This is a genomic window from Bacillus cereus (assembly GCF_015071065.1).
Taxonomy (GTDB): domain Bacteria; phylum Bacillota; class Bacilli; order Bacillales; family Bacillaceae_G; genus Bacillus_A; species Bacillus_A cereus_BA.
Genome location: NZ_VOVA01000008.1, coordinates 1 through 57,671 on the forward strand (window position 1 = coordinate 1; position 57,671 = coordinate 57,671).

Consider the following 57,671-nt stretch of genomic DNA (forward strand, 5'->3'; position numbering starts at 1 on the left):
TAATTTTCACAAAATCACCTCTTTAAGACAAGAATATCAATACGGGTAAAACGGCACAACTTTCATATTCAATTATGCAACAATCTGGCCCTTTTCTTGAATAAACAAAAAGCTGATATTAACTGGTATTGTTCAATTAAAAATCCTCAACTGTTAGTGATCAAGGATTGTAATCATTCTTGTCCCTTGCAGTAGAGTGCCGGCGGTCATGCCGGTGCCCTACTACTTTTTGGCGAGTATTGGATTGAGAAACTTAATTCATTGGGCTTCCACGACATATGCTCCTCGGGTAAGCGTTCCAGAATGCGGCGCGTAGTGGCCAGCTCATACGTTGCGTCGCCGACAATCAGTTTTTTGACCATAAATTCCTCTCCTCCCTTATGGGATATTGTAAAAGCAATTAACGTATTCTAGCTGGTAATGTTAAATATCATAGAAAAGTCAGATCATTTTAGATCAACAATTGTTTGATTAAAGCTATCCGTTAGCTGAAAGAAAGAGCTGTGTAAACAGCTCTCGTTCTCAACAAACGTCACCTTTTGACGAAAAAATGGATTACTCTTCTCTTACCTATTTCTGATGAATCACATTATCAGAATACCAATAAAAAGCATAATCAGTCATAACTGAAGAATCACCCAATTGATGCAACATAGCTGAAATATTCCCTCTATGATAGGTTCCATGATTTACAACATGTAAGATCATTTCAGATAGACTTGTTTCTCTTGAACTTGCCCATGGATTATCCAGCATAATTCTCTTTTCTATATCCTCCTGACTTTTCAAAAAGGATTTAAACCGAGTTGATAAAGTGTGGAATTCCATTTCTAAGTCTTCAATGGGCAGTTTCTCTATCTTTTCTTGAAGTTGTAATGAAGATTGCATTGCTTCGTTCATATTCTGACCTTCGAGGATATTAAGCCATCCATAGTCCACTAAATAGATATGTGACAAAACCTTTGAAACAGAAGAAAAGACACTTTTCATTTCCTTTTGATATTTCTCAGGAGAAAGTGTCTTAAGATGATCAATAATCCGTTGATTTGCCCATACATGATAATTATATAGATTTTCTACATGATTAATCATACAATCGCCTCCTTATCATCACATTTTTTAATATTCTTTATCAGAATGAATTATTCCTTAAATATTATTACTTATCTGATGAGATCTTCAACTACATGGCCCGATTTCGGAATAATGATTCAACTTAGTTACCACCATATTAATTCCTGAAAATCCACTGTTTATTGAATGATCAAAATCTCTTATTGTGATATTAGATATTTTTCTTTGAAGATGGGACTTAATTCACTCCAAACATCAAATTTATTACCGTCTAAATCATAAAAAACAAAGTTCCTTCCAGTGTGTCCTCTATTCTCGATTTTTCCAACTTTTATTTCTTTTTTAATAAAATCACTATGGATTGATTCAAGTGCATTTAAACCATTAGCTTCAAATGTTAAAGAGAAGCACTCTTCATCACAAAAATCGTAAAAATTTAAGCTTTGATTTTCTTGAGATTTAACAAGAAAAAAACTTTGGTTTGCAAAGTTAAGAATAGCCTTGTCTTCGTCTTTATAGCTTAACTCTGCACCTAATTTGTTTACATACCATTTTGAAGAAAGTTCTACATTGGTAACAGGAATATAAATAGTTCCAACCCTTTAATATAAATATCCTATTAGGGGTAGCGTCACATGTCCATCAACTTAAGAGTGTATACAAACTGAACTTTAAAAACCTTTTTAAGAAAAACTTAAGAAATTTACCTCTATATTCATAAGAAGTTTTTTCTATACTGAAAAACGTAAATACGTAAAAGGAGAAACAATCATGAAGAAATTTGTATTTTACATAATAGGAATAAGTCTCCCTATATACTTACTACCTTTCATGTTACGCGGGGATTTGGACAGATTTAATCCGATTGCTGAAGAAAAAAATGTATACGCCATTGCGAAGGGATATAGCGTTCCGGATTATTATCATAAAGGAAGAGCTATGTACTCACTAAAAGGTGTTGATGAATTAAGGAATAAGAAAGAATATACAGTAGGAACTAACACTCCTAATGATTTTATAAGAAAAACTTACTTGAAAATTCATGTAAAAGGCAAGTATGTCTATTCTTACGACGTTATTTCTGAAACGGGCATTCCGGAGAAAATAAGAAAACAATTGGAAATAGCAGATAAATAAAAGAGCCTACTCTTATGAGTTGGCTCTTTCGTTTCTTATTTTATAAAACTTCAATAGTTACGTACATTGAAAAACAGATAGATTTTACTTTTGTAACCCATTAATAATTGTATCTGTATTCCATTTCATCATTTTCAAATAAGTATCTCCATCCTCACCTGATTTACCTAGTGAGCCTGTAAAAATTGTACCTGCAATCGGTACGTTTGTTTCTTTTGAAACAGTTTCCATACTACGTCGATCTTCACTTGTTACATCAATTCCAACGAATGGTTCATCTAAAAAGAATATCTCCGCCTTTTGCGCTAACGCTCTCGCTAAAAAAACACGTTGTTGTCCGCCTGAAAGCTCACCAATTTGACGATTTTTAAACTCCTCCATTCCAACTTTTTTTAAACATTCAAATGCCCAATCCCGATGCTCTTTCTTTGGTCTTTTCATCATACCTAAAGATGGATACGTTCCGATTAGTACCACATCTAAAACTGTAATAGGAAAATCCCAATCTATATCACTTCTTTGTGGTACATACGCAATACATTTTCTAACGCTCCGAATATCTTCTCCAAGAATCCGAATATATCCCTTATCATTTGGGATTAAATCTAAAATAGCTTTCATTAAAGTAGATTTCCCCGCTCCGTTTGGACCAATAATTCCAACGAGTTTTCCCTTTTCAATCTCAAAGGAAACATTTTGGACCACTTGATTCCCTTGGTATGATACAAATAAATCTTTAACAATTATAGCCTCAGCCGTTTTTTTATGCATCTCCCCTTCTTTTTTTTGTCAGTGTAATTATTTTGCGCACAGGCAACTTCTAGGCAAAAAAATATAACATGAATTTACATCCACACCTAAGTTTCCTTAAGGAAACTTTTTTATACGAGTCAAATTATATAAGCTATATGCAAATTTCCAAATTATTTTTTACTAATTTATGAATATACAATGAAAATAATTATCACTATTAAACAAAATATATTATTCATTCTATGATTTTCTGAAAAGGATATTACTACAAAAAATTAACAATATAATATATAAACGAAAGAGCCAACTCGTACGAGTTGGCTCTTTCTCTACTTAACAATGAAGACAATCTTTCTCCCCTACTTGATAAACTTTCAGATGTTCCTGTTCCTCTAAGCGCCTCGCATTATATCCTTCTAGAGATGCCCTAGCGACACTCGAACATACTTTATACGACTGTATTCCTTCTATTTGAGAATATCATTAGGCTAATCATTCAATACAGTCTACAAGCACCTATGATTACATCAATAAAAAAGAATTCAAATTAACTCCAAACAACACCTCGCCTCTCGTATTCCATTCTATATTCAACGGCGGCTGCGATTTTGGAGCTTGCGAATCTTTCCGTAATCCAAAGTCCCAAATCAAGTCCTGAAGTAACTCCTCTTGCAGTGATAATATTGCCTTGATCTACAATTCTATAACGAAGATGCTCTGCCCCGTATTCACTGATTTCATTCTGCGCCAAATGATGCATCGTCGCCTTTCGACCATTCAATATACCAGAGGCAGCTAGCAGCATACCTCCTGTACAAACTCCAGCAACGATCGTTCCTGCGTTGTGCATCTCTTGAATCATTTCGGTCAGGGTTCCAAGCTCTGCTTGCTTTCGTGCCCCATGTTCAGCTTTATGATTCCAACCACCACCAGGCACAATTAACAAATCTGGGCGATTATCCATTCGTAAAAAATCATTTACTTTAACCGTAACTCCAAACGAAGTAGTAACTTCTAGTTTTGGTTCACTCGATACTAGTTCAACCGTAAATGGAGCCCCTTCTTCTATTGCTCTTTTGAGTACCTCAAACGGTGCGAAAGAGACAAGCTCTCCAAAACCGCCAAACAATACAATTTGTATTTTCATTTTTAGAACACCTCACATACTTTCTTTTGTGAATCGTAGACATATAAAATGATTCGGTGGTTATGTAATTCATTTACAAAATCCTCATCTAATAGAAAATACCCTGTATAGCTAAACAAATAAATCCCGGATTAGGAGAAAAAATGTTATCTACAAATTAACAATGAAGACAATCTTTCTCCTCTTATTTTATAAACTTTCAAATGTTCCTCTAATTCTCTCACATCACCTAATAAGCTCATCGTCTTTTTAACAAAGTTCCAATTTAAACTACCAGATAACCACAAAAGTGAAGAAAGTCTTTTATAATCATTTGAAGTTAAAATATTATTAGCTTTATATCCTTCTAAAAATGCCCTAGCAACACTCGAACATACTTCATGTGACTCTATTCCTTCTGTTCGAGAATACCATTTTATTAAAAAGGCTAGTCCTTCAATGCGATCGACATAACTAATGGATTCAAAATCTACAATTCCTTGTACACATTGACTTGAGTCCCATATGACATTTAAAGGGTTTAAATCTGTTTGTACGATAAACTCTAAGTCACTCGTATTTGCGCACTCTATATGATATTTAGCAAGATCTATATACTCCCGCAATTCCTTACATGCGCTTCTCTTATTTTCTAACATATTAATAAACTCAATATACCCATCCAAATGAGATTTCTTTTGAAAAATCGAGCTTGGAAATGTACTAGAAATATCATGGATCTTTCTTGCTTCCTTTCCGAAGGCTTTTGCGATATCTTCTGTACAATGTGTAATATGTGCTCCTTCAATCCAATTAGCCAATACAAATCGGTACTGTTCATCATTCCAAGTGACAAACGTAAATGACTCTCCCGCCCTATTCTTGTTAATTCGCATAAAAGGAATCCCATGCTCATTTAAATAATACGTAAACCGTACTTGCTCTATCAGTTGTTCATTTGATAACGCTCCAAAAGCTGGATTAATTATTCGCTTGCTATTAATAAACCGTGCCGAATACCGCTTTCCATTCACCATAATTTTATAGTGTAAATCCGTATTCCAGCTATTATTATGTAATTCTTCTTCCACTACTAATGAATGGATTTCTTTAAAATAATTCATTAATACATCTTTTATTATGTGTTTCACCCTATTCTCCTTTCATACAAAAATGAGAGAACCGTCATTCTTTCTATACTCTAACTTGTTTAGTATCATTTTTAGGAACTTCAAGAGCGTAATTCTATCGTATTCCTTCATGATAATACTAGTCTACTAATCTCTTTAGTTGTTCTATGTTTTCTGAAGTTTTTTTCTGACAATCTATCCACAGTAATTATTATGTCACAAACAAAAAAGCCGCATTTGCGGCTCATGAACTTATAGTACTAACACATGCCTTAGTTAAAAGACTTACCGTTTAATCGCATCAACAATTAGCGATGGAAAACCAAGTTTATCGCCTCGATTTCTAGAATCATATCTTTTTGAACGGAAGATAACACCATCGTTCGCATCCCATTCGTTATAATAAAATTGTCCATTTTCATCACAATACTCAAGTAAAACTACTTCAAATCCAGCAGTTTCAAACATTTTCGTTACTGTTTTATAATTATGAACAATTTTATGACTTGCAGCCGGATGGTCTTTCGGTCCAGGTCCGCCTACTTGAACTATATTTTGGTATGTTTCATCTTGGAAAAATGCATCAGGGACGCCGCACCGAATATGACCTGATGGTTTTAAAAATTTATAACAAATTTCAGCTGCTTTTACACCTTCTTCAAAAGTAAGATGCTCCCATACATGCTCTGCCAAAATAGCTGAAATAGAATTATGTTCAAATCTTTCTTCCCATGTAGTTTCAACCAATAAGTTAAGTTCTTCTTCTTTAGTTTGAATCCAACCCGGATTATTGTTAAATACTCCAGCTCCAACTACTACCTTAATTTCGTCTTGTTTTATTACCATCACTTTCACCTCATAAGAATTTCAACTCATTAATCTTTTCTTTGTTTACTATAAATTTTCCTTCTTCAACTAAACTACCAGTTCGTTCAATTACAGCTTTGATTTCTAATTGACCTTATTCATTTACTAAACTATTACACCTATAAAAATCATTCTTACTTAATTCAAAAATCATGTGTTACACTTCCTTCTTTAAACAGTTTTATTCTAACTTTACTTATTTATCAGAATATTACCCATTCTTTTTTGGTAGTAGATTTAAATCCATGTACTAAGTAAATGGATATGTAATGAAATATATAGTAAAAAAAGAGCCGATCTCCTATATAACAATGAGATTGGCTCTTCCCTTTATTTATTCACCTGTTGCAGAAAATCGTTTCATACGTTCACCGATTTCATCGCGAACACGTTGAAATTCAGACCACTCTTTTCCTGCTGGATCATCAAATCCCCAGTGAACACGATTCACATGTGGAGGGGTAGATGGACAAACAGAATCCGCATGACTACAAAGGGTAACGACTAAATCAGCGTTATTTAAAATGTTTAGATCAATCATATCTGATGTTTGATTTGTTATGTCGATATTTACTTCTTCCATCGCTTTAATAGCATTTGGATTTACTCCGTGCGCTTCGATGCCTGCAGAATAGACATGCCACTTATCTTCTAAATATTTCTTCCCCCAAGCTTCTGCCATTTGGCTTCGGCATGAATTTCCTGTGCATAAAAAGTAGATTGTCTTTTTGTTTTCCATGTTGTTTTCCACCTTTGTTTTTAAATTTAGACTGGTTGGTCATTGAAATATTTACGCTTAAACCAAAAAGCGACATTTACAAGCGCAATCATTACAGGTACTTCGACTAACGGTCCGATGACGGCTGCGAATGCTGCACCTGAATGAATACCAAACACACCAACTGCTACAGCAATCGCTAACTCGAAGTTATTACTACCTGCTGTAAATGCTAATGTTGTTGTCACCGGATAATTTGCACCAATTTTTCTTCCCATAAAGAAAGAAACGAAAAACATCACGATAAAATAAATGAATAACGGGATCGCTATTCTTACTACATCTAGTGGTACGCTAACAATCATTTCTCCTTTTAAAGAGAACATGATGATAATCGTAAATAGCAATGCAATTAATGTAAGCGGACTAATCTTAGGTATAAACACCTTCTCATACCATAGTCTTCCTTTTAACTTCACGAATACAAATCGTGTCAACATACCTGCAATAAAAGGGATTCCTAAATAGATAAATACTGATTTCGCAACTTCTGCCATTGTAATACTAACGACAGCCCCTTCAATTCCTAACCATTCCGGGATTACTGTTACAAACACGTATGCATAAACCGAGAAGAACAACATTTGGAATACAGAATTAAAAGCAACTAAACCAGCTGCATATTCTTTATCACCATCTGCTAGATCGTTCCAAACAATTACCATTGCAATACAACGTGCTAACCCGATCATAATGAGTCCCACCATATATTCTGGTTTATCAGGAAGAAAAATAATTGCTAAAACAAACATAAGTACCGGACCAATAATCCAGTTTTGTATTAATGATAGAGCTAACACTTTTACATCTTTAAATACCCGGCCCATTTCCTCGTAACGAACTTTCGCTAATGGCGGATACATCATTAAAATTAAACCAACAGCAAGCGGAATAGACGTCGTTCCAACTTGTAATGTATTCAGCCCGTCTACTACACTAGGAAACACAAATCCTAAACCAATTCCAACAGCCATCGCTAGAAAAATCCATAGTGTTAAATATCGGTCTAGAAAAGATAAACGTTTCATTTTATCCCCCTTCTCCTATTAACAACAAGAATTTTTAGCTACCTCATTAGAAGTCGTGCAACAAGATGACTCTTCTATTTTGTGAACATCACTATCTGCTTTCGTATAAAAGAACTCCCACTCGTTACCATCGGGATCCGTTATCCAAAACTTATCTTGTACCGCATAGCAACAAGTAGTATCCATCTCATCACGTGCAAAAAATCCTTCCTTTTCTAACCTTTCTTTATGAAATGTGATTTCTTCAGCTGTATCCACTTGGAAACCAAAATGATTCACCTGATTTCCATTCACTTCATCTCGTACATTCAGCGTGAAATTAAGTCCTGGCGTCTCTAATAAAAATTTTGCATAATCCGTTTTCACTTTAACTGGTGATACACCAAATACCTTTTCGTAAAATTCAATAGACTTCTCTAAATTAGTAACGTTTATACCGACATGAACATATCTCATAGTTAATCCTTCTCCTTTACATGCTATTAATCAATTTTTTTTGATTAATAGCGCAAAATTTTAACAACAGCTACCTTTTCCTGTTTTTCTAAAGATACAGCATAGTTCTTCTGATAATAAATTATTTACTTCCGCATCATTTAAATCATAATAACTCCACGTACCTTTTGTTTCTTTTACAATTAAACCTGCATCTAATAAAATCTTCAAATGATAGGACAACTTAGATTGCGTCATTTCAAAAATCTCTGTTAAATCACATACACACGTCTGGCCTCGCTGGCAAAGTTCATACATAATCTCTAAACGTTTCTGATCAGCTAAAGCTTTAAACTTTTTCTCATATAACTGAAAATCTTGTGCCAACAAAATTCACTCTCCCTTCATCAAGTTTTTTTGATATTTATAGTATATACGCTGATTAATTCTTTATGCAACTAGTTAATCAAGTTTTTTTGATTAATATAAAACTCTCTTTTTCACCACAACAGAATCTAAAAGTTATTAAAAACGTCATCTTCTCTAATTTAACTTATTTAGAAAGGATAGCGTTTTTTGCTTTATAAATAGCGTAGCAATGTGACAGTACCTCCTATTGCAGTTTCATAATCATTTCTCTGTCCCTCTTATTCTCCACTATTTTTGGGGCTTGAACAGTTAAAGATATAAGCTGGTGGTACATTTCTAAGCTCCCTTTTCACATCTATTCTATTAAAAAACTGATTAAGAAAACTCTTCTTAAATTTAGTATATTGAAAAGTAATAAAATTCCCACCCTCCTTTAAAATTTCGGTAGTAGTTAATAATATTTTTTTTGAAACATTTGGGGGCAAACTAGAAAAAGGAAGACCAGAAACAATATAGTCTGCATAAGGAATACAATAGCCCTGTAAATACTCGTCGATATTTTCCGCAGACCCTAATACAATGAATACATTTTTCTCTTTTTTATATTTTTCTTTCAATAATAAATAAAACTCTTTATTATTTTCCACTAATAAAAGAATAGTATTCGAGCTTCGTTTTTCAAGCAATTTATTAGTAAATACACCCGTACCTGGCCCATATTCAACAATATATTTAGCGTCCTTAAAATTGATACTTTCCACCATTTTATCTGCAAGAAACTTTGAACTTGGAAGTACTGCACCGACGTTTCTTGGATTCGTTATATATTGAGATAAAAAAGACATAGGCTTCATATTTAATCACTCCAATAGTTTGAAATTCAAACCTAAAGAAACTAGAGTGACATCCTTAAGATTTGAATAAGCTCTCTAAAAATAGTTTGCCTTAAAGGACATACCTTATAAACACTCCCTCTCTCCCCTTTACCCTAGTTTTTTCAAACGTCAGATACAGAGAACCAGGAAAAGGTAGGTACAGAAAACCTTATATTTCTCGTTCATATTTCAAAGAAAACTTATAGGATTACCCGTAAATATACGCATACTTGCGGTCATTTCCATGAAAAATTCGTCGGTGCAACGTATTGTACGGCTAAACTTGCTACATAATTGGATTTACAATCATTATGTCCTTACATTTTCATATTTCGTACAACCTGATCGTCTTTTCATCCATAGCGCTTTTAAAGTTACTTTTCCTACTACAGCCCATTTTATATATCACAAATCGAGTCTTTTTTTAATATATGAAACAATTACATAAAAGTTACGAAGATCTACACAAATAATAATCACACAAGATCATCACTCCTAATAAAAAGAACATTTATTCTCGTTTAAGGTTTTCATGAAAATTTCAGTTGAAATATTTCTTATATAGAAAACTTATAATTTCTCCCTAAAAAAAAGAAAAAAGGAGTGGTCAAACCCACTCCTTTTAACCACCTATCCCTGATTCCTCTGCGCCTCCCTAAACTCCTCCTTCACCTTCTCTAACAGCCCTTCTTCCGTAATTAATCGATACGCTGTATTTGCTAATGTTTTTGCTGATGTAATTAATGCTTTATCTCCTAGTTCTGAACGGGCTGCTTCCCTAAATTCATTCGTATGAGCAATTAAGTCATCTGGACCGATTTTAATGTACGGGTGAATGGTCGGTATGACTTGGCTTACGTTTCCTGCGTCGGTTGAACCGATGCCAATTCTTTCTTTTCGATTTACGTCTTCACCGAGTAGTTCTAGTTCTTCCGCTACGACGTCGTTATATGTTTTTGTTACGAGTAGTTCATCGATTTCATTTTGGAATTGATGAATTTTCACTTTTGCACCAGTTGCTAATGCAGCTCCCTCTGCGATGTTTCTTACTTTTTCTGTTACTTCCACACATCTTTTTCTCGTTGCTGCACGGATGAAGAACCTTGCTGCTGCGTAATCAGGAATAATATTAGGTGCTTTTCCGCCCTCAGTAATGACACCATGAATTCTCACATCTGACGGAAGCTGTTGGCGAAGCGCATTAATACCGTTATACAGCTGAATAACCGCATCTAATGCGTTAATTCCTTCTTCTGGTGAAGCTGCGGCGTGAGCTGTTTTTCCGTAAAAATGAAAATCTAGTGGATCGACTGCTAGTGATGGACTCGTTGTCGCTGTTTTTCCGCTCGGATGAATCATAAGCGCCGCATCGATGTTTTTAAATAAACCAGCCTTTACATAACTCGATTTCGCGCTACCATTGGGACCACCTTCTTCGGCCGGAGTACCGAATACGACAACTTCTCCGCCGATTTCTTCAAGCGTTTCTGATAATGCAATCGCAGCTGCAACGCTAATTGTGCCAATTAAATTGTGACCACACGCATGACCGAGTCCCGGTAAAGCATCATACTCAGCTAAAAATGCGATAACTGGTCCTTTTTTCCCTGAACTTTTTCGCGCGATAAAACCTGTTTCATGCCCAGCTATATTATGTTGCAATTGAAACCCCGCACTTCCTAGTAATAAACTTAACGTTCTTGATGCGTAAAATTCTTGATTACCAATCTCCGGATTCGCATGAATGTCATGACTTGTTTCTATGTACTTTTCCTTATTTCTTTCTATACTCTCTTCAATTGTTTTTCTTTGTGACGTTACTCCTGTCGCTCCCATTTTTCTTCCTCCTTTTATTTTCACGTAAAAAAGCCTCTTTCTAAAAAGATAGAAAGAGGCTTTGAAATATACATTCAAAAATGAGCTTCTTTCTTATCTCTCAAGTTACCTTGCTGGAATTGGCACAGTATTCATATAGAATCCGCTGCCGAGGTATCGTAGGGCCAGTCCCTCCACCTCTCGTGATAAGAATTTTCATAAAATTATATTAAATTATTTTCATTCTAAGTTCATTCCGACTAAAAGTCAAGGAATTCCTATCCGAATTTACCGAATATCTAAAAACCCTTTTAATACACCCATTGTTTCCGGTGCTTGAAGCCTTGCACATATGTACGGAAATTCCGTACTACCTTCAAACATCATTTGAGATGTGAGCGGTGCCCCTGCCCAAAAGATTTCGTCATCGATTAATAGGAACGGGAATGCTTTATTTTGCCTTTGTAACTTTATATTTTTTAATGGAACTGGTCCATCACTATAAACTGTCACTTGTGCATTCGTACGCATTAACGCTTGCCATACTCGTTTATCTACTTGCCTTGTACTTGGAAGGGAAATGATAATTTTTCGTTTTGCCGCTAAAATATCTTTTAATAACCCTTTCGGCTCTTCAAGATTCATTTCCATAAACCAGCGTAATCGTTTCGAAATTTTCCGCTCCCACAATTGTCTTGATGTCGTGCGATCATACACATCTCCGTGACGTTCTATATGAGCTGTTAATTGTGACAACGCTTGTTTTCTCGAAAGATTTTTACGCATATAATGGCAATCTGATAATTGAATGAACTTCCCTCTCGCTCTCGTTACTGCTACATTTACGAGGCGATGGTTTTTATGATCAAAGAATAACACACCAGGTCGTTCTTGCGGATAACTATCCACCGTATCAAATATCATCATATCTCTTTCAGACCCTTGAAACTTATGAACTGTCGCCGCTAAAACTGGTATGTGTTGATATTTCGTTTTCTGCAACAGTTCTCTAATACAAGTTGATAAAAAACGGGATTGCGCTCGGTACGGTGTAACAACACCGATAGATTGAACACCGTCTAACAGTCCAATTAACATCATTTGCATCGCCACTAAACCAGACATAATATTAAAACGCGAACCTGAAGCAGCATCTTTTAAAGAAAATGCTCCCATTAAGCTCGTATCAAATAAAACACTCGCCTCATTCGCGAACGGTTGCAATCGCGCAAGTTCTTTACGCTCTGAAACAGATGGATGATCGTATACTCTATTTTTATAAATAAATGAATTTGTAAACTTCGATATATCCGTATGCATCCGTCTTTGTTCCTGCAACATAAAAAGGTTGGGATGTGCTTCTGATTTATTTACAGAATCAACAATGCCTGCATGGTAAAACATATCTTCCCCGAGCCATTTTCGAACGAGTTCATGGTTCGCCATTGCGATCGGAGGTAACTGTAAAAAGTCACCACAAACGACGATACGTTTCCCAAGTGAAGCTGCTAACGCGATTTGCGGAACATATGCCATACTTACTTCATCTACGACAACTAAATCAAATGTACGCTCATAAATAAGTGAATCAATGGCACATTTCGATAAAGTCGCACCGATTACTTTCGCATTTTCAATGTATTCTTTTTCTACTTCTTTAATTTTCGCTTTTTGCTTTCGAAGATCACTTTCAATCTCTTGTATACGCTTCTTATCAGCAGAAGTCGCTTTATATGATAAAATCTTTTCACGAAGATCTTGTCGTGTCTCTTCTAAATAGAGTCTTTCTTCTCCCCAAGATCCGTTCGTCGTTTCAACTAACTTCGACGCAAGTAACGTTTCATGATTTCGTATATGTTCATGTTGACTATAACCGTAACGAACAATTTCGCCAGGCGTCCATTTCTTTTTCTTCTCAATTTGCTTCGTTACTTCACTCATTAATACGTCCACTGCCGCATTACTATGAGCTAACACAAGTACCGATTTTCCTTTTTGATAGTGAGCCGAAATTATACGTGATAAATTGTATGACTTCCCTGTTCCCGGTGGTCCCCACACGTACGTTGTCGGATTGTAAAATGAACGATACGCCAATTCATTTTTCGTATTTTTCATTTTCTCAATATGCTTTGGACTGCTCGTTCCATCTACAAGACGTTTTATACGATTACGTTTCAGCTTATCCTTATGTGCTTCTTTCAATCGTTCTTGCAGCTGTTCTAGTAGTTGCCACGGTTCACTGTATAAAACTGCTTCTCGTATTTCACCTTGTATATAATCATTTAATTTCAGTTCTATTTCTAATCCATGTACAGATAATACTTCCCCTGTCACTTCTTCGCCATCGAACTCAATTCGAATTGGTGAACCTTCCGGTAAGCTTACTTCCGAAATAAGCTGAAATACGTATACTGTACTCTCATAATCTGTATATAAGAAACGACCGTTAATGATAGAAATTTTACTACCACCTATCGTTTTCCAATGTTTAATTTCATATGCTAATGCATAATGCCACTCTTTCATCGTTTCTGATAATGAAGGAGTTTGAGTAGTTGTATTCATCGTATAATCTCCTTCCTTCTCCCCAAACATACTTTCTCACTATACCATATAACGCTCTAAAATTTGTAAGGTTTTTATCTTGCATATTTTCTTAATTTTCAATAATATATTGTGTATAATTTTCAGAAAGAAGGAATCTACATGCCAGTTAGAAGAATCGAACACGTTGGACTTATGGTTGCAAACTTAGAAACATCTATCGCATTTTATGAAGAAGTAGTCGGCTTACAGCTCATTAAACGTATGGGGCACCCAAACCCAGACTTAAAACTCGCTTTTTTAGGTGTGGAAGAATCAAAAGAAACGATACTAGAACTAATTGAAGGCTACAACTCTTCTCTTCCGGCAGAAGGAAAAGTACATCATATTTGCTTTAAGGTAGATTCGTTAGAAGATGAAATCGAAAGGCTAAAGAAACACAAAGTAACCTTTTTACTAGGAGAAGAAATTGAAACATTACCAGATGGAACACGTTACATATTTTTCGCTGGTCCTGATGGAGAATGGATTGAGTTTTTTGAGACGGAGAGATAAACAGAGCCGGGATTCCGGCTTCTTTTCTATTACAAGTATGAATTAACGTCTATTCCAGTTCCTTACACAATAAAAATTAGAACTCCACTCAGTTTTAGCAATAAGCATTGAGTTAGGGGGGAAAATGATGAACACTGTTTTTATTCTTGTTTTTTGGGTACTTATACTATTTCCCATGCTTTATATAATCCTGATAAAGAAGTGGAATATAAAAGTAGCTGCCGTATTTGTTGCAAGAATCCTATTAAGTATTATCTTTTTCATAAATGGAATGGTTTTAGGACTGCAACGCAATTGGATAGATCCTCCCTATGAAACAGAGTGGGATTTCTTTATAAAGTCTTTGCTAAACGGGAAAGCTGAAGCACTTTTACACTTGTTACTTCTAATTATTCTTGTCATATTCGACTTAATAATCTTATTTTATTATAGAAATAAAAAGAAATAGAGTGTTTCCCCTGTTTCTTTTCTTACTGAGGTATCGCCACATACCTATCAAGCTAAGCGTTCAAAATATCCCCCAAATGTAAATTCTATCTCTTCATAATTGTTCTTGAAAATTCCACCTCCACATAGTCATTTTTCAAGGATGATGGAGCATTATAGATTCTTTATCTTAATGTCTCATAAAAAATGTTTTAGACTACAGAAAAATAATTATAGTGTAAAAAGATATTTTCTGTGTAGTGTAAAACATTTAAAAATCCTCCCAGGAAACCTGAAAGGATTTTTTTCTTTACATAAGTGGGATTATTGGATTATTAATTGTTACTTATTTTTTTGAAATGGATTGGTGTTCCTTTTTCTGATGAAATGACCCCTTGCTCAGTCTGTGACTTTTCTATGATTTCTTGCTGTTCTCTTGTTATAACAACATAGGGGTCTCCATTAATACCTTCAGGTGGCCTTGATTTTATCTCAAACTGATACTGTCCATTGGCAGCTAATACCTCTCCATTATTATAATTGATAATAATATCATCAATTGGATATTTATTAATTTTATACGTTGCAGATTTTCCAATTCTTTGTTCTTTTGTAATTTGTTTTGATTCTTCTGCATGTGCGTTTAGTAAAGTTAGTACTGAAATAGCAGCTATTGTAACAAATCCAATTGCAGACCAACGATAAGATTTCTTTTGGAATTTTTTAATCATAAGAATTCTCCGTTTCAACGTTTTTTTATTTCTACTTAAGTTCGCTAAGCTGGGCGCTTGATAATAACCTGAATAGTGTTCTAAAAGGCTAATAATGGTATGACCATATGCAAGTTGTTCCTTTGAATCTATATATATAAGAGCAAATGCATCACACGCTAGTTCCTGGTCTTCCCGCATGCATGAGTAGGCATACCAAAGAATTGGGTTAAACCAATTTAGAATCAATAAGCCATGCATAATCCAATTCACACCAACATCTCTTCGCTTGATGTGAGCCAACTCATGATGAAAAATGTACCGTAACTGTTGCTCATCTAGTACTTTCATATGTACACTTGACAATAACACTTTTGGTTGAATGAATCCGAACACAGTTGGACTTGAAATCTTCCCGGCTAACAATAGTGGGATATCCTGCTGAACGGACATAGACTTTTTACAGTCCTCAAAGATTTCGACAACCCTTTGATCTATAATAACAGGTTGTTTTTTTATATAGATTAATAAACGTCTATTCATAATGAGAGTAGCTAAGCTCAGTATTACAACTCCAGCAAACCAAATATATAAAATGATCGTATAAATTGAAAACCCCTTATCATTTTGCTTTTCATTATTCTGTGCTTGTTTCTTATTTTCCTCAGCTATTTGTGATGAACCAGGTGCATAAGTATTTTCTTTTGTGGTGACCTTTGTATCGTCTATATCTGTCTTTGCTTGTATATGTTCTTTTGAAGGAGAAACAGTTATAGAATCTTGATGAAAGCTAACTAAAGTTCCCGTACTGTAAGAAAGGATAGAATAGATACTATAGGAACTATTCGGTGACCATGGCAATAAAAGCCTTACAATCAATATCAACCATAGCATGTACTGCCAGCGTGGGGTCAGCTTGTTTCTTAGCAGGATTTTGACACATAAGATTAAACCAACTACTATACTTGCCATAATAGATGTTTCTATTACCCAATCAAAAAATCGAGGTAGATAGACATTTACAAACATATCTATCATTACTACTTATCCTTCCTTTGATTTTCCTCAGTCTTCTCATCCAGAATGCGTTTGAGTTCATTAATATCTTCTGAAGAAAGTTTTTCTTCTTTTAAGAAATTCACAAGTAAAGGCTTAAATGCTGCACCATAGAAGCGTTTGAGAAGCGATTTTGTTTCTACATGTAAATAACTATCTTGTGACACTAAAGGATAATAGGCATACATACGCCCTTTATCCTGATGGTAAGAAACAGCTTCTTTTTGGACTAATCGATTAATTAGCGTTCGAATCGTTTTCGGTTTCCAGTCCATCATTACCTCTAGCGCTTCAATCACTTCATTTGCCGTTTGAGGAGATTTTGACCAAAGAACTTTCATAATTTCCAATTCAGCTTCCGATATTTTAGGCAATTCTTTCATTATTTAAAATCCCACCCTCTTATATTACATTTGTAATCTACAAACAAATATTACAAGCGTAATCCTGGAATGTCAATCTATTTTTTGAATAATCAATGCACAGGTGATATTCAGAAAACAACAGAGATAAGCTATTCTTTCTGTAGAATCATAGAAAGGATGGCGATGGTGTATTTGCTCTATTTGTCCCATATCAATGCGAGAGAGACAACATTATTTATTATTCGCCAAAACAGTGACAAAAACGGACCTGTTATCAGGTCTTTTCTTGCATTTTCTCTGTTATACTCCTTTAAAAACAGCTTAAGTCATACAACCTTCGTTATTCCTAGTTACTAAATATTAGTTATGTTCATAATTTTGTAACATGTATAGATGGGTATATGTATTATAATCAACTTAGCAAATTACAAATAAATTTGCATTTCCTGTGCCCCTTACCTCCCAGTAAGGGGCGTACCCTTTTATAAATAACTATTTCAGTACAATTTTTTTCACAGTACTTTCACGTCAATTTCACAAATTTAAGAACTCTCATACGTTACAGGTATTATATACCGATACACGAACCCCTATCTATATAGGGATATTTTTTTGCGAGATTCCCCTCACCATCAATTTAAGAATTTAAAAAAGAAGGGAATTACCCCCCCTCCTTTTTACTCTTGCTCCGACTGTCGGAATTATTTAATATACCCACGATTCAGTTCCGTTAATTTTTCATTGATGCTAAAAATTCTTACTCTAATATCTTTAACACCAGATGCTTGAAGTCTGTTCTTGTGCATTTCCGCGTATTTTTCAGCATCTTGTTTTTCTTCAAATACATAGATGCCTCCAGCTTCTTTTGTTTCTTGATTCTCTGTCCATATTTTCCAACGAAATCCTTCTTCTTCATTAATACTTTTTGCTAAATCCCAAAATGCTTTTTCCATTTCTTCGCCATAAGGACCTTCAAACGGAAAATCAACTTGTAATAGATATGCCATTTTCACTCACCCTTATTTTCGATATTGTCCAACGTGGATTTCACTGGAAGTTTCTTTGATTTGATAGCTCCCAGATAAAAGCTTCCTTGTCTAACTAATCAGCAAAAAAACTTGTAGGAATCATTATCTAGAGTTTTATTTTGCTCTACCGATTTATCCTCTCGATAGCTTCCGCGCTTGTATCTACACGTTTAACGAAAAAAACTAATAGTAGTGCAACAACATTCATGCCAAGCGCTACATAGAATGAATATTGAATTCCGGATAATAAAGCCTTCTGAGTTAATATTGCCTTCGTAGCTTCTGTGAAGGTTGTTGGATCTACATCAGCCATTAGACTTTCAGCTTTTGTTTTTGTTACAGAATTCATAATTGTAACAAGAATAGCAGTACCAATCGAACCGGACACTTGTTGAGCTGTATTATTAACAGCTGTACCGTGCGGATTTAAGCGAGTTGGCAATTGATTAAGGCCATTTGTCATAAGCGGCATCATCACCATCGCCATCCCAAACATCCGCAGTGTGTAAATAAGAATAATATGTGTGTGACTAGAGCCGATTTGCAGGTTTGCCAGCATATAAGTTGAAACAGCTGTAATGGAAAGTCCTACTATACCAAGAATCCGAGGGCCATATTTATCAAATAGTTTACCTGTAATTGGTGACATAACTCCCATTATTATCGCACCTGGAAGCATCATCAGCCCAGAGCTCAGCGGCGAAATACCGCGGACGTTTTGTACATAAGCTGGTGTTAAAATCATACCCGAAAACATGGCCACTGCGTTGACAATTGCAATTACAGACGCAAGTGCAAACATTGGGTACTTGTAAACACGTAAATCCAATAACGGCTCATTCATTTTTAATTGACGGATAATGAAAGTAATTAGGGCAATAGCGCCTATGATTAAGGTTGTTAAGACAACTTTATTCGTCCAACCACCTGAGCTTGCAGAACTGAATCCATATAACAAACCGCCAAAACCGACAGAAGATAATAGTAATGAGAGATAATCAAGTTTTGCATTTTTGTTTTGTTTCATGACATTCTCCGATTTCCAAATCCCTAACAGTAAGCTAATGATTGCTAACGGTAAAATCATTTCAAAAAGCAAACGCCAGTCATAATACTCTACAATATAACCCGATAGTGTCGGTCCAATTGCTGGAGCTGTAATCATAACTAATCCAAAAATCCCCATTGCTGTTCCCCTTTTTTCTCTTGGAAAGCTTACTAGCATAATATTCATTAACAAAGGCCCCATGACTGAAGAACCTGCTGCTTGAACCATCCGGCCAGTAAGTAATAAACTAAAGTTCGGTGCTAAAGCCGCTAAGGCCGTACCAAGAATAAAAATCACCATAGATGTAATAAATAAGCTCCTATTGGAGAAGCGGGTTATTAAAAATGCTGATGCCGGAATTAATATACCACTTACAAGCATATACCCTGTAGAAAGCCACTGGATCGTTGAATAATCTTTAATGTCTAAATCCTTCATTATTGATGGCAAGGCTACATTTAAAAGCGAGTTATTTAGAAATGAAACAAATGCCCCAATAAAAAGTATTACAAGCATTAAATATGGTGGTTTTCTTTTATGTAATGTTTCACTCATATATTCATTTGCCCCTTCATTATAAATTCCATTGGTTAGTTTAAATCGTTTGCATATCTGCACAAGAATACATTGTCCTTGCAGTATTTTGCCAAACTCTTCGAATGGATATTCTCTTTTTCGCAATTCTACTTGCTCAACATAACATTTTAAAATCTTTTTTATTGATTAAACCTTTATAAACATTTAAATAAGATTTTGAATGAATATTTAAACACGTTTGTTAACCGAAATAAAATTAGGCTGAAATAAACAAAAGGAGCAACTGAACATACCCTTCTAAAATAAAGTGAAACTTTAATCAGTGGGACTTTTACAGGCAGCCCAACCCCCATCTAGCTGCTTTGCTTTCGCTGAATTTTGAGGTGGAGGTGTCTTACTGCCCACAAATAGCGGGATAAATCAACAAGACCACACACCCATTTCTTTAAATACGGGCTTGTAAATCTAGTTATGTAACCATCCATAAAAAGGAATATTACATAGGCTAAGTCTAACATTACATTTTTAAAGTGAGGGGAATAAGCTTATGCACCAATATTGGTATTTGAATTCAAAGGGAAACGGGGAGCAATATAATAACCAAATTTCAATGTCATCATTATATTCACAGCCCCAAATAACTAAAGCTGAGGGAATGAATCGTCTGAAGGTTCCTGAGAATTGGAGTTGTCGAGTCTATCCATTTGGTTGGGATTCACCAGCCAATTATACGGGTTTCAATCCCCATCCCCCTCCCTTCTCTTGGAGTCAGCCAATCCATTATGTAGGGATGATGCCCCAAGGAAATCCTGCTAATTGGACTCCATTACCAGGCCATGCAGGTTTTAATTTTCAAAAACCTCCCTTCCCTTGGGCCCAACCATTCAATCATACAGGGATGTTCGCACAAGGTCATCTTCCCGCTTTACTATCGCCGCCAGCCAAGCTTTTTAATTTTAATACCAATAACTGGGGTGTTTTTGGAAACCCTCCAGGTTGGGGAGGACAGGTAAGTCCCATGGGATGGGGGAATAACGGAGGTAACGGTCAGCCAGGAATGCTTGGAAACTTACTTACAGTAGGAAAAGGCACCATGAATGGAATAGGAATGATTAGTAGTCTAATCGGTATGGGGAAGTTCTTCTTTTAGTTAATTAGAACGGGAGGATAGGTCCATAGCCCAGACTTAAAAACCATTTCCTTTTCCATTGATTTAATTTTCTCAAACATGCCCCCTCAATGTATTTATTGTATGGTTCCAATACTCCCTCCAAGTTCGTTTCCTCGTCTTTCAAATAATAAAACATCTATTACCTTGTATCTGATAACTTGATGGGCATGTGGTAGCACCACATGCCCATCAAGTTATACAAGTAATTTACTAGATATGATACGATCCTTAGTTCAACACTAACAATTGATAGAAAAGTAGGCATACTAAAGAAGCCTATTAAAATCTGATTTTTTCGCTAGGCAATTAGATTTATTTTAACGATATTTGCTTAACTTATATTTCGGTGATACCTTTAACCTACAGACAGCTGCACACCTCTAAGAATACCTCACCCAGTTCTTGTTGTTGTAAAATCAGTAGCATATAATCAATTAAAATAATGTAACAACCCACATTAACAACAAAAACATCAAAAAAGACATTCCAAATATGGAACGTCTTCTTTCACTTTATAAAACCATTCAATAATCCGAAATATTCTAATTAACAAAATCACACATTTAACGAAAGAAATTAGTTAATTGCATAACGCTCTTCTAACTTTTCTTGCGAAATTTAGTGGATCATCAACGTCTTCGATATTAACGTAAATCAAATTTGGATCATCACATAACCACTCATTGTGTATAGACGAAACGATTATTCCTTGTTTAATAATGGTAGCAACAAATCCATTGACTTCTTTTTGCAAGAGCGCTACCCGCCCTAGACATAATGCCCGTCCAGTTTTATTATCTCTCGATTCGAATGAGAAGGAAGTTGTTACTCTAAAACGTTTTCCTAAGATAGTTGCTTGTATTTCATCCCGATTTATTGTTGCCACGCATTTTCCACCGGCGAATCCTTCTTGACCGCCGATAATTCTTGCAAACTGTTGACAAATTAATTCATCATTAAACGCCATACCTTTAATCATCCCCCCTTTTACTGTTAGGTTATGAATGAATACGTCGGTCTGAAACGGTAATGAATCTATTCAATTACAAAAAAGATGATGGCAATCTACCAAAATCTATTAACTCAATTATTCTTGATCATTTGAATTAACTCGGCTATTATATGGTAAGACATTTTTAGAGAGCATAAAAAAGACACCCTAAGGTGCCATCCTCCGACTTGAGAATCATATCTATGTATGGAGAAATTTAGAAAAGACAAATACAAAAGGGGAGCTTCTAACTATAATTTATAGAGCTCTTATGCCATGAATTACTTACATACATATTTCCTTATTTACCGGAAGAAGAATTCCCGTTATATTATTTTCTGATCAGTCTCGTTAAAGCCATCCCAAGAAATCCAGCACCCATTCCTATTAGCCATCCAGTTTGGGCGTTACCTAACATAGATCCCACTCCTCCACCAAGAAACATGCAGCCAACGAATACTAATCCTCCAATTCCCCAATTCGGCCGTTCCATAGTTCAATCACATCCTTTCAATAAAACATATGCTTTTAGTTATCTAAACTTTCTCGCATAAGATAGTTAATTATTTTGCTTAGATTTAGCACTTTCAGGGAATTCATAAGATGCGGAGATTGAGCCATTTGAATGGATTGTAGAAGAAGAATTTAATTTTTTATATTATAATAATTTAAGAGTTGTAGAACAAATGCTTCTTCAACTAACCAACTAATAGAAGCCTGGAGATTTTCCACAATTGGGGGCTCATCCCATTGCTATCAAGTTAAGAAAAGCAAATACCCCCCAAAACGAAAATTATATGCATCATTGACTACTGTTCATGAGACGTTATGTTAACCTCACATGAATATCCTATTCATCCAAATTTGCACAAAGTTGTCCTTGCTGATGGTACAATTAAAGCCATGGAGGGTATTATGGTAATTTTTTATGTAATAACATTATTACTTATAAACGGCACTGCAATATTCTTATTTTTCTTGTCTGTTTCACCAAAAATTAAGGCTAAAAACCTATCATCAATAATGGTCTGTTTAGGGATAAATCTAATCACAAGTCCAGCGGCTTTTCTTATAGGTGGGATAGCTGATTATGCAGGTGTGGTGGCTAATTATGGAGCTTATTTTGCGGGTGAGTCGGCAACAGCCCCTCCTCTAGTTAGTCGTGCACTTTATTTTTCGGGAGGATTTCTCTTCATTCAGGGAATACCGCTTCTCATACTACTTGCAGCTTTTTGGAAGTTTGCAAGAGCAAAGAAAACAAAACAAGTATAGAAGAACATAATGAATGAGTGGATATCTTTTTAGAGTAAGGATCCGCTTTTTTCTTGCTACCAATAATAGGACGTTATGTCATAGAATGGAGTTAATATTAGAACACTGTGAGGATGATTACGTTGATAAAATTTGTAATTAGTTATGCTGCAAGTCTGTTTGCTTTTATTTTCGGATGGTTCTTGATTTCATATATTTTTCATCCTAGCTTTATTCACCCGAACGTTGTATTAGGATTCATTAAAACTATCGTCACTTATGGTAGTATACCAGCTCTTATAGCTTGTCTAATTGGGGAAGTGTTATACAGGAAAATCAAACGATGTAGAGAATTTCAATTTGGAATTCCTGTATTTATAGGACTAGCAGTTATCTATACACTTATACCATTTCTTTTTCTTTTTCCTTTTAATTTTTCGCATTTCTTTGATTTCGTTGCACCTGTTATTATGGGGTACTTAGCTTTTTATTTAGTACGTAGAAAAATATAATTAACTTCCGTTAACGATAATTATGTAAATAAGCTGTCCATATGGGCAGCTTATTTAATTTTTTCAAATACGCGATATTTTATTTGTCGATATTTTTTTAATCTTCATTATTGATTTCTATTGTACCCGTTCTAGCACTAACCTTTAAAATATTTAACAGATTATCAGGTGTCTTGATTTCCACTTCATATTCAAATTTAGATTGTGCTAAGTTGTCATCTTCTAATTCGAATTCTTTTTTCACATTAATAATTTCTCCATTTGTATGAGCTAAAGAAATTTCACGAACTTGTTTCTCTGTGTAGTTGTCATTCTTTTTTGCATAATTGTAACCCATACCATAATATCCACCAATAATAACGATACTGATTACTAAAATAGAAATTACACTTATAATTATTTTCTTTTTATGTTTTAACATTTTCATCCACTCCTTAATGATTAATCATTTATTCCAAATCTTGCTTCAAGTGCATTTTCTGCTTGCTCTAATTGATCTTCAAGTATATCTTGTTCTCTTTCTTGTATTTGATATTGTTCAACAGTTATCGTTCCAGCGTGATAACCTGCTTCTAGTTGATCATCAGATAAATCTATCTTTTCATCTAATTGGTCAATTTCTTTTTTTGCTGCTAAGTACGTATTTAAGTTATCTTCTTTTGCTCCAACTGGTTTCGTGTTATTTGTCTTTTCTACCATAGATGCGACTTCGTTTTTGAAATCTTGTGTTTGCTTAGTATCATTCATGGCAGGCCCTGTTTTGTGTAGTTCTTGTTGTAGTTGAGCACCTTCTTTTTGTAATTTATCGTTTTCTATTTTCAGTTGTTGTACTTCTGTATCGTTATCAGCTTGAGTAGAACAAGCTGTTAAGAATACACAAGACATTGCTCCAATCATCATCCATTTTCCCATTATGTTCTCCTCCCTTTACATGTGCACCTTATCCATGTCTTTATATTACTGAACAAACATTAAAGGAAGATTAATATGCAAAAAATAAAATGATATAATTAAATAGTTTCTAATCTTTCTTTAATGTCTTGGAATTATAGTGATACATATAAAGTGAAACTTTAATCAGCCCTCACCAATCGGGCGTTTACGGGCAGTTAATGCGGGATAAATAAGAAGAAAAGGAGAATGTTAATGCGAGTTCTTATTGTTGAAGATGAACAAGACTTACAAAATATATTGGTAAAACGATTAAATGCAGAATATTATAGTGTCGATGGATGTGGGAATGGAGAAGATGCCTTGGATTATATAAGCATGGCTACCTACGATTTGATTGTGCTTGACATTATGATTCCCGGAATAGATGGTTTACAAGTATTACAAAGATTACGCGCGGACAATAATACAACCCCTGTCTTGCTTCTTACAGCTAAAGATGCAATTGATGATCGCGTAACAGGACTCGACTTAGGTGCGGATGATTATTTAGTAAAGCCATTTGCTTTTGATGAACTGTTAGCAAGAATTCGAGTGTTGATGCGAAGAAAAACAGGAAATACATCTAATGTGTTTGAAATCGCTGACCTAGTGGTGGATTGCAATATGCATAAAGTAACAAGGGGAGATCGAGTTATCAATCTTTCCAGTAAAGAATTTGCTATTTTAGAATATATGATTCGTAATAAAGAAGTTGTGTTGACACGAGATAAAATTGAGCAACATGTGTGGAATTACGACTATGAAGGTGGCTCGAATATTATTGATGTTTACGTCCGCTATCTTCGTAAAAAAATTGATAGCCAGTTTGAAACGAAGTTAATTCATACAGTACGAGGCACTGGTTACGTATTGCGAGTAGAATCATGAAAAGACTATCAATAAAAATGAGAGTGACCCTGTGGTATACGGGGCTAGTTGTAATTATTATGGCACTCGTGTTAGCTTTTATTTTAACTTCTTCAGATAAAGTTTTGCTTTTTAATATGAAAAATCAATTGAAGAGCACAGTAAAAGAAAGCATTGAAGATATCGAATATAAGCATGGACGGTTAGAAATTGACGATGATTTTCAAAGCTTAGAAGATGGAGTAAACATCCTCATTTATAGTGAGCAAGGTGAGCTGCTGGCAGGACATATTCCAACAAGATTTAATAAAACGGTATCGCTTAAATCCGATGAAATACAAACCATTAAAGATGGTAATAAAGAATGGATAGTATATGATTTTCTCCATAATGTAGGTGGCGATGAGCAAGTCTGGGTTCGTGGAATAATGACCATGAATCAATTATCATCAACCATGAATACGCTTATTGTGGTAACACTCATCTCATTTCCATTACTTATTATCATTGCGGCAGTGGGAGGATATTTTATTACGCAAAGAGCGTTTCGACCTGTGCAACAAATGAGTGATTCAGCCAGTGAAATTGGTGATGGGAAAGACCTTTCGAAGAGAATTAATTTACAAGGTTCATCGAAAGACGAAATGTATCATTTAGCACAAACCTTTGACAAAATGTTTGAGCGATTGGAGACATCATTCGAAAGTGAAAAACAATTTACATCTGACGCATCTCATGAATTAAGAACACCAGCATCTGTTATTATTTCGCAATGCGAATACGCTTTATCGCAGAGGAATAATTCGAAAGAAATGGAAGAATCGTTAGAAGTAATTTTAAGGCAATCGCGTAAAATGTCCACGTTAATCTCGCAACTCTTATTATTAGCACGAGTTGACCAAGGAAAGCATAATACTTTTCAATTTGAATGTATCAATATGAGTGAATTAACGGAAATCGTTGTAGAAGAGCTTTCATTAATGGTGCAAGAAGCTTCGATTGATATAACAACTAATATAGAGGAAGACCTGCTTATTAAAGCAGATCAAACATTGATGATGCGTTTATTAATGAATTTACTAACGAATGCGATTACTTATAGCAAAGCGAACGGCATTGTGAATATGCAACTGTACCGTGATGAAACCAATATAATAGGTAAAGTCTCCGATAATGGCATAGGCATCAGCGAGCAACATATTGCGAAAATATGGGACCGCTTCTATCGAGTTGACGCAGCACGAACATCTTCAAACAATGGAAACACAGGTTTAGGATTGTCGATGGTAAAATGGATTGTCGAACTACACGGAGGAGAAATTACCGTTGAAAGTGAATTAGGAGAAGGCAGTACTTTTACATTTAAACTACCAATTGAAAAATGAGCATAGTGTATGCTCGTCTGTAGCTTCAGAATAAAGATTGATTCAAAGGCTCTCGTCAATCCTTATATAAAAGTAACTGACGCATTTTAAACATCATAAATGAACAGAGTAAAATACGAATGAGTTGCCCGTACAAATGGTATTCTAGGAGTCCTTTCTTGATTTCTTTGCACTTGCGAATTTGAAAGAAAGATTTCCATGCTTTGAACAAATTTTCAATTTTATCGTTTTGGACAACCTGTTCCGTTAAATTGATATACATGTGGAAAAAACGATCGAAATAAAACCCCAGAAATCCAAAGGTCTCTGGGGCTTCATTATATATTTAGCTCTTTTTGCTTTTTGTTTTGTTTATGTCTATACAGCAATTTTCGACTTATTAGAGAAATCACTAATAAGGCCAGGATCAGTACGAAAAGTTGCATAAATGATAAATCAAAATATTTAGCACCTGTAACTATTAAAAGTGTAGAAATCGTACCTTTTACAATGAAAAAAATAACAATCCATAATCCGCCCTTTTTCCAGTTCATTTTTATTTTCCCTTTCCTACGTTTAAATTCTTGAATGAGACACCTTAATAGAAATCTATTATATTAACAAAAAATTCCTGTCTAATTAAATGCAACGATTCTATATTAAGTGAAAATGATATTCATTGTCAATTTTATTCACTTTTTAATTCTGATCGTCTCCATAATGTGACGATTTGAATATCCGTTTTATTTCATCTCGATCTCTTTCCGCTTTGTTCCTTATCGGCTTCAAACAAAAAACACCTCCATTAAATTTGCACACTTAGTATGCGAATTCAGGAGGTGTTTTTTCATGTACCACTATTCGTGTTCACTTCAAGCAAGATTGCTATTTACTAGTATACGATAACTGGATCATACGTGTTTAAACTATCATACACAGTTTTTGCAACATTAGGAAGAAGGTTAACACACCCGCCTGATCCCCCTGTTAAATAGGCATTATTTGCCCAGTTTGTTCGCCAGCCGGCATCATGGAATCCTTGACCGCTATTTGTGAATGGAACCCAGTAATCTACCTTAACGGCATAATCAGCTTTACCTACTGCGCTGCCTTTCAGCGTGTATGGTGTTCGTTTATATAGGACGTACCACACACCTGGTGATGTATCTTCACTCGTGCTATGTTTACCGGTTACTACATTTGTTGTAACTACTAATTTTCCATCTTTGTAAACCCAAATTTGTTGCTCTGCAATTGAAACTTCCGCATACGTGTCTCCGATGCCATTATTCGATGTTGTTTCATAACCGATACCTTCCTTCTCCCAACCATTTCCGTGAATATTAGAAGCAGAAAGCGATTTTTCGCCTTTCTCAAAGGCTTGTTGAACTTGTTTTGTTTCTTTTTCAACATCTAGTGCCCAGCCATAGCCCTGTCCCTTTACTTGTATAACTGAACCGGAATGGGTTTTAAATGTGAAATCTTTATTTAATGTCGATTTAGCATTATTAATTTCAGCAATCTTATTCTTAATGTCGCTCGCATCGATTGTAACTTTCATATCCTTTGACATAGAGGCATTTTGAATTAAATCTTTCGCTTTTAAAGGATGCACTTCATTCTGCACTTTATAATCAACGGACTGTTGAAGAAGATTCTGTAGTGCTTTCTCCTCTTTTTTGACAATCGGATCATCTTCTTTAATAGGCTTTATGTATGCAGACTTCAGATGAATTTCGCTTTTATACTTCTGCTTGTCGTAATCTTTCAGTAGACTAGTAATGTCATACTGTTTTCCTTCCACGCTTTTCGAGATAATAACTTTTCCTTGTTCGAGCTTCGCCATAGCATCTTGAGGTGCTTTTAATTTTTCATTCATAGAGACGAGCTTTTCTTCTACAAGTTTTTTCATCGTTTCACTACGATACTGATCCGCCTTTTCCGGTAGCAATGAATAATTTTTTTCCTTTGAGGAAGGGAAAAATGTCCACTGGCTTTTTAATAGTTTCTTAACTTGAGGCAAATCTTTTTCCGTAAGTTCCGTTTTTGTATCTTTTTCATCTAAAATTTGTTGTTGATCGACATAGACTTTGTTTGCTAGTCCAGATGTTTTTAATTTCTGTATTGCCTGATCTGCGCTCAGACCACCGACTTTTGTGTCGTTAATCGTAACATTCGAATTGAAGTGAGTTGCCTGATAATAACTCATTCCCCCAATGAGAAGTACAATTATACCCACACCCGCTGCGATAAGCTTCCAATTCGTAAAACGTTTGCTTGATCTTACCCGTTTTTTATCAACTTCTTCAACTGATTCATTTATTGTATTGTTGTTCATCAATCTTTCCCCCGTATACATTAACGTCAATTAATTTCAAACCAAAACCATTCACTAGTGTACCTTATTTTTCCTGAAATTTCATTATTTTTGACCAGATTTTATCGCATTTAATTGATCAAATTTAGATTTTTTAATAGAACGAGACATCCCGGAAGAAGCCACAAAGTTGAGTACCCTATGCATATGCTTTTATTTGGATAACTTTTCCCCGGTAACAATCTCAAACAAAGCGGCTGCATTTTTCTCTGTTAATTGAGCATACCGATTATCTTCCGCCACTATTTCTACTTTTTCCTTATTAGGACTAATCCAAATTTGATATACCACAGCTTTCGCCTCTATTTTCGGATTTTTAAACTGAAAAATAAATCGGTACTCAGCTGAACGAGACATTTCCATTTTTTTATTTTCAAAATGAGTATCATTTAGTATTTTCTTTACTTGCCGAACTTGCTTATTTTCTGTAACTACATTCAAATCTTCATATGTATCATCATCAACACGTTTTTGAACTTCGATTGTTTGTTCTTCATTTCCAATAATATTTGAACAGCCGGTTACTATGAATATACATATGGTGATAAAAACTAAAAATAAATTTCTAATTCGCATATTAATCCATCTCTCTCGCGTTTCAATAATTCCATTATATAACAAAAAACATTAAAAGTTCAGAACATGTTTTAAACTAAATTAAGCGAAGTAAAGGAAGTCCTTTGACTTCCCTTACTTCGCCTTTTAAGATTAATGAGGTTTTAGTGAATAGGTTACACATGAGGGCTCACCAATTAACAATTCACTATTTTTTATATAATTGTAATTATAGTTTTTTTTGACATTTGATCATTATAAATTTAAATGGAGGCTTACTTTCCATATTCTTATGTGGCTCAACAATTTCCGTACATTCGATCAGTCCATATTTTTCAAAGTCTTGTTTTACTGAGTTAGCATCATAAAAGTACATTTTTACCCCTTCCATTATCTCGAAGTAGTCTTTACCCAGTTGTTTTCCCTTTCCAAACATTGGGGCTTCTTTTGAAATAGTAGTAAAAATCATATATCCGTTTGGTTTTAGCTGACTATAGCAATCTTTAATAAACTTCTCTCTCTCATCCTTATTCAATAAGTGAATAAGTGCATAACAAAATATACCATCATACAGTTTGTTACCAAAAGGCATATCCGTTACTGAACCATGGAAGAAATTAGCATTAAGTTCATTTTGTCTTGCCAATTCAATCGCTGTTTTTGAAATTTCAATACCTGTTACATGTATTCCGTTATCAATAAAAACCTTTGCATTTCTACCATATCCAATACCAGGAATCAATATATCCTTCACTTTCTTTTCAAGGAAAAAGTCCTTCGTCAAAATTGCGGAGTCTGAAGGTTCAAATCCCCACATCATTTGATTTTCTATAAAACTTGCTTCCCAAAATTCTGTCATATCTCAATCTCCTTTATAAATATTAGCTCTCTTTTTTAAAAATCTACTGTTGCCTATGTAACTCTTGTGTTTGGACATACCATAGTCATGCCCTCTTTCATTGCATGTAGCAACGTTATCGCATATTCACGAAATTGTATCAAATTTCAACATTAATTAAAAACAAAAAGCATTGGATACCCAATGCTTTTTCACACTTACACAAACAGAGACGTATTCGCATATAAAGCTGGCGAGCCACCTGAATGTACGAATAAAATGTTGTCTTCTTTATTAAATTTACCTTTTCTAATTAAATCGATTAGTCCCGCTACTGCTTTACCTGTATAAACTGGATCAAGTAAAATACCTTCTGTTTTCGCAAGCAACTGAACGGCTTCAACCATTTCTGGTGTTGGTAGCGCGTAACCAGGTCCTACATATTCATCGAAGCACGTAACTGCTTCGCGCGAAATAAAGTTTGGAATACCAACGTGAGCTGAAGTTTCATCTACAAGTTTTGCTACTTTCTCTTCTTGCTCCGCTTTTCCTCTACTTACGTTAATTCCGATTACAGGGATGTTGCTTTGCGTTCCAGAAAAACCAGTAATTAAACCAGCATGCATACCAGCGCTACCACTTACACAAACAACTGAACTGAAATCAATTCCTTGCTCGAATGATTGAGCCATAATTTCTTGCGCACAAGCAATATATCCCATTGCGCCAGTAGGGTTTGATCCACCAACTGGAATTACATATGGTGTATTACCTTTTTCACTTACTTCTTGCGCTACTTTATGCATCTCTTCCATAAGGTCTGTTCCGTTTGGTACAACAATTACATTTTCAGCACCTAATAAATGATATAAGAAATAGTTACCGTTAAAGTCGGGCTTCTCTTCTGGCTCAAGCCCTTCTTCTAACACAAGAATACATTTCATCTTTTCTTTTACCGCCGCTGCAAGTGTTAGACGGCAATGGTTTGACTGAATACCACCAGCTGTAATTAACGTATCTGCACCTTTTGCCTGTGCGTCCGCAACTAGAAACTCTAACTTTCTCGTCTTATTACCACCAGCTGTTAAACCAAGTAAATCATCTCGTTTAAAATAAATAGTTGGCCCACCAAGTACTTCAGAAAAATTGTTTAACTTTTCAATTGGTGTATATGATTCTGTATATTTTTTTCTCGGGAATTTAGCTAAATTCATCAATGACGCTCCTTTTGTACTTCTTTCACAATATATGTAACGATACTATTATTACATGTAAAAATGATGAAGTCACCTTTCTGGACTAAAATTGTTAATGTAATTTCATTTCGGTACATGAAATTTATATCGACTTACCGAAAAAACAAAAAGAGCCCACTCATTAAAAAGTAGGCCCTTTCCAATCACTTATTTGTGGAAAAACGAAGAAGCTGCGTTAAACCCGGCTGTAAATTCATCTCTCCTTTATGACGTACATATATGATTTTGTCTCCGTCAAATTTTGGAGGATTTGCTTTATTATACGTATGCCATTCATTCGTTCCTTCTATAGCGTACTCCATATATTCAGTTGCCCCGACAATTACGTTTTTACTATCATCCGCAGTTACATCTGGTGCCATTTGTGCGATTTTCGCATCACTAATTAATAAATTCTTTATGCCCTTATCACGTTTATAATCATAAGCTGTTACGACAACATCGTTACCATATGCTTTCACTTGTAATCCTTGTTTGAAAGAAGATCCATCCGGAGCATGAATCTCGCCGCCATTTGGACCAGCCGACATCCAGCCTGTCTCAATTCCGCCCGTATTTACAACCGTAAATCCTTTTTCGTCTCCGCCTGCAATTTTCTTTTTACCAGCCCAATCTGGTAAATTTAAATCCCAATGCGTATGACTAGTAAAGAAAACTACTTGCGGGTATTCTTTTAAAATATCGTACAATTTATCAACATTTAAATAATCTTGTAAGTAAGGTGATTGTCTTGATCCAGATACAGAATCAGGTAAAACGTGATGAGAGAAAATGAAAATTGGCTTATTCTTATCTTTTTGGCTGTATTCTTCTAAATTTTGTCTGAGCCAACCTAATTGTTCATCACTTAAATACACTTGATCTGACATTTTTGAATCATGGTACCTCATATATTTTTCTGTCCCTAAAAATAAAAGCGGATAACCGTCTAATTCTTTTTTATGGTACACCTTTTCTTGTCCGCTAAATTTTAAATATCGATTAAATAGTGTTTCTTCCGCTACACCATTTGGCCATGTACTTTGAGATAACTTCCCATCCGCCGTCCATTTCCCAGCGTAAAACTCATGATTTCCAACAGTTGACCATACATTTTCCGGGAGCTTATTTTTGTTTAACACACGCTTTACATCATCATACTGCGACTGCTGTCCAGTTGGCGTTATATCCCCATTCATAATAAGCGCTCTGGAAAGTGGCGTCACTTTGTTCATATCTTTTAATACGTGATCAAAATCCCCTAAGTCCCCTTGAATGTCACTAATAACATTAAAAGTTGTAGCTGATTTTCGGACTTGCTCTTGCTCTTTCCCTTCCGCATGCATCGAAAGTGTCGGTAATAAAGCTGCCATAGCAGCCAATGAAGCTATTGTCTTTTTCATACAAATTCTCTCCCTAATAATAGAATGTATAAACTGACATGTTCTGCGTTCTCTTAGGTGCTTGTCCAATTCATATTATAAGGAGGGATTGTAAAGATAGATGGAGTAAAAATTTAAGTATTTTTTAAGAGATTTTGTCTTTTTTACACTATCCATTAAACAAGTGGCGTCAATTTTTCTATTTACCTATTACTATTAAATGAGTGTAAAATTATACGATCAATCTCTTAGTTTGATATGTTGTGTTTTAATCTATTTTACATAATCTCAATAAAATAATTTACCTTTTCAAATTTTCTTCATTTAATCCTAACAACTCCCGTAAAATAAAACGTCCATCTTTTCTAATCATTACGTCATCGAACCAAATTTCACCCCCGCCGTACTCCGGCCTTTGAATATTTACTAAATCCCAATGTATCGCTGATTTATTGCCGTTGTCTGCACCTTGTAACGAATCTCCAATTGCTAGATGAAAACTACCATTTATTTTTTCATCAAATAACGTATTATTCATCGGATGTAATATATAAGGATTAAAAGCTAGTGCAAATTCTCCAATATATCTGGCTCCCTCGTCCGTATCAAGAATTTGATTTATTCGCTCTGTATCATTTGCATATGCCTCTATTATTTTCCCGTTCTTAATGTGTAACTTTATATTTTGAAACGAATAACCTTGTTGAACGGATACTGTATTGAAAGTTACTACTCCATTTACTGAATCTTTGACAGGTGCTGTATATATTTCACCATCAGGTATATTATCTATACCATCTCCTTTTAATACACCCATTCCTTCAATTGCAAATTTCAAATCCGTACCTTCCCCAATAATCCTCACTCGTTTTGTCTTTTCCATTAATCCTTTTAACGGCTCCATTGCTTTCGACATTTTATTGTAATCTAATGTACAAACATCATAATAAAATTTCTCATAAGCCTCAGTACTCATATTCGCTTCTTGCGCAGAAGCTGCATTCGGAATTCGAGTTGTCACCCATCTTGTTTTATACACAGCTTCACTATGGGCCTTTCCAAATATCTTTTGATATAATTTCATTTTTTCTGCTGGTACATCCGCTAATTCATATGCATTTCTCGGACTGCGGAGATTAATATATACTTGCATCTTACTTAAACGGTAACACTCCCAATCTGCAAACAACTGAAATTGTTCTTCAGATCCTGACAAAATCAATTGTCTCGTAACAGAAACGTCGCGCATTGATACATGCGCATATCCTCCTGCTTTTTCCACAGCCTTAATAATTTCACGAACTACTATAGGATCTATTTCAGTAACACTTTGAATTAATACTTGGTCACCAGGTTGCACTTTAGTAGAATGGTTGACTAGCACATCTGCTAATTTAGATAATTCCCGCTTCATTACGCCCCTCATCCCTTCACTGCCGTTTCAATAACTTAATAAAAAAAGAGAACTACTCTCTTCAATCATTTCTTTTCTCCATCCAAACAATAAATCATTAGAAATATAACGTATAAATTCCATAAACTAGGTACTACAGCCACACTAAAGTAAAGAGTCCCTGGTAATAACCAAGATCCGCAAAGTATCATCAAAATAGTTTTCCTAACAAGTACTACAATAACTGCTAAAAAAGAAGGAAGTAAAAAATGGGAGGATTAATGGGCGTAATGATTGGTATCATGATACCTCAAAACGGATTGTATATCATTGTAATACTATTAATGATATTGTTTACAACCACTTGGGTTACCATGAATCGACGAATTCGTAGTCAACCTGTAGAGTAGAATCTACTCCCTTATTTTTAGGTGGCGTCACTGCTATCATTCTCTTGTTAATCATATTTCTCAATTGCCACTGTGCATCAGTTTGATACAATTATATTGGATGGGAGTCCAATATATATTATTAAAATTAAGATGGTTCAAGTCGGAGGAAGGCACCTTAGGGTGTCTTTTCTTTATTTTCAAAAGGACCTGCTCCATTTATGCGTAAAAACATAAAGTAAATTGAATCCGTTAAAATACATGAGTGAATCCTAGTTTTCCCCTCCCATTAAAGGAGGAACTATTATGGGCTTTGGTGGTAGTTGCAGTAGTTGTGGCGGCGGCTTTGCTTTATTAGTAGTATTATTTATTTTATTAATCATAGTTGGAGCTAGCTGCTTCTGCTAAAAAAACTATCAGAAAAGACATTCATATATATGAGTGTCTTTTCTTTATGCGTTAAAAATCCCAGCTATTCCCATAGGTAAACTATATGTGATTTTGCACTTGTGCACGATTGAATTATAACGGAAACTCCTAATCTTCGTTATACCTCCACAGTAATAATTTTACGTACTATACAACTGCACATTCAGAAGACAATAATGTTGAGACATTTTCATCTTAAAAAAATGAGCCCATAGTAAAAACAACCTTAAAATAGGCATACGAACAAGGTGCATCATCTAGTGATAGTTCATATTTTGTTGGTGTACGTATTGAACTTAGTTTATAGCGCTAGTTCTACTTAGATTTAACGAACAGAAATATAGGAAAGCATCGATGGGGTTTTAGTTTATAAACGGAGGTCATGAAAATGAATCAGTTTCAACAAGAACTACAAGCGTTAAGCCTTAATGATTATCAGTCTGAAAATGTTGTGTATTGGGACCAGCAAAACCAATATCCATATTACTATATTGAAGGTGATGCTCGTCGCTGTGGCGGTTGTGGTCGTTGTGGCGGTTGTGGTGGTCGTTGTGGTGGTGGTGGATTCCGTTGTGGTGGTGGTGGATTCCGTTGTGGTGGATTCCGTTGTTTTGGTTGCTTCGGTTGCTTTAATTGTGGTGGTTGTGGTGGTTGCGGTGGTTGCGGTGGTTGCTCTAATTGTTTTGATGGTTTTGATGGTTTTAATGGTACTACTGTAACATTTGGATAAAGTTTGATTAGACATGTTTTAAAAATCCTTATTTAGTGAGAACCGAAAAGAATTCATTTTGAATAAAGTTTGAACAAAAACAGAGTAATTATTGTGGATTAGTGTACAAATTTTCCAAAAAAGTCCGATTAAATGTTTTCAAGAAACTTGCTACAGCAATATTTTCTTTAAAAAGCCCCTCATGGTACGACTTTCTTATAAACGTCGCATCTTTTTTCAAAGCATCGTGACTTTATTTCAAACCCACATATTTAACGGATATAAAGTAGATCTATCAGACTTACCTTTATATAATGAAGAATTTTTCTAAGTGTTTTTCCAGGCGTGTAACTTTATAAAATATAAAAACACCATTTCAAAATAATTTAAAATGGTGTTTTTATATTAATCAACCATTTTTATATACAAACAATAGAATACTTTATTAAGAAGCAGGATATTCTAAAACAATCCAAAGTGCATCGTTTTCATACTGTACCCGTTTTGAAGATACTAAATAATGATGCGAACTATTAATAAAATCAGTAGCTCGGACTATCACTGCGGAATCTTGACCCTCCTTTAATATTGTATGAGGTAATAGCCTAGCTAAATCCTCTTCCTCAGAGGAAGTCCATTTGTTTTCTTTCCAACAAACTAGCACAAAAATTGCATTCATTAATCTTAAAAGATATATTACTTCTACATTTTCATTCTCATATAAATCGGGTTCTTTCCCAAATGGCTTACTTGCTAAAAAAACTTTCGGATTCGCTATTCCTAAAAACGGCATACTCATCATAGCGCCTAACTTTACATACGAACCCAAGAACAAGTTATATTTACTTGTTGCTTCTGAATTTTCTCCTATAATATATTTCGCATTCCGCTTCAACAAATTAGAACTTTTTTCCTTTCTCATACTATTGTATAAGATTTTCATTACCAACTTGCTTTTTTGGTGATAACGGTATTGCCTTCCCATCAATTCTCCTAATATCCTCAATTTATAAAAAGAAATTATACATTAAAAAGACTATAAACAAAGGGGTTAAAAATCCCTTTGGGAATATTTAATAAAATAACGTATGAATCCATCACAAGGAAAAGAAGCTAACAATACATTGTTAGCTTAAAGCCAAATAGTATCTTTCCTTATCTTCTACTATCTAGATTGTGATTTAATATTTGTAAGATGAGCATCGAACATATCAATTATTTCAAGAAATCTATCAGCTTCACGAAAAACATGGTCTGCTAATAATGGATGAATGATACTCTTTATTTTACATTGCTCAATTAAATCACGTGCCGTTTTCTTAAAATCCCGAAGAGATGTGACTGACACACGATTTTGATCTAAAAATTGATCTAAAAGAGGCACTGTTTGAGATTGTGGTTTCATAGATTCTAAGTCAATTGCTTGATACATCAATTCATCAAAATCATTGCTAAAATTCCGGGCTGTATCTACAAGCTTTCTTTCCGATGGATCAAGAAGATGACCAATAAATTTAGCATGGTCTGCCATAATCCTTAAAAAGAAAACATTTTCTTTAATAATAGCATCAGGAAGGGCATCTAATTTCCCTTCATTTAATTCAATTAAACGTTTTCTAAAATAATCAGCCTCCCTACTTGTATGGTCAACTAACAGTGGGAAATTATTTTGTCCTGGCAATTTACACGTGAGAATTAATCCTAAAATTTTTCGTTTAAATCCCCAAATATTAGTTGCAGCTTGTTGTACTTCTGAATTAAATCTTTTTATTTGCCCAGGATCTGTTTCATTTGTATAGGAATACGCTATTTGTTCGATATGTTCAAACAATCGATAAAATTGATTAGCTTCTTCGATTAATTGGGTATCCTCACATCTAAACCCCAATCGAAGAAAAGAAGAATGTTCCTTCATGATTCTAGACCAAAAACGAATTTCATTTAATGATCGTTCAACAAACATTACAGACGTAACACCCGTATCAGGATGTAATGAGGTTTCATCCCTATTCATTCTTAATCCCCCCAGTAAATACTAAGCTAGTTCCATTCTTATGAGTAAATATATATAAAAATACCATCAATAAAAGTTCATGATGAATAATGATAAATCTCGTATAGATGTAAAATTAACCTTACCTATCATTATCGATAGCCAAAAAAAGCTCACTCCTTATCTATTTTTATATAAGAAGTGAGATTTTCTTCTGAAGTTTTCCTGGCGCAACCTTAGCTTGATAGCGATGTGCAACTACCCCTATATAAACATTTAAATTATTCTTCGCAATCCCCTTATTTCCAATAGCAATATACATATCATTATACTTTCCTTCACTACATCTCATTTCCTTTTTTCATAAAAAAAGAGACACAGAGATTTCTCCCCATGCCTAATAATTATCTACTTCTTCACCGCATGAACATAATGTACCGTCTCAAAAGCTTCTAAATAATCGTTTCGTCCCTCAAAATATAATTTATTAATATCCTCTGGTGATAAGTGCTCATAAATGAGTAAGCCCGACTTCTCTAACAGTGCTTCCATTTCACCATAAGAATAACATGATTTCATCGGTTCTCCGCCTATCGCAGCCATTTTTACCATATTTTCAACTCGATTGGACAATCCTTTTTCTGTAAATAATTTTTCATCGGGATAATCGAAAACGATAGAACTTCCCTCTGGTACCATCTCAAATAAACATTCTATTAAACTGGAAAGTTCCTCTTTCGTTAAATAATACGTAACACCTAAAAGGCTAAAGAAAGTTTTTTTATTTTGAAATCCTTCATTGTGTAACTGTTCATAGGAAAATCCTTTCGTAAAATCCATCGAAACAAAATGAAGGTTATTTGGAATTTCAAATTCTGCTTCTTTCACTCTTACCTTCTTAGCCTGTTGCGTAGAAGGATGATCCACTTCAAATATTTCTATTTTATTTTCTAATTCTCGGTGTCTAAAACTGAACGTATCTAAGCCTGCCCCAAGTATGACGTATTGTTTTGCTCCTAGTGTAATTTCATGCAGTAATACTCTTTCACAATATGCAGCACGTGCTAAAGGTGTTGGTGATAACTGAACTTGCGTAATCCAGTTTAATATTTCTTTCGGATTGTCTTGAAACTGCTCTGCAATATCTTTATTGAAAAAATGTATCCCTTGAACCATATTCACTTCAATATTGTTACGTTCTTTTTGTGAAATTAAATCTTTAGCTACATAATCATCAAAGATTTTAGGACTATCAAATTCACTATGATATGCCCTTCCGAAAGCTGATACTAACGAAGTAATACTTGCTTCACCTTTTCTCACGCACATACACTCCTTCATTTTCACAATAAAAATAGGGTTCCCCTGGCCAGGAGAACCCTATTATACACCTTATTTTTATATTGGTAAATTATAGCATAAATAAATTATTTTGTCAAGTTATAACCTTTTCTCTTCACCTTTCAAACCATCCATAATCGAAACTGCCCGTATATGCACATCAGGATATTGCTGACGAATTTGGCTTTTCGCATCATCAAAACTAAAAGCTACAACTTCAGCCATTGCCCTGCACACTCTATGCGGGGTAACAGTTCTCTGTACACTACTCGTTCTTGCAAACGCCATTCTCACAAACTGGACCCGCCTCAACTAAAGTTGGGTTCAGCACGGTTGATAGCTGCGATTCAGCCCATGTTTTCTCAAGCGCTTCGAGAAACACATTCGCCGGCTGCGCGCCGGAAACAGCATATTTGCGATCGATGACATAAAACGGTACGCCACTTACACCCAAACGAATGCCCTCGAGATGATCCGCTCGCACTTCAGCGGTGAACTGATCGCTTACCAGCATCTCTTCTGTAGCTTTCGGATCAAGCCCTACTTCAGCGGCAATCGCAATCAACGTTTCATGACGGCCGACATGCTTACATTCGGTAAAATAAACTTTGAACAACAGCTCAGCTACCTCATAATTTTTGCCATGCTGCGCCGCAAAGTGAAGCAGACGGTGAGCGTCTAGCGTATTTGTCAGCTGAAGCGTATCAAATCTTAGGTCCAAGCCATCTACTTCAGCCTGTTTCGCAAGTCTCTCGTGTATCTCAATTGCTGCTTCACGGCTCATTCCAGACCTAGCAGAAAGCGCATCGTATGCATCATACTCCGTATCTTTCTTCGCATTTTCATTCAATTGAAAGCTTTTGTAAACAATTTGCACTTGATCTTTATGAGCAAATTGCCCAAGCCCTGCTTCGATGCGACGTTTCCCAATATAACAGAATGGACAAGCAATGTCTGACCACACTTCTACTTTCATTTAAAAACCCCCTTTATACTGCAACCGCGTCTCAACTTGGTTGACTATATTATGCATAGTACAATAACCTCTTAAATAAAGTCAACTTAGTTGACTTTGTTTAAGAAGATTTTATGGATTTTGGTGCGACTAATTAAAAAAGATATATATAGAGGTAAATTTTTCGTTTCACTATATTTTTATCACTCGAGCTTTAGCTCTGCAACTGAATATAGGGCTGTTTTTCAACAAAAACCGAAATTCGCCGAAAGCCTATCCTTCGTCCGTTGAGAATTGTAAAGTGGCCTTTTAGCCCCCTACCCCATAGCTAAAAAAGAAAGTTTAATAATCATAGATTATTATGCAAATACTTCCTCTCGGCGTTGTACATGGTATATAATGATATAATAATCTGCTTTTATATGCTCAATTTTACACAATAGAGGTCATTCATAGGAAAGAGGTACAAAAATATGAAAACAAAACAAACAATCGCTGCGTCTACACTAGCTTTAGCAATGATTGCTGGTGCAAACTCGGCCCATGCAGAAGTAAATGAGGCTACTCCCCAGCAAAGTACAGGAGATCGATTAGCTGAAATTAAGCAACATAGACAAGAGTTAGATGCGAAATTGCAGCAGCACAAAGAAAATGTGGATCAAACGTTAAATGAACTTAACCAAGTTAAGGAAAATGTTGATACAAAGGTTAATGAACTACATCAACATAAACAAGTTGCTGATGAAAAAATCAGCGAGATTAAACAACATAAACAAGAGCTAGATGCAAAACTTCAGCAAGACAAACAAATTGCCGAAGAGAAAATCGCTGAAATTAAAGAGCATAAAAAGCAAGTAGATGACAAAGTTGCTGAAATTAAAGAGCATAAGCAAACTGTTGATGAAAAGGTTAATGAGATTAAAGAGCATAAACAAACTGTCGATGAAAAAGTGAATGAAATTAAGCAGCATAAAGAAAACATCGATCAAAAAGTTAATGAACTTAAGCAGGTTAAAAAACATGTAGATGAAACATTAGCTGAGTTAAAGAAGGCGAAACAAACTGCTGAGGATAAACTTGCTGAAATTAAAGAAAATAAGCCGAATACCGGTAACACGTTAGAGGAACTGAAGAAAATTAAAGGAAATTTAGATAGTCTTTCATCTAACTTAGAACTAGCTAAACAAGATGTGAAAAATAAACTTGCTGAGTTACAAGAAGCTAGACAGGACTTAATAAATAAATTGAACGAAATCAAACAAGCGAAACAAACTGTTTCAGACGATTTAACACAGAAAAAACAAGACTTAGATATTAAAATAAACGATTTTAAACATACTGAGAAAAAAATTGATGACAAATTAGCTGAGTTACATACAACGCAGCAAAACGTAGATAACAAGATTAATGAAGTATCACAACCTAAACAAACGACAGCGGATAATAACACTACTACTGTTCCAGCGAAAAACACTGCTAGAGAACTTCCTAACGCTGGTAGTGAGCAATCAAGTAACGTGCCACTCGGAATGTTATCTGTCTTAGGCGGCGTTTTATTACTTACGCGTAATAAAATTAAAAAGTATTTATAAAACAGTTATAATTTATATTATATAATCTACTGTCTCTTCTTTAAGAACCATTGCATCTGCTTCTTAAAGAAGAGACCAAATATAAGTACGTTTATGAACTAGCTATTCCTCTAAATTTAGATTCTCTCTCTATCCACATATCATTTGTTATAACGGCAAACCTTTCACTTTTTCAATATGATAATTCCCCTAAAAACATATATATCAATTATGTTATCAAATTCCAAACTTATATTAGTTCCTTATGTTTTAACAAAACTAGAAAACTTTCACTCATACTGTAATTCCCCTAAGTCATGCTGATAGGAAAATGTACAATTCTTTAACAATGTTAACTCTCAATTCATACACTACTAATAGAACTTGTGTAGCTATAAAATTTTCTAAATCATCAAGACTGTCACATATTCATCCTCTACTAGTGCCTACAGGATATTCTCATCTTCCCTCCCGCAAAGTCCTTACTCTTCTAATGACCACATGAACATGTTCCATTGCTACATTAGAACGACATCTATAAAATTTTTTATTAGGAGTGAAATAAATGGGTTCAACAAAGCTCACAGGACGAGTAATTTACAAAGGAGATCCCGGTTATATAGAAGCTATTAAGAATTGGAATCCTTACGTTGATGTCTTCCCCCTCGTCTTTGTTTTTGCACAAAATTCATATGATGTCAGTAACGCCATTAAATGGGCTCGCGAAAATCATGTTCCCTTACGTGTCAGAAGTGGTCGGCATGCGCTAGATAAAAATCTTTCTGTAGTAAATGGCGGCATTGTGATCGATGTAAGTGATATGAACAAAGTTAGTTTAGATAAAAAGAATGGTATAGCAACCGTTCAAACTGGAATTCACGTCGGCCCACTTGTAAAAGGACTAGCTAGAGAAGGTTTTATGTCACCGTTTGGAGATAGTCCAACAGTTGGAATTGGTGGCATTACAATGGGCGGTGGATTTGGAGTAGTCTCACGTACAATCGGTCTAATAAGTGATAACCTTATTGCTTTGGAAACAGTAGATGCGACAGGCCGAATCATTCAAGCAGATCCATGTTGCAATAAAGATTTATTATGGGCTTCTAGAGGTGGTGGTGGTGGAAATTTCGGATACAATACTGAATATACATTGAAGCTTCATCGTGCTCCTAATACTGCCACAGTCTTCAATATCATTTGGCCATGGGATCAGTTAGAAACTGTTTTCAAAGTCTGGCAAGAATGGGCTCCTTTTGTAGACTCACGATTAGGATGCCTACTTGAAATTTACAGCAAAATAAATGGCCTTTGTCATGCAGAAGGTATTTTTTTAGGTTCAAAAAACGAGCTTATAAACTTACTAGAACCTTTAACAAGTGCTGGAACTCCAACACAAATTGTTATAGAAGAATTACCCTACCCAGCCGCTATAGATTTCTTAGATCCTGATGAGCCAATCCCTGGTCGATCTGATCAGAGCGTTAAGTTTTCTTCGGCTTGGGCACTTAACCTTTGGCCGGAAGAACCTATTTCAATTATGAAACAATTTTTAGAAGAAGCTACTGGAACAGAAGCTAACTTCTTTTTTATTAATTGGGGAGGTGCTATAAGTAAAGTACCTAGCAGTAAAACAGCTTTCTTTTGGCGTAGCCCATTATTTTATACGGAATGGACTGCTAGTTGGAAAGACAAATCCGAGGAAGCTGCAAATCTAGCATCAGTTGAAAGAGTACGCCAATTAATAAGACCTTATGTAACTGGTTCTTATGTTAATGTTCCAGATCAAAACATCGAAAATTTCGGACAAGAATATTACGGATCAAACTTTGCTAAACTTCGGGAAATAAAAGCAAAATATGACCCCGAAAATCTATTCCGTTTTCCACAAAGTATACCACCCTCTTCCTCTTGTTAATGTATGACAAAATAAATAAAAAAAGGAACTCTTACAATCGTAAGAGTTCCTTTTTCATCATACCAATTTCCCATCTCTAAGCGTCAATATACGATCACATACATCAAGCATTCTTTCATCATGTGTAATCATAATTGCTGCTTTTTGACTTTCTTTCACTTCACGTTTCATCATTTCAACGACTTCGCGTGCGCGTTTTGAGTCTAAGCTTGCAGTTGGTTCATCAGCTAATATTAAATCTGGGTTGTTCATGAAAGCACGAGTGATTGCTACCCTTTGTTTTTCCCCACCAGATAGTTGATTTGGATAGTGATTTTTTCTTTCTCCTAATCCAAATGCTGCTAGCAAGTGATCCGCACGCTTTTCAGATTCTTGTTTGTTTTCTTTTTTTAGCTTTGCAATGTAAAGCAATTGTTCTTTTACATTTAAGTATGGAACAAGATTTGCGAACTGGAAAATGAAGCCGATTTTTTTCAAACGAATGTCTGTCATTTCCTTTTGTGATAACTTCGTAATATTTTGTTCACGAATGTAAATATCCCCTTTTGACGGTGATAGTAAAGCACCCGCGATTGATAATAACGTACTTTTCCCTGATCCAGAAGGACCAACGATTCCAATAAATTCTCCAGCTTTCACATCAAGCGACATCGGATGAAGGGCTGTTACTTCAGTATTCCCTTCTCCGTACACTTTACTTACTTTGTCTAATTTTAATAATGAAGTCATTACATCCCGCCTCCAATTGCTTCTAACGCATCAACTTTTAATACTTGATATAACGAAATAAGTGTTCCTAAAATACTAATTACAATAAAGATTACTGCATATTGTGCAATCATCGGTGTTGTTAATAAGAACGGCATACCCGCTGGTAAAATTGTTTCTAATCCTTGTACAAGAACAATACTGATTACCATCGCAACGACTGATAAGAATAACGCCTGCACGACTAAGCTATTTGCTAAATAAGAGTTTTTCGTACCGATTGCTTTTAATACACCTAATTGCTGTGTTTTTTGCAACGTAATTACGTAGAAGAATACACCGATTAGTAACGCAGCGATAACAAGTAAGAATGCAATGATCATCGTTAATGTTCCTTGCTCTTCTTTAAATCCTGGAATACTTTGTAATACTTCTTTTTTGTCGATAACATGTGCATTTTTAATTTCTTTATCTGTATTAAGTGCGATTGCACTATAATCTTTTTGATTTGGTTGTGAGATAGCGCCCCATACGTCTTCATTTACATAAACGACTGGTGTATGGCTAAACATTTGATCTTTCGTAAATCCAACGATTTTAAATTCTTTCTTTGAAACAGGATCAATAATTGTATCCCCAATATCGATTCCTTTTTCTTTAATTGATTCATCAGCAACCATTTCGTTGTTTGCTGTACCTAATTTCTCACCTTTTACAATTTTCGGTTCTAAAAATGAATCACGTTCACTTGAGAAAATAGCAACATCAACTTTTTTCGAACTATTTTTCTTTTCATACGTTGAAACTTTCACACGAAACGGAACTGCCTCTTTCTCGCCTACTTGATTTACTACATTATCTACATCGTCTTTCTTAATTTGTGAACGAAGTAGTTTATTTTCCGCATCATCCGCTAAAACGAACTTATTTGCCTCCATATTTTGAATAGATGAAGCATTATCATACGACAACCCATTTGCTAATCCTGAAATGACAAGGACTAAAAATGATAATAACACCATAATAAGTCCGATTAATCCATATCTTAATTTTGATTGTTTTAATTCACGCAGAGCTAAAAACATTTCGCTCGCTCCTTCCTCTTACTTTCTATGCACTTATCATAAAAAAGAAATATGAACGGAATATGAACAGAAGATTACATTGTAAAAATTAAATTTTCAGAAAGTATTGAAAACAATTGGAATCCTTGATACAATTCAGTCAAATAATATTGACCGAGTAATTTAATTTGAGGAGTTGATTATGTTGAAGCCCATGTTCACACTAACTACTTATAGCCAACTAAAAGCAATGAGCGATCCACTACGAGTCGAAATGATGATGCGTCTATGCGAACGTCCTTATACAGGACAACTACTGTCTGAAAAATTCGGCATTTCAAGGGCGAAAATTCATTATCATTTAAAAGAATTAGAGAAGAATGGTTTTATAGAAATCGTATATACAGAAGAAAAAAATGGCATCGTTCAAAAATTTTATCAATCTGTCGCTAAAGGCTTCACCCCTGCCGCAGAACTATTACCTCATTTAGAAATATTAAGCGAATCAGGTCGCCAAATCTTTTTACAAATGACGGAAAGAACGAAAAGCCATATTCTCGCTGCACCTGAAGAAGCTTTTACATTACGAAAAATAAGTGAAGACCCTGCTGAGTGGAATTACGTTTCATCCTGCTGGGAGTTTGATGCTACGCCAGAACAATTTCAAGTGTGGGTGAAAAAGTTTTATGAATTGATGGCTGAATTAAATGAGATTGCAAAAGACGCGGATAAAGATCCAAATAGTAAAGCTTATTACATCTCGACTACTGCACTGCAAATTGATGAGCGAGCAATGCAGCGATTTGTTAAAAAAGAAGGAAAATCGTAATACGATTTTTTTTACACCAACGGTCAATTTTATTTTACCGAATAAATTAATTATAAAGGAGTAGATTAAATGGACATATTAAAAAACCGGAATTTCCTCTTATTATTTTTAGGGAGAATTTTTACAAACATAGGAGATAGTTTGTATTATGTAGCAGCGATGTGGCTCGTATATGAGCTGAGTGGTAATCCTTTTTATTCTGGATTAGCTGGTTTTCTTACGTCATTACCTTCCGCATTACAATTTCTTACTGGTCCATTCGTTGATAGATGGTCAATAAAAAACACCCTCGTCATCACACAAGTCCTGCAATGCATTCTTATATTAATCATTCCTATTACACACTACTTCGATCTATTAACAGTCCAACTACTACTCATCATTATGCCAATCGTAGCCTTTATCGAACAATTCGCCTATCCCGCACAATCGAAAGCTTTACCACTTCTATTGAATAAAACACAATTATTAAAAGGAAACTCACTATTTTCGTTTGCATATCAAGGCATTGATTTAATTTGCACGACTCTTTCTGGAATATTAGTAGCGCTACTTGGTGCAATTACTTTATATGTAATCGACTCTTTCACATTTGCGATTACTGCGCTTTTATTCTTTTTATTAAAAATACCGAAACAACCAGAAACCAATGTAGACTTTCCTCTTGAAGGCAACAAATCCTTTTCGGTTAAACAATATTTCTCTGAATTAAAAGAAGGTTTTTCAATCGTCTTTCGTTCTTTAATGGGCGTTTTCTTAATCGGTTCAGTTGTCGCTAATTTTTCTATCGGTATGACGATGGCGATACTCCCTTCTTTCGCTGACTCTTTAGGAGGTGTGAAATTATATGGATTCTTTTTAGCCGCTATATCAGCCGGTAGTTTAATTGGAGCATTATTAAGTTCATGGGTTGGTAAACGTAATGTTGGCCGTGTCTCCATTATTAGCTTTGCGGCTGGCGCTGTCTTTTGGTTTCTTTCTACGATTGTACCGTTTCAATGGTTATCTATTTTTTTATTCGGCTTAGCGTGGATACCAATTGGCGCAATCAACATCTTATTTGCGACGATCAGTCAAATTGCAATTCCAAATCAATATCTTGGACGCATCAATTCCGTCACACGAAGCATGGGTACAATCGCTATGCCGTTCGGCTCTTTAATTGGCGGATACACTGCAAATGTATTTAGTAGCCAACTCATTTTCGCGCTCGCTAGCATCGGGATTTTATTCATTTCTCTCGTATGGCTACTTCATCCGAAATTACGTTCATTGCCGAAAGCTGATGAAATTACAGCGGATACTTTTGGTATTCGGTTTAAGGAAGAACGCGGGAAAGGTGCTGCTTTATAGCAGAAAGAAAACATTATCTAATCCGTAATGTGTAGAGATAAGTCCTACAAGCATAACCCCGTTCTAAATTTAGGACGGGGTTAAAAATATAGTTGTTTAATTTTGGATGTAAGATACTTCACTACACTAAAAAATATAACAAGATGTTATATGATATACCCGAAAACCCAATTTCATATTTCCCTATACTGTGACAAGGTATTTTTTGTTTGGAAGGAATTTGTAACTTTTTTATAGAATAATGATGAAGATGATCAGATAATAAATTTTTACACATAAGGAGATAAGACTATGGAAAAAAACAAATTACTAAGAATGGACAATGTCGGCATCGTTGTAGAATCCCTTGATGACGCAATCTCTTTCTTCGAGGAGATCGGCTTGAACCTCGAAGGGCGAGCTACTGTCGAAGGTGAATGGGCTGGTCGCGTAACCGGACTTGGTTCTCAGTGCGTAGAGATTGCTATGATGGTTACCCCAGATGGCCACAGCAGACTTGAACTTTCGCGATTTCTCACCCCACCTACTATATCAGATCACCGGACTGCTCCTGTAAACGCCCTCGGTTATCTACGCGTCATGTTCACCGTTGAAGACATTGACGAAATGCTATCCAGACTCACTAAGTATGGTGCTCAGCTCGTTGGCGAGGTGGTTCAGTATGAGGACTCATATCGGCTCTGCTACATTCGTGGAATCGAAGGACTTCTAATCGGTTTGGCGGAACAACTCGGTAACAAATAAGTAAGTGACGTTTTATAAAAAAACTTTACTTAAATATACATTACTGAAGTAAAAATATTTGAAGAAAATTCTTATTCAATAAAAGGCGCGATTGTTGAACAAGAAGTAAAGGAGTGATACATATTAGTCAATGACTAATATGTATCACTCCTTATTTTTTATGACTTTTTTTGATTTAGGCCTTGATAATGTAAATTAAACAACTTTTTATCACTTTACACGTAAGTGAAAATATATCAGCGATTTTTCAATTATATCGACCAACCGACAAAAACAGCCTCTTCCTTTTCATTTATTTAGGAAGCTCAACCTGAACAGTCGTCCCTTCCTCTTTCGTGCTATATACCGAAACGTTTCCGTTATGAAGTTCGACGATTTTCTGTACGATGGATAATCCTAATCCGCTACCTTCTACGTTTCTTGCCCTTGCTGTATCTACTTTGTAAAAACGATCAAATATACGATCCATTTCTTCTTTTTCCATACCAATTCCGTTGTCTGATATAGAAATCATAACACTAGATTCTAATTCTTCTACAACAAATTCAATGGTCCCGCCATCATTTGAAAACTTAATGCTATTCGTAAAAATATTGCTCCATACTTGATGAAGTAAGTTTTCATCACCTTTTATAGTGATGTCCGGTACATCAAATTCAACAGCTATATCTTTCTCACGCCACTTCCATTCGAGCATAAAAATGACGTCTTTAATTTGCTTCTGCAAGTGAAACTCTTTTATTTGTAGAACTTTCTCTTCTTTATCTAAAGAAGCTAGCGTAAGTAACTGTTTACATAAACTAGACATTCGCTTACTTTCGCCCTCAATAATTTTCAAATAACGTTTTCTTTCCTCTTCACTCATATTCTCCGATTGTAATGTTTTCGAAAACCCTTGTATCGAAGAAAGTGGAGATTGAAATTCATGAGAAACGTTAGAAACGAACTCTTGTCTCATTTGGTCTAATTCTTTAATGCTCTTCGTCATCTTTTGAAAATTAGTTGCCAGTGTACCAATTTCATCTTTTCGATTTTCATCTAATTCGATATCATATTCACCACTTGCAATCTTTTTGGTAGCTTTCGTAAATGTTCGAATGGGACGAACGATATAACCCGCTGCAATCGCTATAAAAATGATACTTAATACAACGATGAAACCAAGTAACACCGCTAGAAAAATTCTCATCTCACCAAATTGTTGCTGAATATCAGGGCGAATAAATAAAGCGTACTGTTTATCACCATGTTTTAATGGGACACCGACACTATTAATTAATTCATTATCGAAAAATCCTGTAATAAACAGGCGGGTTGGATATGTGGAAACACCATTATAAGTTTCACCTTGTAATACTTTATGAACTGTAGCATCACTAATTGTTATCTTGCGAAACGCATTCCCGATACGCTTTCCATTCTTTTGGTCATCTACAATATAAATTTCATATCCTAATTTCGCAATAGACTGTAAGTATGCCTCTTTATTTTCTTCACTTTGCTTTTCATATAATGATTTTACTTCCTCAGCATACATTAAAATCTTTTCACTATTGTACGGTTTTAACTTCACCTGATAATATACATTTGTTAATAAAAAACCAATTATACTACTAAGTAACATAATCCCAACCGTCATAAAAACAAATCTAGAATACAGTGATTTCATCTTATTTCAACTCCAACTTATAACCGAGTCCACGCACTGTCGTAATTTGAAAATCATCTGTTCGTTTTGAGAAACGATCTCTAAGACGTTTTACATGGACATCGACTGTTCGTTCATCCCCTTCAAAATCCATTCCCCATACTAATTCAATTAATTCTTCTCTTGAAAATGTTCTTCCAGGATAACTAGCAAGCTGCGATAATAATTCGAACTCCTTTAATGGAAGCAAAATCGTCTGACCGTTACACTTCACTTCAAACCCTTTTCGATCAATTGTCGTCCCGTGCAGCGTAATAATATCAGCACTAAGCATTTGATAACGACGCAATAATGCTTTCATACGGAAAATTACTTCAGCTGGTTCAAATGGTTTTACAATATAATCGTCCGTGCCAGAAATGAATCCTTTTTCTTTATCAACTAACTGATCTTTTGCAGTTAATAATATTACAGGTATATCATGATACTTCCTGATTTCTTCACATAACGTATAGCCATCAATAAACGGCATCATTATATCCACTATCGCAAGGTGAATATTTTCTTTCTCTAATATGGACTGTGCTACCTTTCCATCTTCAGCCTCAAAAACTTTAAACCCCTCTTTTTGTACATGGTAATGTAATAACTCTCTAATATGCTTGTCATCATCAGCTAATAAAATATGTATCATCTTCATTAAACCCTCTCTTGTTCATCCTTCTACATTCTTACATTAAGAAACAATTGTACTTTTTGCAAGAAAAAGAAAAACAATTACAGCATTAATTTTTTCATGGCAGTTAGCCACATTTTAAAATCCATTAAGCGAAATTATTGAGGTTACCAAAAATACTACGTGTGCTGGTGTGGAAGCAACACATGTACTCCTCATTAGAACCACAATACGGCACAAGCCAATATTTTACGATAAATAAAAAGAATCTATTTTGAAAAAAGATTATTCAAAATAGATTCTTACATTTCAGTATTAAGTTTATTTTAATAAAAAATAATTTCTAATCCTTATTAAGCCTTAGAAATATCAACAAATCCTTCACCGAACACATCACGAACATCATGTATAGCGATGAAAGCAGCCGGATCCGTAGTTTGAACAATCCGCTTTAGCTTCACTACTTCTTGCTTATTAATAACAATATAAAGAATTTCCTTCGGAGTTTTCGTGTAATAGCCATGACCTGAGTACACGGTAACCCCTCTGCCCATTAAGGTAGTCACCTTCCCGGCAATTTCATTCGGGTTATCAGAAATAATCGTAATGGCCTTTTTCGGATTCAAACCTTCAATTACAAATTCCATCACTTTCGTTCCTACATATAACATAATAATTGTCAGCATCAGCTTTTCTGCACCAATGATGAAATAAGATGAAAAAGCAACGATTAAATCAAAGAACAATAGACCATAGCTAATGCTCCAACCTAAATATTTATGTGTCATCCTTGCTAAGATGGTAGTACCTGCTGTTGTTCCACCAACACGAATGATTAGACCAATCCCGCATCCAATAAATATTCCTCCGAAAATGGCATTTACGAGCATTTCATCCGAAGCAATCGTCCAACCTTCTGTCAAATGAAGAAATAGCGAGTTAGTAACTACAGCAATGATCGTATAAATTGTTGTTATCTTATTCAAAAATTTATAACCAGCTATTAACAAAATCGCATTTAAAATTAAGTTAACTAAGCCTGGTGACCACTCAAATAAATAGTACGTAATAATCGTGATACCCGTTACCCCACCTTCACCAAACTCGTTCGGGATAACAAACAAATTCACACCTAACGCAAAAAGAAATGCACCAATAATAATAAAAATAATGTCTGTCGTTCTTTTTTTCATACAGTACCTCACTTCTTATGTAAATATTTATTCTGCCATAAACTCTCACCATTATATCGTGGAATATTCAAATCGAACAGTGGTTTGTTTTTATTTTAATATAGGATGATTAACAAACTTTTCCTAAATCCACATGAAATTAAAACAGGACAACAACATTATTTATTATGTACTGCAAATAAAGTTTTGATTTCACATGCAATTCACCCTAAAAAATGAATATGAACACTTACTCGCACAAATTTCGAATAAAAAACAAATATACGAAGCCATAGAATAGACTTCGCATCAAGCATTTGATCACAGAGATTTATATGAAATTTTATACCCGCTTATACCTCAGCATTGATTACTATTTCAGTTTGTAGATTTCTATTATTATCATCACTAATTCCAACTGATATCCTCTTAATTGGCTTCTACATTCTGTCTCCCCATACTTATTAATGTAAATTCGAAATAAAGTTTAATCAAAATGGATTCTTCTTCAGCAAATTCAAGTTGATCTTTTTATATACATGCTATGTTCTAAAAGAAAATTGCTATTTTTTATATTCATACATTCCAGAAATACATTTACTTATCTTTCTCCATATATTCTTTAATCTTTCGTTCTTCCCACTCTTTTCCGAATATCCCAAATGGAAAAGTTGTCAAACCGTGTATAACGATACCGATTCCCCAACCTCCCAGTGGATATAAAAACCATAATTTACTTGAATCAGAGCTTATATTTATAAAAAAAAGCATTAAGTTAACTAGTATATAGACCGTTAAATGAATGTAAAATGCTTTTAAATTCTCCACCCTTTTTTTAGCTCGTAAATAAACCTCATCTCGCTCCACCCTTAAACACCTCTTTCAATATTGTATTTTTTCATCTTCGCTCCAGTGTTAACATCATATTCTAATCGGAAATCCGTTATTCTCAAAAAAACATCAAACAAAAAAGTACCCAGCAAATTGTCATACACATGATCATTTGCTGGGTACTGCATGATACATTTGTTATTTACAGGCGTCTAATTAAGACCAGATCCATACATCATCATTATTTTCAATGTTGTTCTTTGCTTCATGAACTTTTTCGATATGATCAACTGTGTTCCAGTTAATAGAACTTCCACCCCAGCCCACATACTTCATATCAATCTTCACTTTCTCACCCATATTAAATACTTGTCCCTTTGTTAAGAAAACATCAATAATAACTTTCTTCCCATTTATCGATGGATACTCAACTACGACATATTTAGTAGAACCGTCTCCCTCATCTTCCATCGTTCCTACTTTTGATACTTCCCCAATCACATAATCAAGAGAACTGTCTTCTTTCATGTGCATACCTAATTTATTTGACGTATTTTCAACTGTATTTGCAATCATATATTCCGTAAAATTACGCATCATAGATCCAGTAGCTTTAACCTCATCCCCAACTTTCACATTTGAAAGGGAATCTATATACACACTAACAGGTTCCTCATATTGCTTAGATTTTACACCAATTACACCTTTATCTACTTCTATTACTCGTCCTTCTAACGTCGAGAAATTCGACTCAATAGAAGCCGCACTCGCTTTTGACAGTTCTAATCCTGGTAAATTCGTTCCTGATAATGCTGCGATACCTAAAGCACCAGCTAAAATTAATTTTTTCATACCCATTATGAAACATCTCCATTCATGATGATTTTATTTTTTTGATTGGATACGACCAACCTGTAATCATTATAGTTACAGGTTATAAAAATAACAATCACTTTTCTCATGCAATCTTGCATACTATGATTTTAAAATATTCAGTAATAGAACTAGATTCTCGAATTACAAAAGTTGATTCAAAGCTAAGATAACCTTATGAGCACGGTATAAAGAAATTAAAAGCAGTTTTCGGTCTTAAAGTTAGCGAATACCTTTATAAAAACTCAATCAAAATCTATTCAACCAATTGAAAAAATTGATTTTGTCGAAATTTATTTTTATAAAATTCAAATTTCAAGGAGGTTTTACAAAATCTTACACAGAAGTATTCGTATATCGTAATGTAATTGGTAATTTTTCACGATTCATTTCATTTTATCTACCACGTTTAGACAAAATGGAAAAAACAATACAAAAGGAGAGATATAGATTGAAAAGAAAAATTGGTACAGCTGTTGTAGGATTATCAGTACTTGGTTTTGGTCTTTTTGGTGTAAACATTGGGGATGGCAGCGTTGTAAAAGCTGAACACGGCGATGTTCCTGCTCCGAAATTAGAAAATCATAGTGACTACGGCGGCGCTCCTGCTTATGATCATGGAAGACCTCCAGCTCCGAAATTAGTTTCACATGGAGATTCATGGGCTCCTGCCTTTAATATTGGCGATACGCCTGCTCCGAGACTAGAAGCGCATGGGGAAACAGCACCAAAGTTAGATGCCCGTGGCGACACTGGTGGTGCTCCTGCTTATAATATTGGTGAGGGCGGCGGTGCTCCGAAGCAAGAGGGGCATGAACATTTTCCAACTCCGAAACTAGAAGCTCACGGTGAAACTATTTAACACAAAAACCCTAGCTATGTAGCTAGGGTTTTTACCTTCTCATCCTATTCACAGCTCATGCAAACTTTCTCAACTTTTATTTTAGCACTGTGGTGTGACATCATTTTATTAAGATTCTGTAGTCGATCGCGGGCCCCTTTCTCCCTTAAAAAATAGACACCACCATAAAAACACAAGGACTTAAATATTTTAATCGCTCTTAAAATTCAGAATAATATTTATCAAAAGAATATTCCGTATACTTACTTTTAATTGTGTTACCATTATAGTTGCAACTATATAGAAGAATATAAAGGGGGGCTATTATGAACATTTCATTAAAGGGACCTACATATACAACAAAACATTTAGAAACTTGGTACCACGCAATCTTAACGCAAAACATTACGGAAGCGCAAGCTCAGTTTCAAGAAGCTACAAAAGAACATGAAGAAATGCTTTTGAATGGAACTGAAACAAGTCCACTCTATCATTTGTATTACGCATTACTCAAGTTCCGACATACCGCTTTGACAGATGGTCTATCAATCACGAAAGATAACTTTCAAATCATAGAGGATCAGGAAAAAACAGAAGATAAACACTTATCTTATCTGTATCATTATTATAAAGCGATTCATTTTGCAGCTATTAATCAATATCAGGATGCAGAAGAATATTTCTTAAAAGCACAAGCACTTTTATCGGGACATAGTCAGATCGAACAGGCTGATTTCTATTACCGCTATGCAGCTTATCATTGTCACCAACAACAACCAAGTTTTGCGATTGTAAATGCTTCGAAAGCATTAGAAATTTTTGAAACTCAACACGGATGTGAAAGAAATATTTCTTCCTGTTTAAGTGTACTTGGTGCTTCTTATGTAGACGTTGGCCATTTTGAACAAGCTGAGGAAAGCTATAACAAAGCGTTAGATATTCTTCAGAAATTAAATGAAGAATCATTACAACTGTATGTACGCGGTAATCTAGGACATTTATATGCAAGCCAGAATCTATCTGAAGAAGCGATTCGTCACTTGACGCAAGTCGTTGAAAAAATCCCTTCTCACTATAAGGCTATATTCTTACTTGCACAAGAACATGAAAAATTAGGGCTAATAGACAAAGCAAACGAATACATTGAAACAGGTAAGCAACTTGTATCTAAACTCGGTAATGAAGAGCACAAACATCACTTTGCTATATTAGAAGCATTCACGAAGCAAAATGAATTAGACCAAATTGAACCGATTGTTTTAGAAGGAATTGAATACTTCAATAAAGAATCTTTATATATCTATGTTTCTGAGTATCTTGAAAAACTAGCTCTAGCGTTTTATAACAAACAACAACACGAGAAAGCAAGTTCCTACTTCTTTAATAGTACAGTAGCAAAAAAATCGAATGAAAGAGGGTTAAAGAAATGAAAAAAACAATTGGTAAAATCGCTTTAGGTATTGCATTTACAGGTATTGCTGCATTTGGATTAAATGCAGGTTTCACAAGCCAAGCTGGACATACTCACTTCCCTTCCCCACCAGCACCTTCTTTATCTGACGGACATACTGGAGGCGCTCCTGCACTTAGCATTGGTGACGGTGGTGGTGCTCCTGAATTAGAAAGCATCAGCGATCATGGTGGCGATCATGCCAATACAGAACCTGGCGGTGGCATCTAAGTTACCAAAATAGAAATCTATTCATATTTCAAATGACCCGTATCTATAAGGAAACCATTTAACGTAGCAAATATTATGTATACGCATGATTTCTATTGTGATACTCTGTACCCGAGAGAAATCTCCAATACATATGTGGTTTTCAAGTCTAAAAAATACACCTATTGCATAGGTGTATTTTTGTTTCCAAGTTCCCCCATTGAATGATTACATCTTTTTATTCAATCCCTCTACCTAACAATTAAAGAATAATCCCTGAAAAACTTCCCTTCAATACTTCTTTTTCAAGTTGATTCATACATGTAAACATCGCAATGATCTTTGTACGATTTTTTTCATCGGGTTCAAATTGTTCAATTGTTACGTCACAACGAATTGTATCACCACTAAAAACAGGGCGTAAAAATTCAAAATCCATCTTGCGCGCTAATACGTTGTAATCACCGCCAACTTTTGTAGGCAGTGTTGATGTTAAAAGTCCTTGTACAACAAATCGTCCTTGTTCATCTGGTGTAACATGATGAACTCCTTCATCCTTAGATACTTCTGTAAATAAAACAACATCTTCTTTTGTAAAAGTTCGCTCAAAGGTAATTTTTTCGCCTACTTGCAATTTCATCGATACCCCTCCTCAAAAACACTTTATAATTTACTTTCTTAAATAAGAAAAACCGAAATTAACAATCATTTCGGTTTTTCCAAACTACAGAAGTCTATATTTATCCCGCATTAACGGTCAGTAAGACTCCCACCTCAAAATCCGGCGAATGCGAGGAAGTTAGGTGGGAGATAACTGCCCGTAAATGCCCGATTGGTTCAACTAATAATCAGTGGGGATGGACAAAACCCCCACTGATTAAAGTTTCACTTTACTTTAGCGAATGAACAAACAATCCACTGCGAAGTTTCGGCTCAAACCACGTTGATTTGGGCGGCATTACTTCTCCAGCGTCTGCGATTGCTAATAAATCTTCCATTGATGTTGGATATAATGCGAATGCTGCTTTATATGCACCGCTTTTCACAAGACGTTCTAGTTCTTCTAGCCCGCGGATTCCGCCGACGAAATCAATGCGTGAATCTGAGCGCGGATCATGTATTTCAAGCACCTGACTTAATAAATGATCTTGTAAAATAGATACATCTAAACCTTTAACAAGATCATTCGCATCAAATGTTTCCTCTTTCACTGTGAGCTTATACCACTTCTCGTTTACATACATCCCAAATAATTTTGGCTCATTTGGTTTATATGGTGAAGTCCTTGCTTCTTCCACATAAAAATATTGCGTAACTTGCTTTAAAAATTGCTCTACTGATAAGCCATTTAAATCTTTCACAACCCGGTTATAGTCCCAAATTGATAATTCATCATGAGGGAATAATACAGATAGGAAGAAATTAAATTCCTCTTCTCCTGT

59 protein-coding genes, 6 pseudogenes and 1 riboswitch (1 of these 66 running past the window's edge) are annotated in these 57,671 nt (G+C 35.1%); of the genes and pseudogenes, 18 read left to right on the forward strand and 47 right to left on the reverse strand.

From position 1 onward, the window contains the following. Window positions 1-242: 242 nt before the first annotated feature. The 3 genes and pseudogenes from FT637_RS29935 to FT637_RS18910 form a co-directional block, all read right to left on the reverse strand. Window positions 243-362 (reverse strand): annotated as a pseudogene (locus FT637_RS29935) (DinB family protein); the annotation flags it as partial. Between the two features lie 208 nt (window positions 363-570). Continuing rightward, on the reverse strand, window positions 571-1,092 hold the full coding sequence (locus tag FT637_RS18905) for a DinB family protein (RefSeq protein WP_193647614.1): 522 nt from the start codon (window positions 1,090-1,092) through the stop codon (window positions 571-573). Between the two features lie 182 nt (window positions 1,093-1,274). Beyond that, complete coding sequence (locus FT637_RS18910; RefSeq protein ID WP_193647776.1) at window positions 1,275-1,664, reverse strand: VOC family protein; 390 nt, start codon at window positions 1,662-1,664, stop codon at window positions 1,275-1,277. Between the two features lie 181 nt (window positions 1,665-1,845). Between FT637_RS18910 and FT637_RS18915 the strand changes: the two genes are divergently transcribed. Then, window positions 1,846-2,211 (forward strand): YxeA family protein, encoded by a 366-nt coding sequence (locus FT637_RS18915; protein ID WP_193647615.1) that lies wholly within the window; start codon window positions 1,846-1,848, stop codon window positions 2,209-2,211. A gap of 84 nt (window positions 2,212-2,295) precedes the next feature. On the opposite strand, the pseudogene FT637_RS30475 reads toward FT637_RS18915, so the two are convergent. From FT637_RS30475 to FT637_RS18975, 13 genes and pseudogenes are all read right to left on the reverse strand, one after another. Then, window positions 2,296-2,463 (reverse strand): annotated as a pseudogene (locus FT637_RS30475) (metal ABC transporter solute-binding protein, Zn/Mn family); the annotation flags it as partial. Continuing rightward, a pseudogene (locus tag FT637_RS18925) lies at window positions 2,452-2,982 on the reverse strand (metal ABC transporter ATP-binding protein); the annotation flags it as partial. The pseudogenes FT637_RS30475 and FT637_RS18925, both read right to left, overlap by 12 nt. 247 nt (window positions 2,983-3,229) lie before the next feature. Continuing rightward, window positions 3,230-3,444, reverse strand: a pseudogene (locus FT637_RS29940) (hypothetical protein); the annotation flags it as partial. A 67-nt stretch (window positions 3,445-3,511) separates the two neighbouring features. Continuing rightward, window positions 3,512-4,111 (reverse strand): DJ-1/PfpI family protein, encoded by a 600-nt coding sequence (locus FT637_RS18930; protein WP_193647616.1) that lies wholly within the window; start codon window positions 4,109-4,111, stop codon window positions 3,512-3,514. 146 nt (window positions 4,112-4,257) lie between these two features. Beyond that, window positions 4,258-5,241: a phosphotransferase enzyme family protein gene (locus tag FT637_RS18935; protein WP_193647617.1), complete on the reverse strand. Its 984-nt coding sequence runs from the start codon at window positions 5,239-5,241 to the stop codon at window positions 4,258-4,260. 264 nt (window positions 5,242-5,505) lie between these two features. Then, window positions 5,506-6,066 (reverse strand): class I SAM-dependent methyltransferase, encoded by a 561-nt coding sequence (locus tag FT637_RS18940; protein ID WP_193647618.1) that lies wholly within the window; start codon window positions 6,064-6,066, stop codon window positions 5,506-5,508. A 355-nt stretch (window positions 6,067-6,421) separates the two neighbouring features. Then, window positions 6,422-6,826, reverse strand: coding sequence for an arsenate reductase (thioredoxin) (gene arsC / locus FT637_RS18945; RefSeq protein ID WP_193647619.1), 405 nt, complete (start codon window positions 6,824-6,826; stop codon window positions 6,422-6,424). Window positions 6,827-6,852: 26 nt separating this feature from the next. Further along, complete coding sequence (gene arsB / locus FT637_RS18950) at window positions 6,853-7,893, reverse strand: ACR3 family arsenite efflux transporter (RefSeq protein WP_193647620.1); 1,041 nt, start codon at window positions 7,891-7,893, stop codon at window positions 6,853-6,855. An 18-nt stretch (window positions 7,894-7,911) separates the two neighbouring features. Next, window positions 7,912-8,349 (reverse strand): ArsI/CadI family heavy metal resistance metalloenzyme, encoded by a 438-nt coding sequence (locus FT637_RS18955; RefSeq protein ID WP_193647621.1) that lies wholly within the window; start codon window positions 8,347-8,349, stop codon window positions 7,912-7,914. A gap of 60 nt (window positions 8,350-8,409) precedes the next feature. After that, window positions 8,410-8,715 (reverse strand): arsenical resistance operon transcriptional regulator ArsR, encoded by a 306-nt coding sequence (gene arsR, locus FT637_RS18960; protein ID WP_000046014.1) that lies wholly within the window; start codon window positions 8,713-8,715, stop codon window positions 8,410-8,412. Between the two features lie 260 nt (window positions 8,716-8,975). Further along, window positions 8,976-9,551: a class I SAM-dependent methyltransferase gene (locus tag FT637_RS18965; RefSeq protein WP_193647622.1), complete on the reverse strand. Its 576-nt coding sequence runs from the start codon at window positions 9,549-9,551 to the stop codon at window positions 8,976-8,978. Window positions 9,552-10,202: 651 nt separating this feature from the next. Next, window positions 10,203-11,408, reverse strand: coding sequence for a M20 family metallopeptidase (locus FT637_RS18970; protein ID WP_193647623.1), 1,206 nt, complete (start codon window positions 11,406-11,408; stop codon window positions 10,203-10,205). A 90-nt stretch (window positions 11,409-11,498) separates the two neighbouring features. Then, a riboswitch (SAM riboswitch) is annotated at window positions 11,499-11,600 on the reverse strand. 75 nt (window positions 11,601-11,675) lie between these two features. After that, complete coding sequence (locus FT637_RS18975) at window positions 11,676-13,985, reverse strand: AAA domain-containing protein (RefSeq protein WP_193647624.1); 2,310 nt, start codon at window positions 13,983-13,985, stop codon at window positions 11,676-11,678. 111 nt (window positions 13,986-14,096) lie between these two features. On the opposite strand from FT637_RS18975, the gene FT637_RS18980 reads away from it, so the two are divergent. Together FT637_RS18980 and FT637_RS18985 are read left to right on the forward strand one after the other, a co-directional pair. Continuing rightward, a complete protein-coding gene (locus FT637_RS18980; RefSeq protein ID WP_193647625.1) occupies window positions 14,097-14,489 on the forward strand; it encodes a VOC family protein in 393 nt (130 codons plus the stop codon). Between the two features lie 124 nt (window positions 14,490-14,613). Continuing rightward, window positions 14,614-14,937, forward strand: coding sequence for a hypothetical protein (locus FT637_RS18985; RefSeq protein WP_193647626.1), 324 nt, complete (start codon window positions 14,614-14,616; stop codon window positions 14,935-14,937). A 609-nt stretch (window positions 14,938-15,546) separates the two neighbouring features. Here the strand turns inward: FT637_RS18985 and FT637_RS18990 are convergent. From FT637_RS18990 to FT637_RS19005, 4 genes and pseudogenes are all read right to left on the reverse strand, one after another. Beyond that, window positions 15,547-16,663 (reverse strand): annotated as a pseudogene (locus FT637_RS18990) (M56 family metallopeptidase); the annotation flags it as partial. A 2-nt stretch (window positions 16,664-16,665) separates the two neighbouring features. Then, window positions 16,666-17,067: a BlaI/MecI/CopY family transcriptional regulator gene (locus FT637_RS18995; protein WP_413773236.1), complete on the reverse strand. Its 402-nt coding sequence runs from the start codon at window positions 17,065-17,067 to the stop codon at window positions 16,666-16,668. Window positions 17,068-17,747: 680 nt separating this feature from the next. Further along, window positions 17,748-18,053: a monooxygenase gene (locus FT637_RS19000; protein ID WP_193647629.1), complete on the reverse strand. Its 306-nt coding sequence runs from the start codon at window positions 18,051-18,053 to the stop codon at window positions 17,748-17,750. 145 nt (window positions 18,054-18,198) lie between these two features. Then, window positions 18,199-19,677, reverse strand: coding sequence for a DHA2 family efflux MFS transporter permease subunit (locus FT637_RS19005; protein ID WP_193647777.1), 1,479 nt, complete (start codon window positions 19,675-19,677; stop codon window positions 18,199-18,201). 529 nt (window positions 19,678-20,206) lie between these two features. Here FT637_RS19005 and FT637_RS19015 point away from each other — a divergent pair. After that, on the forward strand, window positions 20,207-20,809 hold the full coding sequence (locus FT637_RS19015; protein WP_193647630.1) for a hypothetical protein: 603 nt from the start codon (window positions 20,207-20,209) through the stop codon (window positions 20,807-20,809). A gap of 601 nt (window positions 20,810-21,410) precedes the next feature. Here the strand turns inward: FT637_RS19015 and FT637_RS19020 are convergent. Both FT637_RS19020 and FT637_RS19025 read right to left on the reverse strand, forming a co-directional pair. Next, window positions 21,411-21,809, reverse strand: a complete 399-nt coding sequence (locus tag FT637_RS19020; protein ID WP_193647631.1) for a DUF1259 domain-containing protein — start codon at window positions 21,807-21,809, stop codon at window positions 21,411-21,413. A 343-nt stretch (window positions 21,810-22,152) separates the two neighbouring features. After that, on the reverse strand, window positions 22,153-22,314 hold the full coding sequence (locus FT637_RS19025) for a hypothetical protein (RefSeq protein WP_029442740.1): 162 nt from the start codon (window positions 22,312-22,314) through the stop codon (window positions 22,153-22,155). A gap of 422 nt (window positions 22,315-22,736) precedes the next feature. Here FT637_RS19025 and FT637_RS19030 point away from each other — a divergent pair, with 422 nt between their 5' ends. Beyond that, on the forward strand, window positions 22,737-23,093 hold the full coding sequence (locus tag FT637_RS19030) for a hypothetical protein (RefSeq protein ID WP_193647778.1): 357 nt from the start codon (window positions 22,737-22,739) through the stop codon (window positions 23,091-23,093). A 113-nt stretch (window positions 23,094-23,206) separates the two neighbouring features. Continuing rightward, window positions 23,207-23,584 carry a hypothetical protein gene (locus FT637_RS19035; RefSeq protein WP_193647632.1) on the forward strand — a complete coding sequence of 126 codons (378 nt, stop codon included), beginning with the start codon at window positions 23,207-23,209 and terminating at the stop codon, window positions 23,582-23,584. Between the two features lie 97 nt (window positions 23,585-23,681). Here FT637_RS19035 and FT637_RS19040 read toward each other — a convergent pair whose 3' ends face one another. Beyond that, entirely contained in the window at window positions 23,682-24,005 is a 324-nt protein-coding gene (locus FT637_RS19040) for a PepSY domain-containing protein (RefSeq protein ID WP_193647633.1), read from the reverse strand. Window positions 24,006-24,025: 20 nt separating this feature from the next. Then, entirely contained in the window at window positions 24,026-24,496 is a 471-nt protein-coding gene (locus tag FT637_RS19045; protein ID WP_193647634.1) for a hypothetical protein, read from the reverse strand. A gap of 234 nt (window positions 24,497-24,730) precedes the next feature. Here FT637_RS19045 and FT637_RS19050 point away from each other — a divergent pair, with 234 nt between their 5' ends. Both FT637_RS19050 and FT637_RS19055 read left to right on the forward strand, forming a co-directional pair. Beyond that, window positions 24,731-25,405 carry a response regulator transcription factor gene (locus FT637_RS19050; protein ID WP_193647635.1) on the forward strand — a complete coding sequence of 225 codons (675 nt, stop codon included), beginning with the start codon at window positions 24,731-24,733 and terminating at the stop codon, window positions 25,403-25,405. Continuing rightward, window positions 25,402-26,769, forward strand: a complete 1,368-nt coding sequence (locus FT637_RS19055) for a sensor histidine kinase (RefSeq protein WP_193647636.1) — start codon at window positions 25,402-25,404, stop codon at window positions 26,767-26,769. The genes FT637_RS19050 and FT637_RS19055 overlap by 4 nt, the downstream gene beginning before the upstream one ends. Before the next feature lie 61 nt (window positions 26,770-26,830). Here FT637_RS19055 and FT637_RS19060 read toward each other — a convergent pair. From FT637_RS19060 to FT637_RS19095, 8 genes and pseudogenes are all read right to left on the reverse strand, one after another. After that, window positions 26,831-26,992, reverse strand: a pseudogene (locus FT637_RS19060) (IS4 family transposase); the annotation flags it as partial. A gap of 94 nt (window positions 26,993-27,086) precedes the next feature. Further along, window positions 27,087-27,302 carry a hypothetical protein gene (locus tag FT637_RS19065; protein ID WP_193647637.1) on the reverse strand — a complete coding sequence of 72 codons (216 nt, stop codon included), beginning with the start codon at window positions 27,300-27,302 and terminating at the stop codon, window positions 27,087-27,089. A gap of 338 nt (window positions 27,303-27,640) precedes the next feature. After that, the gene (locus FT637_RS19070; protein WP_193647638.1) at window positions 27,641-29,086 is read right to left on the reverse strand and encodes a L,D-transpeptidase family protein; all 1,446 of its coding nucleotides are present in this window, start codon (window positions 29,084-29,086) and stop codon (window positions 27,641-27,643) included. A gap of 192 nt (window positions 29,087-29,278) precedes the next feature. Further along, complete coding sequence (locus tag FT637_RS19075; RefSeq protein WP_193647639.1) at window positions 29,279-29,701, reverse strand: hypothetical protein; 423 nt, start codon at window positions 29,699-29,701, stop codon at window positions 29,279-29,281. A 208-nt stretch (window positions 29,702-29,909) separates the two neighbouring features. Then, complete coding sequence (locus FT637_RS19080; protein WP_193647640.1) at window positions 29,910-30,539, reverse strand: class I SAM-dependent methyltransferase; 630 nt, start codon at window positions 30,537-30,539, stop codon at window positions 29,910-29,912. 197 nt (window positions 30,540-30,736) lie between these two features. Beyond that, complete coding sequence (locus FT637_RS19085; protein ID WP_193647641.1) at window positions 30,737-31,732, reverse strand: D-cysteine desulfhydrase; 996 nt, start codon at window positions 31,730-31,732, stop codon at window positions 30,737-30,739. A 185-nt stretch (window positions 31,733-31,917) separates the two neighbouring features. After that, window positions 31,918-33,156: a DUF4073 domain-containing protein gene (locus FT637_RS19090; RefSeq protein WP_193647642.1), complete on the reverse strand. Its 1,239-nt coding sequence runs from the start codon at window positions 33,154-33,156 to the stop codon at window positions 31,918-31,920. A 280-nt stretch (window positions 33,157-33,436) separates the two neighbouring features. Continuing rightward, window positions 33,437-34,549: an aminopeptidase gene (locus FT637_RS19095; RefSeq protein WP_193647643.1), complete on the reverse strand. Its 1,113-nt coding sequence runs from the start codon at window positions 34,547-34,549 to the stop codon at window positions 33,437-33,439. Between the two features lie 674 nt (window positions 34,550-35,223). Here FT637_RS19095 and FT637_RS19100 point away from each other — a divergent pair. Together FT637_RS19100 and FT637_RS19105 are read left to right on the forward strand one after the other, a co-directional pair. Then, entirely contained in the window at window positions 35,224-35,325 is a 102-nt protein-coding gene (locus tag FT637_RS19100; RefSeq protein WP_000505688.1) for a YjcZ family sporulation protein, read from the forward strand. Window positions 35,326-35,728: 403 nt separating this feature from the next. Beyond that, window positions 35,729-36,076: a heterocycloanthracin/sonorensin family bacteriocin gene (locus FT637_RS19105; RefSeq protein ID WP_193647644.1), complete on the forward strand. Its 348-nt coding sequence runs from the start codon at window positions 35,729-35,731 to the stop codon at window positions 36,074-36,076. 424 nt (window positions 36,077-36,500) lie between these two features. Here FT637_RS19105 and FT637_RS29945 read toward each other — a convergent pair whose 3' ends face one another. From FT637_RS29945 to FT637_RS19135, 6 genes are all read right to left on the reverse strand, one after another. Then, a complete protein-coding gene (locus tag FT637_RS29945) occupies window positions 36,501-36,977 on the reverse strand; it encodes a hypothetical protein (protein WP_227493868.1) in 477 nt (158 codons plus the stop codon). Between the two features lie 243 nt (window positions 36,978-37,220). Further along, entirely contained in the window at window positions 37,221-38,069 is an 849-nt protein-coding gene (locus tag FT637_RS19115; protein ID WP_193647645.1) for a DUF2935 domain-containing protein, read from the reverse strand. A 169-nt stretch (window positions 38,070-38,238) separates the two neighbouring features. Further along, the gene (locus tag FT637_RS19120) at window positions 38,239-38,400 is read right to left on the reverse strand and encodes a hypothetical protein (RefSeq protein ID WP_193647646.1); all 162 of its coding nucleotides are present in this window, start codon (window positions 38,398-38,400) and stop codon (window positions 38,239-38,241) included. Window positions 38,401-38,456: 56 nt separating this feature from the next. Beyond that, a complete protein-coding gene (locus tag FT637_RS19125; RefSeq protein ID WP_193647647.1) occupies window positions 38,457-39,377 on the reverse strand; it encodes a class I SAM-dependent methyltransferase in 921 nt (306 codons plus the stop codon). A gap of 111 nt (window positions 39,378-39,488) precedes the next feature. Further along, entirely contained in the window at window positions 39,489-39,683 is a 195-nt protein-coding gene (locus FT637_RS19130) for a hypothetical protein (RefSeq protein ID WP_193647648.1), read from the reverse strand. Further along, a complete protein-coding gene (locus FT637_RS19135) occupies window positions 39,655-40,365 on the reverse strand; it encodes a DsbA family protein (RefSeq protein ID WP_193647649.1) in 711 nt (236 codons plus the stop codon). The genes FT637_RS19130 and FT637_RS19135 overlap by 29 nt, the downstream gene beginning before the upstream one ends. 452 nt (window positions 40,366-40,817) lie before the next feature. Between FT637_RS19135 and FT637_RS19140 the strand changes: the two genes are divergently transcribed. Together FT637_RS19140 and FT637_RS19145 are read left to right on the forward strand one after the other, a co-directional pair. Continuing rightward, a complete protein-coding gene (locus FT637_RS19140; protein ID WP_193647650.1) occupies window positions 40,818-41,936 on the forward strand; it encodes an LPXTG cell wall anchor domain-containing protein in 1,119 nt (372 codons plus the stop codon). 544 nt (window positions 41,937-42,480) lie between these two features. Further along, window positions 42,481-43,830 carry an FAD-binding oxidoreductase gene (locus tag FT637_RS19145; RefSeq protein WP_193647651.1) on the forward strand — a complete coding sequence of 450 codons (1,350 nt, stop codon included), beginning with the start codon at window positions 42,481-42,483 and terminating at the stop codon, window positions 43,828-43,830. A 57-nt stretch (window positions 43,831-43,887) separates the two neighbouring features. Here FT637_RS19145 and FT637_RS19150 read toward each other — a convergent pair whose 3' ends face one another. Continuing rightward, window positions 43,888-44,559: an ABC transporter ATP-binding protein gene (locus tag FT637_RS19150; protein WP_193647652.1), complete on the reverse strand. Its 672-nt coding sequence runs from the start codon at window positions 44,557-44,559 to the stop codon at window positions 43,888-43,890. Continuing rightward, entirely contained in the window at window positions 44,559-45,623 is a 1,065-nt protein-coding gene (locus FT637_RS19155; protein ID WP_193647653.1) for an ABC transporter permease, read from the reverse strand. Before FT637_RS19155 ends, FT637_RS19150 begins: the two co-directional genes overlap by 1 nt. Before the next feature lie 181 nt (window positions 45,624-45,804). Between FT637_RS19155 and FT637_RS19160 the strand changes: the two genes are divergently transcribed. The 3 genes from FT637_RS19160 (at window position 45,805) to FT637_RS19170 (ending at window position 48,528) form a co-directional block, all read left to right on the forward strand. Beyond that, window positions 45,805-46,431, forward strand: coding sequence for an ArsR/SmtB family transcription factor (locus FT637_RS19160; RefSeq protein WP_193647654.1), 627 nt, complete (start codon window positions 45,805-45,807; stop codon window positions 46,429-46,431). A 69-nt stretch (window positions 46,432-46,500) separates the two neighbouring features. Continuing rightward, window positions 46,501-47,784, forward strand: coding sequence for an MFS transporter (locus FT637_RS19165; protein ID WP_193647655.1), 1,284 nt, complete (start codon window positions 46,501-46,503; stop codon window positions 47,782-47,784). A 291-nt stretch (window positions 47,785-48,075) separates the two neighbouring features. Next, on the forward strand, window positions 48,076-48,528 hold the full coding sequence (locus FT637_RS19170; protein WP_193647656.1) for a VOC family protein: 453 nt from the start codon (window positions 48,076-48,078) through the stop codon (window positions 48,526-48,528). A gap of 292 nt (window positions 48,529-48,820) precedes the next feature. Here the strand turns inward: FT637_RS19170 and FT637_RS19175 are convergent, their stop codons facing one another. The 5 genes from FT637_RS19175 to FT637_RS19195 form a co-directional block, all read right to left on the reverse strand. After that, on the reverse strand, window positions 48,821-50,197 hold the full coding sequence (locus FT637_RS19175) for a sensor histidine kinase (protein WP_193647657.1): 1,377 nt from the start codon (window positions 50,195-50,197) through the stop codon (window positions 48,821-48,823). Window position 50,198: 1 nt separating this feature from the next. Further along, window positions 50,199-50,876 (reverse strand): response regulator transcription factor, encoded by a 678-nt coding sequence (locus FT637_RS19180; RefSeq protein ID WP_002172629.1) that lies wholly within the window; start codon window positions 50,874-50,876, stop codon window positions 50,199-50,201. Between the two features lie 329 nt (window positions 50,877-51,205). Continuing rightward, entirely contained in the window at window positions 51,206-52,045 is an 840-nt protein-coding gene (locus FT637_RS19185; RefSeq protein WP_070143987.1) for a YitT family protein, read from the reverse strand. 576 nt (window positions 52,046-52,621) lie between these two features. Beyond that, window positions 52,622-52,891, reverse strand: a complete 270-nt coding sequence (locus FT637_RS19190; protein WP_193647658.1) for a 2TM domain-containing protein — start codon at window positions 52,889-52,891, stop codon at window positions 52,622-52,624. Between the two features lie 180 nt (window positions 52,892-53,071). Further along, window positions 53,072-53,713 carry a hypothetical protein gene (locus FT637_RS19195; protein WP_193647659.1) on the reverse strand — a complete coding sequence of 214 codons (642 nt, stop codon included), beginning with the start codon at window positions 53,711-53,713 and terminating at the stop codon, window positions 53,072-53,074. Between the two features lie 466 nt (window positions 53,714-54,179). Between FT637_RS19195 and FT637_RS19200 the strand changes: the two genes are divergently transcribed. From FT637_RS19200 to FT637_RS19210, 3 genes are all read left to right on the forward strand, one after another. Next, a complete protein-coding gene (locus FT637_RS19200) occupies window positions 54,180-54,590 on the forward strand; it encodes a hypothetical protein (RefSeq protein WP_193647660.1) in 411 nt (136 codons plus the stop codon). Between the two features lie 305 nt (window positions 54,591-54,895). Continuing rightward, window positions 54,896-55,999, forward strand: coding sequence for a tetratricopeptide repeat protein (locus FT637_RS19205; protein WP_193647661.1), 1,104 nt, complete (start codon window positions 54,896-54,898; stop codon window positions 55,997-55,999). After that, a complete protein-coding gene (locus FT637_RS19210; protein WP_193647662.1) occupies window positions 55,996-56,250 on the forward strand; it encodes a hypothetical protein in 255 nt (84 codons plus the stop codon). Before FT637_RS19205 ends, FT637_RS19210 begins: the two co-directional genes overlap by 4 nt. A gap of 241 nt (window positions 56,251-56,491) precedes the next feature. Here the strand turns inward: FT637_RS19210 and FT637_RS19215 are convergent, their stop codons facing one another. Next, entirely contained in the window at window positions 56,492-56,869 is a 378-nt protein-coding gene (locus tag FT637_RS19215) for an enoyl-CoA hydratase (protein ID WP_193647663.1), read from the reverse strand. 250 nt (window positions 56,870-57,119) lie between these two features. Then, on the reverse strand, window positions 57,120-57,671 hold the 3' end of the coding sequence (locus tag FT637_RS19220; protein ID WP_193647664.1) for a DUF1015 domain-containing protein. The gene runs 696 nt beyond the window's last position; 552 of the gene's 1,248 nt are visible here — the last part of the coding sequence; its start codon lies beyond the right edge, outside the window — the gene reads right to left on this strand; its stop codon occupies window positions 57,120-57,122.

Excerpts from the sequence above, each read along its gene's own strand:
- FT637_RS18905 (WP_193647614.1), bottom strand. The coding sequence starts at position 1,092 with ATGATTAATCATGTAGAAAATCTATATAATTATCATGTATGGGCAAAT.
- FT637_RS18915 (WP_193647615.1), top strand. The coding sequence starts at position 1,846 with ATGAAGAAATTTGTATTTTACATAATAGGAATAAGTCTCCCTATATAC.
- FT637_RS18930 (WP_193647616.1), bottom strand. The coding sequence starts at position 4,111 with ATGAAAATACAAATTGTATTGTTTGGCGGTTTTGGAGAGCTTGTCTCT.
- FT637_RS18940 (WP_193647618.1), bottom strand. The coding sequence starts at position 6,066 with ATGGTAATAAAACAAGACGAAATTAAGGTAGTAGTTGGAGCTGGAGTA.
- arsC (WP_193647619.1), bottom strand. The coding sequence starts at position 6,826 with ATGGAAAACAAAAAGACAATCTACTTTTTATGCACAGGAAATTCATGC.
- arsB (WP_193647620.1), bottom strand. The coding sequence starts at position 7,893 with ATGAAACGTTTATCTTTTCTAGACCGATATTTAACACTATGGATTTTT.
- FT637_RS18955 (WP_193647621.1), bottom strand. The coding sequence starts at position 8,349 with ATGAGATATGTTCATGTCGGTATAAACGTTACTAATTTAGAGAAGTCT.
- FT637_RS18965 (WP_193647622.1), bottom strand. The coding sequence starts at position 9,551 with ATGAAGCCTATGTCTTTTTTATCTCAATATATAACGAATCCAAGAAAC.
- FT637_RS18970 (WP_193647623.1), bottom strand. The coding sequence starts at position 11,408 with ATGGGAGCGACAGGAGTAACGTCACAAAGAAAAACAATTGAAGAGAGT.
- FT637_RS18975 (WP_193647624.1), bottom strand. The coding sequence starts at position 13,985 with ATGTTTGGGGAGAAGGAAGGAGATTATACGATGAATACAACTACTCAA.
- FT637_RS18980 (WP_193647625.1), top strand. The coding sequence starts at position 14,097 with ATGCCAGTTAGAAGAATCGAACACGTTGGACTTATGGTTGCAAACTTA.
- FT637_RS18985 (WP_193647626.1), top strand. The coding sequence starts at position 14,614 with ATGATGAACACTGTTTTTATTCTTGTTTTTTGGGTACTTATACTATTT.
- FT637_RS19000 (WP_193647629.1), bottom strand. The coding sequence starts at position 18,053 with ATGGCATATCTATTACAAGTTGATTTTCCGTTTGAAGGTCCTTATGGC.
- FT637_RS19005 (WP_193647777.1), bottom strand. The coding sequence starts at position 19,677 with ATGAGTGAAACATTACATAAAAGAAAACCACCATATTTAATGCTTGTA.
- FT637_RS19015 (WP_193647630.1), top strand. The coding sequence starts at position 20,207 with ATGCACCAATATTGGTATTTGAATTCAAAGGGAAACGGGGAGCAATAT.
- FT637_RS19020 (WP_193647631.1), bottom strand. The coding sequence starts at position 21,809 with ATGATTAAAGGTATGGCGTTTAATGATGAATTAATTTGTCAACAGTTT.
- FT637_RS19025 (WP_029442740.1), bottom strand. The coding sequence starts at position 22,314 with ATGGAACGGCCGAATTGGGGAATTGGAGGATTAGTATTCGTTGGCTGC.
- FT637_RS19030 (WP_193647778.1), top strand. The coding sequence starts at position 22,737 with ATGGTAATTTTTTATGTAATAACATTATTACTTATAAACGGCACTGCA.
- FT637_RS19035 (WP_193647632.1), top strand. The coding sequence starts at position 23,207 with ATGATTACGTTGATAAAATTTGTAATTAGTTATGCTGCAAGTCTGTTT.
- FT637_RS19040 (WP_193647633.1), bottom strand. The coding sequence starts at position 24,005 with ATGTTAAAACATAAAAAGAAAATAATTATAAGTGTAATTTCTATTTTA.
- FT637_RS19045 (WP_193647634.1), bottom strand. The coding sequence starts at position 24,496 with ATGGGAAAATGGATGATGATTGGAGCAATGTCTTGTGTATTCTTAACA.
- FT637_RS19050 (WP_193647635.1), top strand. The coding sequence starts at position 24,731 with ATGCGAGTTCTTATTGTTGAAGATGAACAAGACTTACAAAATATATTG.
- FT637_RS19055 (WP_193647636.1), top strand. The coding sequence starts at position 25,402 with ATGAAAAGACTATCAATAAAAATGAGAGTGACCCTGTGGTATACGGGG.
- FT637_RS19065 (WP_193647637.1), bottom strand. The coding sequence starts at position 27,302 with ATGAACTGGAAAAAGGGCGGATTATGGATTGTTATTTTTTTCATTGTA.
- FT637_RS19070 (WP_193647638.1), bottom strand. The coding sequence starts at position 29,086 with ATGAACAACAATACAATAAATGAATCAGTTGAAGAAGTTGATAAAAAA.
- FT637_RS19075 (WP_193647639.1), bottom strand. The coding sequence starts at position 29,701 with ATGCGAATTAGAAATTTATTTTTAGTTTTTATCACCATATGTATATTC.
- FT637_RS19080 (WP_193647640.1), bottom strand. The coding sequence starts at position 30,539 with ATGACAGAATTTTGGGAAGCAAGTTTTATAGAAAATCAAATGATGTGG.
- FT637_RS19085 (WP_193647641.1), bottom strand. The coding sequence starts at position 31,732 with ATGAATTTAGCTAAATTCCCGAGAAAAAAATATACAGAATCATATACA.
- FT637_RS19090 (WP_193647642.1), bottom strand. The coding sequence starts at position 33,156 with ATGAAAAAGACAATAGCTTCATTGGCTGCTATGGCAGCTTTATTACCG.
- FT637_RS19095 (WP_193647643.1), bottom strand. The coding sequence starts at position 34,549 with ATGAAGCGGGAATTATCTAAATTAGCAGATGTGCTAGTCAACCATTCT.
- FT637_RS19100 (WP_000505688.1), top strand. The coding sequence starts at position 35,224 with ATGGGCTTTGGTGGTAGTTGCAGTAGTTGTGGCGGCGGCTTTGCTTTA.
- FT637_RS19105 (WP_193647644.1), top strand. The coding sequence starts at position 35,729 with ATGAAAATGAATCAGTTTCAACAAGAACTACAAGCGTTAAGCCTTAAT.
- FT637_RS29945 (WP_227493868.1), bottom strand. The coding sequence starts at position 36,977 with ATGAGAAAGGAAAAAAGTTCTAATTTGTTGAAGCGGAATGCGAAATAT.
- FT637_RS19115 (WP_193647645.1), bottom strand. The coding sequence starts at position 38,069 with ATGAATAGGGATGAAACCTCATTACATCCTGATACGGGTGTTACGTCT.
- FT637_RS19120 (WP_193647646.1), bottom strand. The coding sequence starts at position 38,400 with ATGAGATGTAGTGAAGGAAAGTATAATGATATGTATATTGCTATTGGA.
- FT637_RS19125 (WP_193647647.1), bottom strand. The coding sequence starts at position 39,377 with ATGTGCGTGAGAAAAGGTGAAGCAAGTATTACTTCGTTAGTATCAGCT.
- FT637_RS19135 (WP_193647649.1), bottom strand. The coding sequence starts at position 40,365 with ATGAAAGTAGAAGTGTGGTCAGACATTGCTTGTCCATTCTGTTATATT.
- FT637_RS19140 (WP_193647650.1), top strand. The coding sequence starts at position 40,818 with ATGAAAACAAAACAAACAATCGCTGCGTCTACACTAGCTTTAGCAATG.
- FT637_RS19145 (WP_193647651.1), top strand. The coding sequence starts at position 42,481 with ATGGGTTCAACAAAGCTCACAGGACGAGTAATTTACAAAGGAGATCCC.
- FT637_RS19150 (WP_193647652.1), bottom strand. The coding sequence starts at position 44,559 with ATGACTTCATTATTAAAATTAGACAAAGTAAGTAAAGTGTACGGAGAA.
- FT637_RS19155 (WP_193647653.1), bottom strand. The coding sequence starts at position 45,623 with ATGTTTTTAGCTCTGCGTGAATTAAAACAATCAAAATTAAGATATGGA.
- FT637_RS19160 (WP_193647654.1), top strand. The coding sequence starts at position 45,805 with ATGTTGAAGCCCATGTTCACACTAACTACTTATAGCCAACTAAAAGCA.
- FT637_RS19165 (WP_193647655.1), top strand. The coding sequence starts at position 46,501 with ATGGACATATTAAAAAACCGGAATTTCCTCTTATTATTTTTAGGGAGA.
- FT637_RS19170 (WP_193647656.1), top strand. The coding sequence starts at position 48,076 with ATGGAAAAAAACAAATTACTAAGAATGGACAATGTCGGCATCGTTGTA.
- FT637_RS19175 (WP_193647657.1), bottom strand. The coding sequence starts at position 50,197 with ATGAAATCACTGTATTCTAGATTTGTTTTTATGACGGTTGGGATTATG.
- FT637_RS19180 (WP_002172629.1), bottom strand. The coding sequence starts at position 50,876 with ATGAAGATGATACATATTTTATTAGCTGATGATGACAAGCATATTAGA.
- FT637_RS19185 (WP_070143987.1), bottom strand. The coding sequence starts at position 52,045 with ATGAAAAAAAGAACGACAGACATTATTTTTATTATTATTGGTGCATTT.
- FT637_RS19195 (WP_193647659.1), bottom strand. The coding sequence starts at position 53,713 with ATGGGTATGAAAAAATTAATTTTAGCTGGTGCTTTAGGTATCGCAGCA.
- FT637_RS19205 (WP_193647661.1), top strand. The coding sequence starts at position 54,896 with ATGAACATTTCATTAAAGGGACCTACATATACAACAAAACATTTAGAA.
- FT637_RS19210 (WP_193647662.1), top strand. The coding sequence starts at position 55,996 with ATGAAAAAAACAATTGGTAAAATCGCTTTAGGTATTGCATTTACAGGT.
- FT637_RS19215 (WP_193647663.1), bottom strand. The coding sequence starts at position 56,869 with ATGAAATTGCAAGTAGGCGAAAAAATTACCTTTGAGCGAACTTTTACA.